This is a genomic window from Pararhizobium sp. A13, from assembly GCF_040126305.1.
In the GTDB taxonomy this organism is placed as follows: Bacteria; Pseudomonadota; Alphaproteobacteria; order Rhizobiales; family Rhizobiaceae; genus Pararhizobium.
Genome location: NZ_CP149510.1, coordinates 2,598,282 through 2,652,554 on the forward strand (window position 1 = coordinate 2,598,282; position 54,273 = coordinate 2,652,554).

Consider the following 54,273-nt stretch of genomic DNA (forward strand, 5'->3'; position numbering starts at 1 on the left):
TTTCGGAATGACAACGCCCTCCGCATTTCCAATTTTGCGCACTTTGATTTTCATCTCCGAAACTCCGTCCAGCGCATGGATTATGGCACTCGCGTCGTTTATGGACAACCGGCGATAGCAGGTCACATTATCCATAATGTCCGACACGGCGATCCCGTGAACGTATGGTTATTCGGCGATTTTCTGCTCGCGTTTGAAATCCCAGATGTCTGGATCCTGAGCTTCGAGGCTGTCCTCAAACCAATTCCAACCGCATTTGCCGATCAGCGCGACCTCTTTTGCTTTGATCGGAACGAGCAGCACAAAAATGACCGGTGGAACGACGTTCGAGAGTTCAGCAAAGCCATCATCGAACGGGGTCGGATTGGTTGCATAGACGGCGCTGACCGTTGCGCCCGCTGCCAGTGGACGGAAGGGATTTATCAGCTCGCCGCGCAATGCAGCCTGACTCCGTTCTTTGATATGTTCCGCGCAACAAAACAGAAAACTGGCAACGTCATCGCTTGGCAAAGACGTATGGGCTGAGATCAGTAGCTCTTGCCTGATTGTCTTCCCACCTTTGAGGTGGAGTTCGTATTCACTCAGGCCGAGTGTTGCGTAGGTTGCTATACCCTTTTCAGGCTGATCATCAAAACGCACGACTTGAATAAAATCCACGTCAGCATCAGACCATCCTTGAGAAATTCTCCCAAGATATCCTTCGAGATGCTCGGGTACTGAATTGAAGGTCATTCCATCACCCTCAGCCCGTGAATGGAAACTCGGTGGCCGCATCCTTGTCACGTCCAGACTTCCTCCGCATCTGCCACACCGAATGCCCGACCAGCGCAAGGATCAGCACGGCACCGCCGGCCAGCGTCTGCGCGGTCGGGACTTCCTTGAACACAATCCAGATCCAGATCGGCGCGAGGATGGTTTCGAGCAGGTAGAACATCCCGACTTCCGGGGCCGAAAGATAGCGCGGGCCGGTGGCGAGGCAGAAGAAGGCGAGCGGGATCATGACCAGGCCATCGAACATGATCCAGCCGGGATGGGCGATCGCCAGGCCCTCGGCGGGCGAGAGCAGGTAGCCGACGATGCCGGGGAAGATGGCGGTTGCCAGCGGCACCAGTCCCATGTCCCGGCCGCTGGCGCGACTGACGGTGATGGCTGAGGCAAGCAGCAGGGCCGAGCAGACGGCCATGGCATCGCCGAAGAAGTTGCCGCTCTGCAAACCGTCCTGGACGATCAGCCCGACACCGAACACCATCACGGACATCGTCACCAGCGTTGCGTTGGAAGGCCGTTCCTTAAGGAAGATCCAGGACAGCACGGCTGCGAACATCGAGGTGAAGGCGACGATGAAGACAACGTTGGCGGTTGCGGTGTTGAAGACGGACAGCAGGAAGGTGAAGGAGCCGAGACCGTAGAACAGTCCCGCCGACAGGCCCGCCATGCCCGGCACGAGCGCGATCGTCCGGCCGCGAAATTTATTGAGCACGACCCAGGCAATCAGCGCCACCGCGAACGTGCACAGGCTGCGGACGGCAAGCAGCGACCAGACTTCGCCTTCGGCGGAGCGGATCAGCGGGATGTCGAAGGAGAGGGCAAGGCCGCCCAGCCCGGTGACGAGAAGACCGCGGCGATGGTGGGCGGCATCAATGGTTTGGCTCAAGATTCAGTCCTATGCGGTGGCTGCGCTCTCGGCTGTATAGCGCTCCCAACCGCGGGCCATAAGGTGCTCCTGCGGCAGAAACTTTGTTTTATAGTCCATCTTGCGCGAACCCTTGACCCAGTAGCCGAGATAGACATGCGGCAGGCCCCGCTCTTTCGCCTTGCGGATATGGTCGAGGATCATGAAGGTGCCAAGCGAGCGGGCCGACAGGTCCGGGTCGAAATAGGAATAGACCATCGACAGGCCGTCGCCCATCTTGTCGGTGAGCGCGGCTGCGATCAGCGGCCCCTTGGCCTTGCCGATACCATCACCTTCGACCTTCAGACGGTATTCGATGATCTTGGTGTTCACATGCGTATCCTCCACCATCATCGCGTAGTCGAGGACGGACATGTCCGACATGCCGCCCTTCTGGTGGCGGTGGTCGAGATAGCGTCGGAACAGGCTGTATTGCTCGCTGGAGGGCTCGGCCGGGTATTCCGCCGAAACCACGTCGCTGTTGAGTGCGAGAATGCGCCGCATCGAGCGGGTGGGGGAAAACTCGCCGGCAATGATGCGCACCGAGATACAGGCCCGACAGGTTTCGCAAGCCGGCCGATAGGCGATGTTCTGTGACCGGCGGAAGCCGCCCTGCGTCAGGAGATCGTTGAGTTCGGGTGCCCGCTCGCCCACCATGTGGGTAAAAACCTTCCGCTCCATCTCCTGCGGCAGATACGGGCAGGTTGCCGGTGCGGTCAGGTAGAATTGTGGAGACGGTGCAGTTTGCGTGTTCATATGTTGCGGAGATCGCTCTTCGTGGCCGCTTCGAAAACATTAGCATGGCGCAAGATTGAAAAAGGTCAATCGCGACTTTTTGAACGTCGCGTCGCCATGCGATAAATCTATGTTTTCGGCTGTTTTCGCCGGGACGAGAGCGGGCGGCACCGCTGGCCACACGCCGGGAGGGCGAATCAGTAGATGCCGCGGCGGACCGTCACCGTGCCGATCAGAAGGTCGTGCAGCAGGCGGCCGCGGTCGGTGAAGAGACCGATCAGCAGGATCAGCGGCGTGAGTAGCGCGTTGGCGATCCAGAAGATCACCAGATGCACGATGGCGGTGAGGAAATCCATCGGCCGGCCGTCGGTGCGGGCAATCGCGATGCCCATCATGTTCATGCCGGGTGAAGCCTGTTTCGGACCGCCGACGGTCAGGCCGAAATAGAGCATGGCGAGACCGGCAAACAGCACGGGGTAGAGGAAGAAACCGAGGCCGAGCGTCAGGATGCCGAGGAAAAACACCACGACCGCTGCGGGAATCCACAGAAGGGCGACGATCGCATAGTCGATCACGAAAGCGATGACGCGGCGGCTCAGTACGCCCTGATAGGCCCGCCAGTCATTGCTCGGGATTCTCAAGTTTTCATCCTGCACAGTCATGGCCGTTCTCCATCGTCGATGGGCAGGCATATGGGGAGGGCGGGCGAAAAATGCAAATGGTGCGTGAAAATAAGGGCGCGTTCATGCCGAGCGGACGGTCGTTACGTGCAGCCATTCCGTGTTCTCGCCGTCGTAACCGCCACCGATATTCTCTTCGATTTCCATGCTCGTCCAACCAAGGGGCGCATATTGCGAGATCAGCCAATCGCGAGACGGATAGTTGTAGTAACGCTGGAACCGGTCGCGGCCTTCGGACGATCCCGCTTTGAAGCTGGCGTAGAAAACACCGCCTGACGTGAGAGCGCGATGAATGCGGGGCAGCACCGCGGCGAGTTCCGGCCGTGGGACATGCAACAGGCAGGCATTCGCCCAGACGCCAGCATAGATGCCGTCCTCGTCCAGTCGATCGAAGGCAAGAACGGTGACCGGTCGCCCCAGCAATCGTTCCGCCTGCTGCGCCATCTCCGGCGAACCGTCGGTCGGCGTGACGTCGAAACCGCGCGCCAGCATCACCTGACTGTCCTGACCGCCTCCACATCCCAGTTCGAGAATTTTTGCGCCAGCGTGCAGGGCTTTGAGGAAACGATCAAGACGCTCATTCTGCGTTGAACGCGATCGCCCGGAATAGGCTTCCGCTTCCTCCGCATAGAAGTTTAAGGTTTCAGCATCCTGACTGCCCACCATGCACCCTTCAGACAAGGCCCGGATATCGTTACGGCCGCTTCGCCAAGAGCCGCGCCACGTCCATGGCGAAATAACTCAGGATGCCGTCGCAGCCGGCGCGCTTGAAGGCGAGCAGGGTTTCCAGCATGACGCGCTCGCCATCGATCCAGCCGTTGGCAGCGGCCGCCTTGATCATCGTGTATTCGCCTGACACCTGATAGGCGAAGACCGGCAGGCCAAAACTTTCCTTCATCCGCCAGCAGATATCGAGATAGGGCAGGCCGGGCTTGACCATCAGCATGTCGGCGCCTTCCTCGACGTCGAGGGCTGCGTCGCGCATCGCCTCGGTGCCGTTGGCGGGGTCGATGTAATAGGTCTTCTTGTCGCCCTTGAGCAGCCCGCCGGTGCCGATCGCCTCGCGGTAGGGGCCGTAGAAGGCGGAGGCGAACTTGGTCGCGTAGGCCATGATGCCGACATTTTGGTGGCCTGCCGCATCGAGTGCTGCGCGGATGGCGCCGATGCGGCCGTCCATCATGTCGGAAGGGGCGATGATATCAGCGCCGGCCTCGGCCTGCACGACGGCAGCCCTGGCGATCTGCGCCACGGTTTCGTCGTTGACGATCTCGCCGTCGCGCAGGATGCCGTCGTGGCCGTGGCTGGTGAAGGGATCGAGCGCCACGTCGGTGATCACGCCGATGTTCGGTACGGCCTTCTTGATCGCCCGCGTCGTCTCGTTGATCAGGTTATTGGCGGCTAGGCTGTTGGAGCCGGTCTCGTCCCTGAGCGACATTTCGATGTTCGGAAAGGTGGCAAGGGCAGGGATGCCGAGATCGGCCGCTTCCCTTGCCGCCTCCACGGCCTTGTCGACACTCATGCGGTTGACGCCGGGCATCGCCTCGATCGGCTCGACGATGCCGGAGCCGGGAACGACGAAGATCGGCCAGATCAGATCATCGACCGTCAGCCGGTTTTCCTGCACCATCCGGCGCGTCCAGTCGGCCTTGCGGTTGCGGCGCATGCGCCGGTGGCCGGTGATGAGATCAACAGGGTTCGTCTTGTCGGTCATGTCGGTCGTCTTTCGGTCCTTCGTGTGCGTGGTGGCGGTTTATCATGCGAGACGGGCAAAGGAAAATGGTTGAGGTGCGGCACGTTTACTCTCCTCCGTGAGGCAGTTTGACGCGGCCTCAACGGTCAATAGCCACACCCGGAAAATCCGCCGTGGATTTCCTCATTCATACCTGGCCGGGGCGCTGAAAAGTGCCGAGACTAAGTAAATTATATATGACGCCTTCCAGCGCCCCGCTCGATGTCTGTCGACTGGCAACTGCGGTCTCTCTGCGGGGATGGCGGCACCTTTTTCCGGTACAGGGCGGCGCTCACGGCTTTCGCCGCTGCTCCGCGAAAGACGATGCTTGCGCACCACCAGTCGCCGGTCCTCATGTGTGCCTCACAGGCACGCCCCGTCCTGTTTCAGACGAGATTTTCTGACAGTCCACCGGGCAAAGGCTCACGTCCTTCCTCCACCCGGCACCGGCCCCGCCTCGCCGCGACGCCTCGCGGGGTAGCCGATGACGGAACGCAACGATCATGGCACAGGTTCTAAGGGCGGGGATCAGCGGGGATTTTGGCATCGCCAAAAGCAGGCCCTGCCATTGAGTTTTGCATTGCAACAAAAACCGTCAGATGACCGCGGCTGTTGCCGCCATTTTCATCAATCTTGCCGCGAGATATAGCTAATATATTGATTTGACGCACATAACGAGTTTGGCACGGCACTTGCTCGCCTGTCTGGTATGCAAGATTTACATACAGCACAGACAGCGCAGGGCGATATAGAGGAGGCGATCGTCGCCGGCATCCTCTCCGCCCGTATCAAACCCGGGACCCGCCTCAGCGAAAACCAGCTGGCGACACTCTTTGGCGTTTCGCGAACGCGGGTGCGGGAGGCGATGATGCGGCTGGAAACCCGCGCCATTGTCCATGTCAGCCCCCGCCGTGGCTGGTTCGTGGTCGAACCCTTGGCCGAGGAGGCCGTGACGGTCTATGCCGCCCGGCGCGTCATCGAATCCGGCCTGCTTCGCTGCATGAGCGAACTGACGGCCGCGGGAAGGGACAAGCTGCGCGCGCATCTTGCCGAGGAGAAGGCCGCAATTTCGGCGGGCGACAAGCAGCGGCTGATCTGTTTGATGGGCGATTTCCATATCCGGTTGGCGGAGCTGAGCGGCAATATCGTACTCATCGATATCCTGCGCGACCTGACGGCGCGGACCATCCTGATTTCGATGCTCTATCAGTCCGATTTCCACGCGATGCAGTCCCATATCGGCCATTGCGGCATCGTCGAGGCTCTGGAGGCCGGCGAGTTCACGAAGGCCGCCGAACTCAGCATCGAGCATCTCGAAGAGGTCGAGGAAGGCCTCGACCTGACGTCGCGCCCCGATCCGCTCTCGGAACTGCGCAATTCGCTCTCCCTTCCACCCGTGGCCGCAACAACGAAGAACGCGGCCGCCTCAATCATCCAGAAGAAATAATCGCAAAGGAGAACAGCATGACATTTGCAAGACATCTCATCACCGCGGCGATCACGGTCGCCGCCATGTTCGCAACGGCTTCGGCCTCCCGTGCCGATGCGCTCGCCGACATCACCGCCCGCGGCACGATCCGCGTCGCCGTCCCGCAGGACTTCCCGCCTTTCGGCAGCGTCGGCACCGACATGGCCCCGATGGGCTATGACATCGATACTGCCAATCTCATCGCAGAAAAGCTCGGCGTGAAAACCGAACTCGTTCCCGTCACCAGCGCCAACCGCATTCCCTACCTGCAGACCAACAAGGTCGACCTGGTGATTTCGAGCCTCGGCAAGAATGCCGAACGCGAAGCGGTGATCGACTTCTCCACGCCCTACGCCCCGTTCTTCAACGGCGTCTTCGCCCCCGCCGACGTTGCCGTAACCAAGGCCGAGGAACTTTCCGGCAAGACCGTCGGTGTCACGCGCGGCGCCGTGGAGGATCTGGAGCTGACCAAGGTTGCCCCGGCCGATGCCGTCATCAAGCGCTACGAGGACAACAACGGGACGATTTCAGCCTTCCTCTCCGGTCAGGTGGACGTGGTGGCGACGGGTAACGTCGTTGCGGCCGCTATCCTTGCCAAGAACCCGCCGAAGCGCCCTGAACTGAAGTTCCTGATCAAGAACTCTCCCTGCTACATCGGCATGAACAAGAACGAGCCGGCGCTGCTCGAAAAGGTCAACGCCGTCATCGCCGCTGCCAAGACGGACGGCACGCTCAACGGCATCTCCCAGAAATGGCTCGGCGCCGACCTTCCGGCCGACCTCTGATCGAATTGATGGTCGCCATCCCGCACGTCGCGGGATGGCGGAGCCGCCGTTGAAGATGAAGAGGGGCACAACTTGAACTATGTTTTCGAATTCGGCTGGTTAGCCCAATATTATCCGCAGATCGTCAAGGGCGTTCTGATAACGCTCGAGTTGATTGCCATCGGGGCGGTGCTCGGCATTTCGCTGGGCATCTTCTGTGCCTGGGCGCGGGCGCTGGGACCTTCATGGCTGAAGCCGATCGTCGCGACCTATGTCGAACTGATCCGCAACACGCCGTTCCTGATCCAGCTTTTCTTCATTTTCTTCGGCCTGCCATCGCTCGGCCTGCAGCTTGGCGAACTGACGGCTGCCAACATCGCGATGGTGATCAACCTCGGCGCCTATAGCTGCGAGATCATCCGCGCCGGCATCCAGGCGACGACGAAGGGCCAGTTCGAGGCAGGTGCCAGCCTTGCCATGACGCGCTTCGAGACCTTCCGCCATGTCGTGCTGGTGCCCTCGCTGCAGCGCATCTGGCCGGCGCTGTCCTCGCAGGTGGTCATCGTCATGCTCGGCTCGTCGGTGGTGTCGCAGATCGCCGCCGAAGACCTGACGTTTGCCGCCAATTTCATCCAGTCGCGGACCTTCCGGGCCTTCGAGGCCTATATCGTCTCGACCCTCATCTATCTCTGCCTCGCCATCCTGCTGCGCCAGGCACTGGCCGTCCTGGGCGGCTTCATCTTTCCCCGGAGGTTGGCGCGATGATCGAATTTTCCACCTGGGACATCCTGCGCAATCTCTTGCTGGCGACGCGCTGGACCATCCTGCTTTCGCTCGTCTCGTTCGTCGGGGGAGGGGCGGTCGGCCTGCTCCTGCTTTTCGTGCGCATCAGCACGCGCAAGGCGACGAGGGCCTTCGCCAAATACTACATCGAGCTGTTCCAGGGAACACCGCTCCTGATGCAGCTTTTCATTGCCTTCTTCGGCCTTGGCCTGTTCGGCATCGATGTTCCAGCCTGGCTTGCAGCAGGTCTGGCGCTCATCCTGTGGACCGCCTCGTTCCTTGCCGAAATCTGGCGGGGCTGCGTTGAATCGATCGCCAAGGGACAATGGGAGGCGTCCGCCAGTCTCGGCATGGGGCGGCTGCAGCAGATGCGCTACGTCATCTTTCCGCAGGCGCTGAAGATCGCCGTGCCGCCGACCGTCGGCTTCTCGGTCCAGGTCGTCAAAGGCACGGCGCTGACCTCGATCATCGGCTTCGTCGAACTGTCGAAGGCCGGAACCGTCGTCACCAACGCCACCTTCCAGCCCTTTACCGTCTACGGCCTCGTCGCCCTCATCTATTTCGCGCTCTGCTGGCCCCTGTCCAGGAGCAGCCAAATTCTCGAAAGGAAGCTCAATGTCGCTCATCGAAATCACTGAGGTCCGCAAAAGCTACGGCACCAACGAGGTTCTGAAGGGGATCAATCTCGATGTCGAGCCCGGCGAGGTCATCGCCATCATCGGCAAGAGCGGATCGGGCAAGTCGACACTGCTGCGCTGCATCAACGGGCTGGAATCGATTACGCAGGGCTCGATCTCCGTCGCCGGCGCGCAGCTGCTCGACGACGAGGTGCATCTGAAGGCGCTGCGGCTGAAGGTCGGGATGATCTTCCAGCAGTTCAACCTCTTTCCGCATCTGACGGTCGGCGGCAACGTCATTCTCTCCCAGACCGTCGTCAAGAAGACCGCGAAAGTGGAAGCCGAGGCGATGGCGCGCAAGATGCTCGACCGGGTCGGACTGGGGCACAAGTTCGATGCCTATCCGGACGAGCTTTCGGGCGGCCAGCAGCAGCGCGTGGCGATCGCTCGGGCGCTCGCCATGCAGCCGATTGCGCTTCTCTGTGACGAAATCACCTCGGCGCTCGATCCCGAACTGGTGTCGGAGGTGCTGGCGGTCGTCCGCGAGCTTGCGGCGGAAGGCATGACGCTCCTGATGGTGACGCACGAGATGAAGTTCGCCCGCGACGTCTGCTCAAGGGTCGTCTTCATGCACCAGGGGCGGGTGCACGAGATCGGGCCGCCGCAAGAGGTGTTCAACAGCCCGAAGACGCCGGAACTGCAGCAGTTTCTCGGGGTGCATTGAGGGGGGCGCGGCTGAGGCGGTGCGAGGCGTGGGCCAGGTTCTGCACCCGGCCCAACAGGCCACCTTCTCCCCCCGGGCAGAGAGTGACGCTTGCCGCGCCAACGAACCTGCCATCTATGTTTGTCCACCGATCCGATGCATCGGCAAATCATGCGCGATATAATTGTCTTGTATGTAAGCTGCAATTAGCGCATGTTTCGTGCTTCGGCAGCATTTTATGCGGGCGCTGCCGCTTGAGGGCCTTCATACCCTAGCCTCAAAAAAGGAGGACATCTTGTCTTCCATCATCCAGCAAGATTTTATCGATTCCATAGAGCTGAGATCCATCGACCGAACCCGCCACTGTGGCGTGGACTTGAAGCCGCCGGCTGCGACGTTGGCTGAGCGCTCCGAGCTGATATATTTTCTGCACAACCGGTTCAGACTTTCCGTGCGGATCAAGAATCCGCCTTTCCTGGGGAGCGGTGCGGATCAGCCCTTCTCGGATATGAACACGCCCTGTGTTTCCAAGGCGGGAATTGCGGTCTACACTTGGAAGAATGGGCGAAGCGCCCCCCATCAGGTCGTAAAACACTCAGTAGTAGACGGGGTGGGACCCGAAAATGTTTAGGCCCAGTTCAGCTGTCGCGCCGGTGGTGGCGCTGTTCCTGATCAAGTCGTCCCTGGTCTTGTCCCTGGCCCTCATCGCCTATTTCGCCATGCGGTAATTGTTTCCGCCTCATGCAAATCGAAAGTGCGTAATGACTCTGTCGTTTCCGAATAGTGCCCGCAGTTATGACGAGACCAAAATGCGTGTCCGGTTTACCGGCTACGATGGCATGTTTGAGGTCAAATTCTTCGTGACCGCCGACGTTCTTGCCAAAGGACTGGTTTTACGGACCGCGGTGGAGCGAGACTATCTCGACGCGTTCGACAAGATGCGTCCCAAAATCCTGGACGTTGCGAAACGCGCATACAATGGCAAGCGGCAAGCAATGGTGCTTCTGGATTTGTCGAACTTCAGATAATCCCGCCCAAAAAACATCCGTCCGGCAAAGCGCCCCCGCCGCCTATCCTGCGCGCCATGCCTCCTGATTCTGTGAAAGTCCCGAACGGCGCGAGTTCTGTTGTGGCAGGCGAGGACGTCGCGGCGGATGGGCGTGCGGGCACGACAGATAGCGAGGCCGCCGCCCCCATACAGCCCAAAACACGCGGCGGCCTCTAACCCTGCCCAGGGCTGGAAGTATGACGATCGCGCATCAGGAATTATTCATGGCCGCCGCTAGTTTTGCATGCGCTTTGCCGGAACCTGTTTTTCCAGTTTTTTGGCGTAGCGGATCAGATGGGCTCCGAGTTCCTTGGCCGCGGCCGGAGACATTGCGACCTGAAGCTGATGCGGAGAAAGTTCCGTGTCCCGGTACAAATCCCATTCCTTCTTGGAGATAGCGTACCCGACCCGCATGATGATGTGATACGGGTCCGCGGTGGCCGTGCCCCATTCCAGGAGGGTATAGGCTTTCAGTTTGTTTTCGAGGTCGACATCCCATTTCGACATGTCGTTTTCGCTCACGGCAAGAGCCTTCCCCATGGTCGTTTCATCACGTTGCTGTTGACGATACTGCGCGTTGGTTACTGTCAATAATTACCTGTAAATCTTTGAAAGTGCGCTCCCCTTTTAGACGTAAACGCCATCCGGAAAAGGAGAGATGCCGACCATGAGCATGAACGCCCACATGCAAGCAGCTACCGTCGGCAGCGATCAGGACAGCTTTTGTCGGGGGGCTGGAGGCGCTTGCGGCGCATCCTTGCTACCACCAATGTGCTCGACCCCATGGCCGCCTAGCGTGACTGCCCGCTCGGGAGTTTGACGCCGATCCAGCCTGTCATCGCCTGTCACCTCATCATCCGCAGCCGGCCCTTGTCGAAAATATCCGTCTGGCTAACCCCGGCCTCGCCACGTATCCTCCGCGCCATGGCTCCTGATTCTGTGAAAGTCCCGAAACTGTCGCTGACGGAAACGATCTTCGGGTTGTTGCTGCGGCTGGTTGCGGTCGCATGTTTCTGGTTCGGGCTCAATTACTGGGCGCTTCTGATCGGCTTCTCGTTCGAGGGGAGCGGGCGGTTCGATCTGTTGCCGGTACCCTGGCGCGTGGCGGCCACGGCGCTCGCGGTGGTCTATCCGGTGGCGGCACTCGGCCTGTGGCTTCTGGTCTCCTGGGGGCCGGTGCTCTGGGTGGTCGCGGCCGCCGCGGAGGTCACCATGTTCGGCTTCTATCCGGAGATCTTCGGGAAGAAGCCGATGCTGCTGATGATGCATGGCGCGGTCGCCGTCACCTTCGTGCTTTTTCGGCTTGCGATCGTCTACCAGCGGGCCAAACAGGCCAGAGCTGCAAGAAATGATTTACCCTGAGACAAGGGCTGTGGATGGTAAGGCGCTGTTAAGGCTGTAGTTTAAGTCGAATTTTATACGTATTCGATAATGTCTCACTCAAGGCGGGAAGAGAAACATACACCGCCAAACAAAACAGTGAGGCAGTCATCATGAACACCAAAATGAAACCGCAGGCCGTTGCCGTCAAAGATCCGCATGAAGACGCGATCCGTTCGCTCTACATGGAATCCCTCCACCTCGTCGAGCGCCTTCACCGCCGTCTCCTTGACGTCATCAAGGACGAATTCGACCGCTCCGGCCGCTCGGACGTCAACGCCGTCCAGGCGCTTCTCCTCTTCAACATCGGCAATTCCGAACTGACGGCCGGCGAACTGCGCTCGCGCGGTTATTACCTCGGCTCCAACGTATCCTACAATGTTAAAAAGCTGGTTGATCTCGGCTTCATCAACCACCAGCGCTCGCGCATCGACCGCCGCTCGGTCCGCATCAGCCTGACGGACGACGGCCAGGAGATCGCCGAAACGGTCGCCAAACTCTACGAACGCCATATCGGCTCGATCCAGAAGGTCGGCGGCATCGGCACCGACGAGTTCGGCCAGATGAACAAGCTCCTGCAGCGTCTCGACCGCTTCTGGAACGATACGATGCTCTACAAGCTGTAGGCGCCGCCGGCGCCTGCAAAATCGTGATGCATTGCTGACGGGTGCGCGGGGAGCGCACCCGTTCGCGCTTCTGGAGGCAGGGCTGAAAGACTGGTGACGGCCTCAGGCGTGCGTCGCAAAAGTACGCTTTAAAAATCTGAATAGTCTCAATGGTTGTATTTGGTGTCGTCGCTTAAGCGATGTTTTTGACGAGCAGTCAGGGCGGCATGCGGGCGCGGAACCTGGGTGTTGCCGAAATCCCGCGACAATCAGGGCGCGAGCCGATGCGTCGCGCTGCGGCTGCAAGGCGACACGAATTGGCCATATTGCTGTGACAGCGACGACGGACACGAAAATGCGAGCCTGAGGGTTCTCGCTCCTCCTGCTGCCGCAGCGTCGCGGACGGCACATCGCGGTCACGATCTCGCGAATGTGAACTGCGGCTTGGGGGATATGGTTTGCGTTTGTTAACTGTATTTGTGATAGCGCTGCGTTTGCGCCGCAGCATTGGATGGTAGGACCTATGTCGAAGAAAAACGGAATTGATGCTTTCTCACGCCGCAGCTTCCTGGCCTCGGCCGCAGCCTTCGGCGCGGCGACATGGGCCGGCGGCGCACTTGCGCAGGATGCGCTCGACGAGATCATCAATGCACCGCGTCGCGGCGCCTGGGACGACCAGTTCGACGCCAAGGCATCGCGAAGCGCCACCGCCGTTGTTTCCAACACGCCGATCTTCGGCATGGATACGCTTGCCAACACGCAGAACGCCGTTGCACAATACCAGCAGATCGTATCCGCCGGCGGCTGGCCGCAGGTCAATTCCTCCGTTCGCCTGGAGATGGGCGTTTCCGATCCGTCCGTACAGGCTCTGCGCCAGCGCCTGATCATTTCCGGTGACCTTTCGCAGTCCGCCGGGATTTCCAACGCGTTCGACAGCTATGTCGACGGCGCGGTCAAGCGCTTCCAGGCCCGCCACGGCCTGCCTGCCGACGGCGTGCTCGGCGAATATTCCATGAAGGCGATGAACATTGCCGCGGATGTTCGCTTGCAGCAGTTGAATACCAATATTGTCCGCCTCCAGTCGATGTCGGGCGACCTCGGCAGCCGCTACGTGGTGGTGAACATTCCGGCTGCCTATATCGAAGCCGTCGAAAACGGCCGCGTGGCGACGCGCCATACGGCCGTCGTCGGCCGTATCAGCCGTCCGACCCACATCATCAACTCGAAGATCTACGAGGTCATCCTCAATCCCTATTGGACGTCTCCGCGCTCGATCGTCGAAAAGGACATCGTTCCGTTGATGCGCAAGGATCCGGAATATCTGAAGAAGAATTCGATCCGCCTCATCGACGGACAGGGCAACGAGGTCGCTCCCGAAACGATCGACTGGAATGCCGAAAAGGCACCGAACCTGACGTTCCGCCAGGATCCCGGCAAGACCAACGCCATGGCCTCGACGAAGATCAATTTCCATAACGAGAACAACGAGTACATGCACGACACGCCGCAGCAGGGCCTGTTCAACAAGCTCGCCCGCTTCGAGAGTTCGGGCTGCGTGCGCGTTCAGAACGTTCGCGATCTGACGACCTGGCTTCTGCGCGACACGCCCGGCTGGTCGCGTCAGCAGATCGAGGCGACGATCCGTTCGGGTCAGAATTCGCCGATCCAGCTTGCGGTGGAGGTTCCGGTCTACTTCAAATACATCACCGCCTGGGCGGCAACGGACGGCATCGTCCAGTTCCGCGACGACATCTATCAGATGGACGGCGAGCAGGAACTGGCGCTGCAGACCACGACCGGCATCGAGCAGGCTGCAGGTTCGGTCGAGGAGGACTTGCTGCCGCAATAAGGCGATCTGCCTTTCTTTTCGCAAGGCCGTGTATCCCTTGAGGATGCGCGGCCTTTCGCATTCTGGTTCCGGCGCGGCAGGTGGGGGAAATGGCGCAAATCGCACAGCCCGTATTGCCCTTGCCATGCGAGGACGATAAACAGCGTGCCACGGTCTCACAGGAGCTTTGAGAATGAGCGTTTCTTCCGCCGCCAATGACGTATTCTTCAGCCGTTCCCTTGCCGACAGCGATCCGGACATTTTCGGCGCAATCGAGAAGGAACTCGGCCGCCAGCGTCATGAAATCGAGCTGATCGCCTCGGAAAACATCGTCTCGCGCGCCGTTCTGGAAGCGCAGGGCTCGATCATGACTAACAAATATGCCGAGGGTTATCCGGGCAAGCGCTACTATGGCGGCTGCCAGTTCGTCGATATCGCCGAAGAACTCGCGATCGAACGCGCCAAGAAGCTGTTCGGCGTCAATTTCGCCAACGTTCAGCCGAACTCGGGTTCGCAGATGAACCAGGCGGTGTTCCTGGCGCTGCTGCAGCCGGGCGACACCTTCATGGGCCTTGATCTGAACTCGGGCGGTCACCTGACGCACGGTTCGCCGGTCAACATGTCCGGCAAGTGGTTCAACGTCGTGTCCTACGGCGTGCGTGAAGGCGACAACCTGCTCGACATGGATGCCGTTGCCGAAAAGGCACGCACCCACAAGCCGAAGCTGATCATCGCCGGCGGCACTGCCTATTCCCGTATCTGGGACTGGAAGCGCTTCCGCGAGATTGCCGATGAGATCGGTGCATATCTGATGGTCGACATGGCGCACATCGCCGGTCTCGTTGCCGGCAACCAGCATCCGTCGCCGTTCCCGCACTGCCATGTTGCGACGACCACGACGCACAAGTCGCTGCGCGGCCCGCGTGGCGGCATGATCCTCACCAATGACGAGGATCTGGCGAAGAAGTTCAACTCGGCCGTCTTCCCCGGCCTCCAGGGCGGCCCGCTGATGCATGTCATCGCTGCAAAGGCCGTTGCCTTCGGCGAAGCCCTGAAGCCGGAGTTCCAGGACTACGCGGCCCAGATCGTCAAGAACGCCAAGGCGCTTTCGGAAACACTGGTCGCCGGCGGCCTCGACATCGTCTCGGGTGGCACCGACAACCACCTGATCCTGGTCGACCTGCGCAAGAAGAACGCCACCGGCAAGCGCGCCGAGGCGGCTCTCGGCCGCGCCTACGTCACCTGCAACAAGAACGGCATCCCGTTTGATCCGGAAAAGCCCTTCGTTACCTCCGGTATCCGTCTCGGCACCCCGGCCGGCACGACGCGCGGTTTCAAGGAAGCCGAATTCCGCGAGATCGGCAACCTGATCGTCGAAGTTCTCGACGGCCTGAAGGTGGCGAACTCGGATGAAGGCAACGCCACTGTCGAAGCAGGTGTTCGCGAGAAGGTGGTGAAGCTCACCGACCGTTTCCCGATGTACCCTTACCTGTAATCAGGAGCCCGGATGCGCTGCCCCTATTGCGGATCGGAAGACAGCCAGGTGAAGGATAGCCGTCCTGCAGAGGACGGCGCCGCCATTCGCCGCCGGCGCATCTGCCCGGATTGCGGCGGACGCTTCACGACCTTCGAACGGGTGCAGCTGCGGGAACTGATGATCCTGAAAAAGACCGGCCGCAAGGCGCCGTTCGACCGCGACAAGCTGTTGCGGTCGTTCGAGATCGCGCTGCGCAAGCGGCCGGTCGATCGCGACCGGATCGAGCGGGCCGTTTCCGGCATCGTCCGGCGGCTGGAAAGCTCCGGCGAGACGGAAATCCCCTCGGAGGAGATCGGCCTGCAGGTGCTCGAGGCCCTGAAGGGTCTCGACGACGTTGCCTTCGTCCGCTACGCCTCGGTCTATCGCGATTTCTCCCATGCGGAGGATTTCGAGAAGGTGATCGCCGAGATCAGCGCCAAGATCGCGCGCGATCCCGGGGCCTGACCGCCATTGAGGCTGACGCCGCCGAAAGGCGGCGTTTGACGTTTGAGGGTCAAGGAGCGGAACTTCATCGACATGGAAGACACGGCGCAAGACGAACGGTTCATGGTGGAGGCGCTGAGGCTTGCGCATCAGCATCTCGGTGCCACCGGCTCCAATCCCTCCGTCGGCTGCGTGATCGTCCGCAACGATGGCGACGGTCCGAAGATCGTCGGCAGCGCCGTCACCGCGATCGGCGGCCGGCCGCATGCGGAGACGCAGGCTCTGGCCGCGGCTGGAGAGGCGGCGCGTGGCGGGACGGCCTATGTGACGCTCGAACCCTGCTCCCATCACGGCAAGACGCCGCCCTGCGCCGATGCGCTGATTGCAGCCGGTGTGGCCCGTGTCGTCGTTGCGGTGACGGACCCCGACGAAAGGGTCGCAGGCCGCGGGCTTGCCATGCTGCGCGCGGCCGGCATCGACGTCGTGACGGGCGTGCTGGAGGAGGAGGGCGAGCGGGAGCTCGAGGCCTACCTCATGCGCAAGCGCAACAGCCGGCCGTATGTTATCCTGAAACTTGCGGTTTCCGCCGACGGCATGATCGGGCTGAAGGGTCAGGGGCAGGTGCGCATCACCGGCGCGCCGGCCCGCGAGTTCGTGCACCGACTGCGGGCGGAGACCGACGCGATTCTCGTCGGTATCGGCACGGCGATTGCCGACGATCCGGAACTGACCGCCCGTATTCCCGGGCTCGAGCATCGCTCGCCGCTGCGCATCGTCATATGGCGATCTCGACCTGTCGCCCGTTTCGAAACTGGCGCAGACCGCGCGCAACGTTCCGGTGCTCGTCGTGGCAGCGCAGGAGAACGGCTCGGTGGCGTTCAACCAGCGGCGGCAGGCGCTCGAAACGCTCGGCATCGAAGTCGTCGTCTGCGATCCCTCCGCCCCCGGCGATCTGCTCGCCGCGCTGGCCACCCGAGGGGTATCCTCACTTCTGGTCGAGGGTGGCGCACGGACGGCACAGACGTTCCTCAATGCCGGGCTCGTCGACCGGATTTTGCTGTTTACCGGCCCGGCTACCCTTGGCGAAGAGGGGGTGCCATCCCCACTTGATCGGAACCTTTTGCCCGTGGGTTTCCTCCACACGCGGACGGACACCTTCGGTGACGACCTTCTCGACACCTACGAATACGAAAGAGCCCCCTGATGTTCACCGGCATTATCACCGATATCGGCACCGTCGAAACAATCACCCCGCTCGACGAGGGCATCAAGCTGAAGATCGCCACCGCCTATGATCCGAAGGGCATCGACATCGGCGCCTCGATCGCCTGCTCGGGTGTCTGCCTCACGGTGACGACCTTGCCGCAGGAGGGCGCCAACGGTCGCTGGTTCGAGGTCGAGGCGTGGGAAGAGGCGCTGCGGCTGACGACGATCTCGTCCTGGAAGGCCGGGCAGCCGATCAACCTGGAGCGCTCGCTGAAGATCGGCGACGAACTGGGCGGCCATCTCGTCTCCGGTCATGTGGACGGCAAAGCTGAAATCCTCTCGGTCGAGACGGAAGGCGAGGCAACGCGGTTTCGGCTGCGTGCACCGGACCATCTGGCGAAATTCGTCGCGCCCAAGGGTTCGGTCGCCCTCGACGGCACCTCGCTGACGGTCAACGCCGTCGACGGCGCGGAGTTCGACGTGCTGCTCATCCGCCATTCGCTTGAGGTGACGACCTGGGGCCAGCGCAAGGCGGGCGACTTCGTCAATTTCGAGGTCGACACGATGGCGCGCTATGCGGCGCGGCTGGCGGAGTTTCCGGCGCCGAAGGGCGAATGAGTGTGAGGCATTCGCGCCTCAAACAGCAAGACCGAGCCGCCGCAGACCCTCGACACGCAACTCGAAATCGGCAGGGTTCTTGAACGGCAACACACGCCGTCGGTGTTCGATCGAGTAGTCGGGATCGATCCTCAAGGCCTGCGTCCAGGCGGATCGCCCCTCCTCGTTTCGTCCGAGATGGCCGTAGCACGACGCCAGCAAAGCGTGGGCCGTGGCCGACTCCGGATTGCGCGCGAGCCGCTTGCGGAGCGTCTCGGCAGCCAGGTCGAACTGGCCCAGCGAGAGCTGCGCTTCGGCGAGAAATTGCAGCGCAATTTCAGGATAGAAGGGGTCCAGCTGCATGTAGCTTTCGAGCGTCTCGACCGCCTCGGACGCGAGGCCGCTGAAGATCTGGATGTGTGCCTTCAGAACACGCGCGTCCGCCGCACTGGGCTTGAGGGCAATGCAGCGCGCCGCTGCATCGAGAGCCTTGTCGATCTCCCGAGTCCACAACAGGGCGACGCCCATGGCGAAATGCGCCTCGGGCTCTTCGTCGTCCATCACGACGGCGCGACGGGCGAGATCGAGGCCGATCGACAGAGCCGCATCCGGCTCGGCGGCCCAACCGTTCACATAGTCATTGATGTGGGTGAACGCGGTGAACGCGTACGCCGCCGCACAGTCCGGATCGATATCGATCACCTTTGCCATGGACGCGCGGGCATTCATGTTGCCGGCCCGCGTATGGAGCCACACCTGATCACGCCCCTGCAGGAAGTAGTTGTAGGCCGTGATGTCGACAATCCGCTTGCTGGAGAGACGGTCCTTTTCCGAGGTCGTCAGCCTGACCTTGAGCGCCGCGACGATCTGCTGGGTCAGTTCGTCCTGGACGGCGAAGATATCCGTGAGATCCCGGTCGAAACGATCGGCCCAGGCATGGCCGCCCGTCGTCGCATCGATCAACTGCGCGGTGACCCGCACCCGGTTGCCGGCCTTGCGCACGCTTCCTTCGAGCACATAGCGAACCCCCAGGGCGGCCGCGACGTCGCGGATCGAAACGGGGCTTTTCTTGTACACGAAACAGGAATTGCGGGCGATGACATGCAGTTCCGAGAGTTTCGCCAGGTCCGTGATGATATCCTCGCTGATCCCGTCCGAAAAATATTCCTGGTCCGCATCCCCGCTCATGTTGTTGAAGGCGAGCACGGCAATCGACGTCTTCTCCGTTCGCGACGGGTGCGATGATGTCGACGTTGTGCCGGTGGCGAGGGGGTGCCGGGCGTCACCGTTGACGAGGCAGAAAATCTCGATGGGCCGCGCGATGTTCTTGACCGTCTGTGATCCGCGACTCTCGATTCCGACGGGGATCTTGTCGCGCACCTGATCGGCGGCGGAACGGGAGATGTAGATCCCTCCGGGCTGCGCCAGGGCCTCGATCCGGGCTGCAACATTGACGCCGTCGCCGTAAATATCGTCTCCATCGACGATCACGTCGCCGACATTGATGCCGATACGGAACTGGATCCGGTTTTCGGGAGAACTGCCAGGGTCGTGCTCCGGCACCAGTTTCTGGATCTCCATGGCGCAGGTGACGGCCTCGACGGCGCTTGCGAACTCCAGGAGGGCGCCATCGCCCATAAGCTTGACCATGCGGCCGCAATGGCGCGCGACGGCCGGGTCGATGACGGCTCCCCGCAACGCCTTGAGGCGGGCTAGCGTGCCGGCCTCATCGGTCTCCATCAGGCGCGAGTAACCGACCACATCGGCCGCAAGTATGGCAGCAAGCCTGCGCTGAACATGCTCGCCCGTCATGGTGCAGACCCATCCTTGTCGTGTGAGGCGGCGAACGCGCCGCCATGAGGACTCTAAACCTGATCGGTCCGCTTGACCATCGCGGTGTTCCCCTTGGTATGGGGTGATGGGATCAGGGGCGGCGACATCCCGGACCCTACCGCTCCAGCAAGATCACCTGCGCCCCGTGATAGACCGTCCGCCGCGCTTCCCTGAACTGCAGTTTCGACGCCACCCTGAGCGAGGCGAGATTGGCGACGTCGATGATGCAGGTCTTTTTCAGCGTGGGAAACTGCTGGTCGCCCCAGCGCAGCGCTGCTTCGACGGCTTCTGTCGCGAGGCCGCGGCCGTGGGAGCGGGGGGAGAGGGCCCAGCCGGTCTCCATCGTGCCTTCGAGAGACGGGCTGATGACGCGGTGGAGATCGTGAAAGCCGGCCTCGCCGATGAACTGGCCGGTCTCGCGGTCCTGCAGCGCGAAAAAGCCGAAGCCGAAATAGTGCCACATGCCGACCTGGCGCAGAAACCGCGTCCACGCCTGTTCGCGCGAAAAGGGCACGCCGCCGATGAAGCGCGTCACCTCGGGATCGGCGAAAAGGGTGCTGTAGGGGCCGAAATCGTCGCGGCGGTAGGGGCGCAGGATCAGGCGTTCGGTCTCGATAGTGGGGACGCTGTGCATGAGGGCTGTTCAGTCCGGTTGGAAATGCGATTCCCTCATAGGATCAGATTCCCGGCTCGCCGTCCCAATAATCGACTTCGCTTTCCCGTCGCCCGACGAAGCGGAACCTCGGCTTGCCGCCGTCCGTTGCCCGCGCCTTTGCCAGGAACTTGCCGGAATCCGGATATTCGACGATTTCGGCCTTCGCATTGGCGGAGATGGAGAGGTATTTCAGCGGGACCGTACCGGTGTTGATCAGGTGGTGGGCGGTCTCAGGGCCGCCTGCCGGGGCGCCGAGAACGTCTCCGGGCTTGACGGGATAGCGGTTCGGACCGAAGCGGTATTCGCCATCGCCGCTCAGGATGACGAACAGCTCTTCCTCGATATGGTGATTGTGAAACGGACAGCCGGACTTGCCCGGCGGCACTTCGCCATAGCCGATGCCGAGGTCCTTGAGGCCGAGTAGCGCACCGAAGGAGGCGTCACGGGACTCGAAAAACGTGCCTTCCTGCCAGTGTTCGAGCTCGAGTTCGGCGAGGTTGATGATCGGTTCTTGCAAATCTGTCATGTTTTTCTCCATTCCCTATCAAATTGTACAGAGACGCCATGAGATTGAAAAGGCGGCGGCAATTCGAGCCTTTGATGCGTGAGCCCTCCAAGCGCCGCCGCAAATCGGCGCCTTTCAGCGAAAAATGCTTGCCAACCGGGCTCTAGCGTGATTTGACCGCCGCCTGCGCTGGAGATGTCCGGCCCCCCCCATTTCAGACAGGTGACAAATGTCCGATACCGAGAAACCACATATCCTCATTGTGGAAGCGCGCTTCTATGACGACATGGCCGACGCGCTGCTCGATGGTGCGACCTCGGCGCTGAAAGAGGCCGGCGCGACCTATGACGTCGTGACGGTCCCCGGCGCGCTCGAAATCCCAGCCGCCATCGCCATGGCGCTCGATGGCATTGACAATGGCGGCACCGAATATGACGGTTTCGTCGCGCTCGGCATGGTCATCCGCGGCGAGACCTATCACTTCGATATCGTTTCCAACGAATCCTCACGTGCCCTGATGGACCTCGCCGTCAGCGAGAGCCTTGCCATCGGCAACGGCATCCTGACGGTCGAGAACGATGCGCAGGCCTGGGCCCGCGCCAAGAAGAGCGAAGGCGACAAGGGCGGTTTTGCCGCCCGCGCGGCGCTGACCATGATCGACCTGAAGAACAAGCTGGGCGGCGAACTGTGAGCGATATTCCTTCCGACCCGCCGATCAAGCAGGCAAACCAGCGCGGGGCTGCCCGTCTTGCCGCCGTGCAGGCGCTTTACCAGATGGACATCGGCGGCACCGGCGTGCTGGAGATCGTCGCCGAATACGAGGCCCACCGGCTGGGCCAGGAACTCGACGGCGATACCTATCTGAAGGCGGACGCCTCCTGGTTCCGCTCGATCGTTTCCGGCGTCGTGCGTGACCAGCGTCTGCTCGATCCCTTGATCGGTACGGCTCTACAGGACGACTGGGCGCTGTCGCGTCTGGACTCGACGGTCCGCGCCATCCTGCGCGCCGGTACGTTCGAACTTCGCGAGCGCAAGGACGTGCCCGTCGCCGTGATCGTCACCGAATATGTCGAGATCGCCAAGGCCTTCTTCGAAGACGACGAGCCGAAGCTCGTCAATGCGGTGCTCGACCGGATCGCCCGGACCATCAGAACCGACGTCAAGAAATAGGATCATTCGATGACAGTGCAGGCAGGCGTGGTGCGGGACATGGATCATGAACTGCGCGGCGCCCGCCGCAATGTCTATCTTCTGACGGCCGCTCAAGCCGTCCTCGGCACGATCGGGCCGATCGTTTTTTCCGTCGGCGGCGTCGCCGGTTATCAGCTTCTCGGCGACGACAAGTCGCTCGCGACCGCGCCGCTCACGGGTTTCAACGTCGGCGTGGCGCTCGGGGCGGTCTTCGTCGCTGCCGTTTCCAGACTGCTTGGCCGCAAGGCAGCCTTCATGGTCGGCGCCCTGCTTGGCGCCTGTGGCGGTATGCTTGCGGCCTATGCGCTATTTCTGAACGACTTCTGGCTGTTTGCGTTGGGCCTGTGCGTATCGGGTGTGGCCGGGGGCTTTACCCAGAAACTGCGTTTTGCTGCGGCGGATGCCTCGCCCAGGTTCTACAAACCGCGGGCGATTTCGTGGATCCTGGCCGGCGGCATGATTTCCGCCGTGCTCGGGCCGCAGCTCGTCATCCTGACCAGGGATATGCTGGCGCCGGTTTTCTTCGCCGGCGCCTTCCTCGCGGTGATCCCGACCTGTTTCGCAGCCATCGCCATCCTGGCCTTCCTGCGGCTGCCGGACCTGCGGCCGGTCGCGGGAGCCGCTCCAACCGGGCCGGTGCGGCCGCTGTGGGAGATTGTGGGCACCCAGCGTTTCCTCACCGGCATGATCTGCGGCATCTCCACCTATGCGCTGATGACCTTCATGATGACCGGCGCGCCGATCGCCATGGTGGTCGGTTGCGGCTTTTCGCAGGACATGGCGACGCTCGGGATCCAGTGGCATGTGCTGGCGATGTTCGCGCCGAGCTTCTTCACCGGCATGCTGGTCAGCCGCTACGGTGCCGAAAGGATCGTGGCCTGCGGTCTGGTGATCCTGATGCTCTGCGCGCTGGTCGCCCATGCGGGGATTGCGCTGTGGAATTTCTGGGGCGCGCTCATCCTGCTCGGTGCCGGCTGGAATTTCGGCTTCATCGGTTCGACCGCGATCGTCGCCTCGAGCTACCGGCCGCAGGAGGCCGACAAGGTGCAGGGCTTCCACGACATCATCCTCTTCACCGCGGTTGCTCTTGCCTCATTCGGTTCGGGCAAGGTCCTGACCGCCTATGGCTGGGATATGCTGAGCGCGGCTGTTTGGCCGGTTACTGCATTTTGCCTTCTATTGCTCATTTCGCTGTTTATTGCCGAAAAGAGGCGTGCTGCCTGAGATTTGACGCCAAAACTGCTTTCTCGCACCTGTAAGCTACCGCCAACATACCGAAAAACGTGGGTTTTTCCGTTTATGGCCGCTTGACGATCCCGATTCGTCACCGCACTCTGCCGCCACGTCTGCTGCCGTCGCTTGAAGAGGAGGCACGGTTCGCAGCGCTTTTTGGGGGCCTGTGGAACGGAGTGAGCCTGCAGGCTTAAACGGAGGAAAGAGCGAAATGACCATACTACTGGGCGTTATCGCATGCGGGTTGCTTTCGGTGGTTTATGCCATCTGGGCGACGCAGTCGGTGCTTGCCGCCGACCAGGGCAATGCCCGCATGCAAGAGATTGCAGGCTTCATACGCGAGGGGGCGCAGGCCTATCTCACCCGTCAATACAAGACCATTGCCCTCGTCGGTATCGTCGTTTTCGTCGCTGCCTGGGTGCTTCTGTCCGCTACCGCCGCCATCGGCTTCCTGATCGGCGCGGTCCTGTCCGGTGCTGCCGGTTTCATCGGCATGCACGTCTCCGTCCGGGCCAACGTGCGCACGGCGCAGGCTTCCTCCGTCAGCCTTGCGGCTGGTCTCGATATCGCCTTCAAGTCCGGTGCGATCACCGGCATGCTTGTCGCCGGTCTGGCGCTGCTCGGCGTGTCGATCTACTACCTCGTGCTGACGGCCGGCCTCGGGCTGCCGGAAGGTTCGCGTGAAGTGATCGACTCGCTTGTGTCGCTCGGCTTCGGTGCCTCGCTCATCTCGATCTTCGCCCGTCTCGGCGGCGGCATCTTCACCAAAGGCGCCGACGTCGGCGGCGACCTCGTCGGCAAGGTGGAAGCCGGCATTCCGGAGGACGATCCGCGCAACCCAGCGACCATCGCCGACAACGTCGGCGACAATGTCGGCGACTGCGCCGGCATGGCCGCCGACCTGTTCGAGACCTATGCGGTCTCGATCGTCGCCACCATGGTCCTGGCGTCGATCTTCTTTGCAACCGGCGCGAACCTTGCGGTGGTGATGGCCTATCCGCTGGCCATCTGCGGTGCCTGCATCATCACCTCGATCATCGGTGCCTTCTTCGTCAAGCTCGGCTCCAACGGCTCGATCATGGGCGCGCTCTACAAGGGGCTGATCGTCACCGGCCTCCTGTCGATCATCGGTCTCGGCGCGGCCACGTCGCTCACCATCGGCTGGGGCTCGATCGGCGCCATCGACGGCAAGGACATCACCGGTGCCAACCTGTTCATCTGCGGCATTCTCGGCCTCGTCGTCACCGCGCTGATCGTGGTGATCACTGAATACTATACCGGCACCAACAAGCGGCCGGTGAATTCCATCGCCCAGGCCTCCGTCAGCGGCCACGGCACCAACGTCATCCAGGGGCTTGCGGTGTCGCTGGAATCGACTGCACTTCCGGCCATCGTCATCGTCGGCGGTATCATTTCGACCTATCAGTTGGCAGGCCTGTTCGGCACCGGCATCGCGGTCACTGCCATGCTCGGCATCGCTGGCATGATCGTGGCGCTCGATGCCTTCGGTCCGGTGACCGACAATGCCGGCGGCATCGCCGAGATGTCACATCTCCCGCCGGAAGTGCGCAAATCGACCGACGCGCTCGATGCCGTCGGCAATACCACCAAGGCGGTCACCAAGGGGTATGCGATCGGCTCGGCCGGCCTCGGCGCGCTGGTGCTGTTCGCCGCCTATTCGAACGACCTCAAATATTTCGCGGCAAACGGCGACAAGTATCCTTATTTTGCGGATATCGGGGTGATCTCGTTTGATCTGTCCAATCCCTATGTCGTCTCCGGCCTGATCTTCGGCGGGCTCATTCCCTACCTGTTCGGCGGCATTGCCATGACCGCCGTCGGCCGGGCCGCCGGTTCGGTGGTGGAAGAAGTCCGCCGCCAGTTCAAGGAAAAGCCGGGCATCATGGCAGGCACGGACAAGCCGGACTACGGCCGCGCCGTCGATATGCTGACCAAGGCCGCGATCCGCGAAATGATCGTGCCGTCCCTTCTGCCGGTGCTGGCGCCAATCGTCGTCTATTTCGGCGTGCTGGCGCTGTCCGGCTCGAAGGCCTCTGCCTTTGCTGCTCTGGGCGCGTCTCTGCTCGGCGTTATCGTCAACGGCCTGTTCGTTGCGATTTCGATGACCTCGGGCGGCGGCGCCTGGGACAATGCCAAGAAGAGCTTTGAAGACGGCTTCGTCGACAAGGACGGCACGCGGCACATGAAGGGCTCGGAAGCCCACAAGGCTTCCGTCACCGGCGATACGGTCGGCGATCCCTACAAGGATACGGCCGGCCCCGCCGTCAACCCGGCGATCAAGATCACCAACATCGTCGCCCTGCTGCTTCTGGCGGTTCTCGCCTGAATGTTACCGCGCCGCGCGTCTGTTGGCACGCGGCGCTCAATCGCCAAAAAGAAACCCGCGGAAAGCGATTTCCGCGGGCTTCTTTTTGGGTGCGAGGCATGCCGCCTGGCAAATCGTTACAAGCCGTCGGAGAAAAGCGACCGCGCCATGCCCTTGCCGATGCCGTTGCCGCTCAAGAGCTGACCCAGGAAGGTCATTTCCTTGCCGCCGGTCGGCGTCGTGCGGGAAATCACGTCGAAGACCTTGCCGTCCTGCAGCGTGTAGTGCGCCAGTTGCGAGACGACGCCTTCCTTGTCGAAATAGACGGCAAGAACGCTCTGGTCGACGAGCTTAGGCTTCATGAAGGCGACCGGCCGCTGACGCTTCTGCGAGATGTAGTAGAACACTTCATTGTCGAAGGTCGCGGTTGTCGAGGGGGTGCCGAGCGACAGCAGCACCTGTTCGCGGCTGGAGCCGACCGGCGCCAGCGCCAGCGTTTCCTGATCGACGACATAACCCTGATTGATGGTCTGGCTGGTGTTCAGCACCTCTGCCGTCTTGCAGCCCGAAAGGGTCGTTGCGCAAATTGCCACTGTGAAAACGACGTTGTTCAGAAATTTCATGTCTGACTTGAAATACCGTTTCGTCAACGACATCTCCCTCAAGGTAACGCTGGCAGATGCGCCATTGCATTTCGTGCCTGCTTCGGTAAACCAGCTTCAGCGATCATGCAATAACAGGATGCGCGGGCTTGCGCATTTTGAAGCGGTCAAACTTGGGCTTTATGATGATATTCGGACTGTTCGGCAAAAAAAACAGCAACGCGGCCATCGTCGCGCGCCAGTACGATCTTTTGACCGCAGCAGCCCGGCGGCCCTACCTCTATACCGATCTTGGCGTTCCCGATACTGTGATGGGGCGCTTCGAAATGCTGTCGGCAACGCTGATCCTTTATTTCCGGCGCACGCGCAGTTCGCAGCGGGCAGGGCAGGAGATCGCGCAGGAAATCGTCGACGCCTTCTTCGAGGACGTCGATCATTCGATCCGGGAGCTGGGCGTCGGTGACGTCAGCGTACCGAAAAAGATGAAGAAGTTCGCCGCGATGTTCTACGGCCGGCTGGAAAGCTATGCCGCGGCGCTGGACCATAGGGATCGCGACGAACTGGCGGCTGCGTTGAAGCGCAATTTTCACCCGCAGGCGGACGATCCGACCCTCTCCATGCACGGGCTTGCCGGCTATATGCTCCATGCTGAAGCGCAGCTTGCGGAAGAGGGAGAGGATGTCGTAGAAACCGGCCGGATCGACCTGCCGGAAGCGGCGGTCTGAAAACCCGCCTCGCGAGGCGCGACGCCAGAGCCGCAACGAAACCGGCAGCACTATCTTGGGCGGCGACGCTGCCCGAAAGGACTTGACGATGAACCCCGACGAGAAACCCGCATTTTCCTATCCGGTCAAGGTTGGCCATATCTCCGCCAATGCCGTGACGGTTCATCTCGAGGCGAATGAGGGAGAGCGCAAGGCGCTGCGCGACCTGTGGGATGTGTCGGACGTGCTGTCGCTCTCCTCCGATCTGCAGATCGCCCGCTGGAAGAAGGATGGCGTCAAGATCAAGGGCAGGGTCAAGGCGAAGATCGTCCAGGCCTGCGTGGTGACGCTCGAGCCGGTCGAATCGGAGATCGACGAGCCGGTGGACGCGATCTTCGTGCCGGAAGGGTCGCGGCTGGCGCGGATTGCTGCCAATGACAGCGGCGAGATGATTCTCGATCCGGACGGTCCCGATCTTCCCGACATGTTCACCGGCGATACCATCGATGTGGGTGTCACCGTCACCGAACACGCGGCGCTTGCGATCGACCCTTATCCGCGCAAGCAGGGGGCGAGCTTCGGTGAACGGATCGAAAGCAGCGAGAAGGACGATGTCCGTCCAAATCCCTTTGCCGTGCTCAAGGATTGGAAAAAGGACTGAGTCTGGAAAAGGACGCGGCACAATTCGGTTGTCACATCAGCGAAAAACGGTATTTTGGCCGCAATCCAGCCCGTTGGGCCGTTTGCCCCGCAAGCAGGGGCGGTTGCGTCTCAAACGTCATGAAAACACGTGTGTCTCCATCGCTCACACTGATTGCGCCGGGACGAAACATGCAGTGTGGCAGGAACAAAGGATAAGGCACGCGTGGTCAGAATTTCTCTTGATGTGATGGGCGGCGACTTCGGTCCGCAGGTCGTCATCCCGGGTGCCGCAAGGGCGCTCGAACGGCATCCCGATATCCGCTTCGTGCTGTATGGCATCGAGGATCAGTGCGCCCCCCTTTTGGAGAAATATCCGAAGCTGAAGGCGAACAGCACGTTTCATCCGTCCGAACTGGCGATTGCAATGGATGAGAAGCCGAGCCAGGCGCTCAGGCGCGGCCGCGGCAAGGCGAGCATGTGGCAGGCGATCGACGCCGTCAACAAGGGCGAAGCGGACGTGGTCGTTTCCGCTGGCAATACCGGCGCGCTGATGGCGATGTCGGTGTTCTGCCTGCGCACTATGGCCGGCATCCAGCGCCCGGCGATCGCGGCGATCTGGCCGACGCTGAAAGGCGAGAGCATCGTGCTCGACGTTGGTGCGACGATCGGCGCGGACGCGCAGCAGTTGATGGATTTCGCTCTGATGGGCGGCGCCATGGCGCGCGCCTTGTTCGAGGTCGAGCGCCCGACGCTCGGTCTGCTCAATGTCGGCGTCGAGGAGATCAAGGGTCAGGAAGAGGTCAAGGAGGCCGGACGGCTGATCCGCGAAGCGGCGCCCGACGGTATCGACTATCTCGGCTTCGTCGAGGGCGATGACATCGGCCGCGGCACCGTCGATGTCGTCGTCACGGAAGGCTTTTCCGGCAATATCGCGCTGAAGGCATCCGAGGGCACCGCCCGGCAGATCGCCGAATATCTGCGCGCCGCGATGTCGCGCACGCTGCTAGCCAAAATAGGGTATATTCTTGCCAAGGGCGCTTTCGACCGCCTGCGCGAGAAGATGGATCCGCGCAAGGTCAACGGCGGCGTCTTCCTCGGCCTTAATGGTGTCGTGATCAAGAGCCATGGAGGAACCGACGCGGAAGGTTTCGCAGCGGCGATCGACGTCGGCTACGACATGGTCCGCAATGGCCTGAAGGCCAAGATCGAAAACGATTTGCAAAAATACCATGCCTCGCGCCCTTCCGAAGGTGCTGCGCGCGGTATGGCCGACGAGGTTTGAAGAGTATGATCCGTTCTGTGGTTCGCGGTTTTGGGGCATCGCTTCCCAAACGGGTGATGACCAATAGCGAAATGGAAGAGAAGGTTGACACGTCCGACGAATGGATCGTGCAGCGCACAGGCATTCGCCAGCGCCATATCGCCGGCGAGGGCGAAACGACCGCATCGCTCGGCGAGGCGGCAGCGCGCGCAGCGCTCGACAATGCCGGCCTGACGCCCGCCGACCTCGACGTCATCATTCTGGCGACCTCGACACCGGACAACACCTTTCCGGCGACCGCCGTCAACATCCAGAACCGCCTCGGCATGCACCATGGTGCGGCCTTTGACATGCAGGCGGTCTGTTCCGGCTTCGTTTATGCCGTCGCAACAGCCGACGCCTATATCCGCGGCGGTCTTGCCCGGCGCGTGCTGGTGATCGGCGCCGAGACCTTTTCGCGTATTCTCGATTGGAGCGACCGGACGACCTGCGTGCTGTTCGGCGACGGCGCCGGCGCCATCATTCTGGAAGCGCAGGAAGGCAGCGGAACGACCGCTGACCGCGGCGTTCTGACGGCGCAGTTGCGCTCGGACGGCGCGCACAGGGAAAAGCTCTATGTCGATGGCGGCCCGTCCACCACCGGTACCGTCGGCCACCTGCGCATGGAGGGTCGCGAGGTCTTCAAGCATGCGGTCGGCATGATCACCGACGTCATCGAAGCCGCTTTCGAGGCGACCGGCACGACGGCCGAGGACCTCGACTGGCTGGTGCCGCATCAGGCCAACCGCCGCATCATCGACGGATCTGCCAGGAAGCTCGGCATCCCGCTCGACAAGGTTGTGGTCACCGTGGACCTCCACGGCAACACGTCTGCCGCCTCCATTCCGCTGGCGCTCAACGTCGCGGCCTCTGACGGCCGCATCAAGAAGGGTGACCTCGTCCTGCTCGAGGCCATGGGCGGTGGCTTCACCTGGGGTTCCGTGCTGCTGCGCTGGTAAAGAAAAGACAATATAACGCAGAGGCTTGACCGGAATGGACAAGGGCAATACTCTTCCGGGCTAATCGATATTTCAAGAAAATCGGTGGGGGACGATGAGCGGAAAAACGGTGACACGAGCAGACTTGGCCGAATCGGTTTTTCGCAAGGTCGGTCTTTCCCGAACGGAATCGGCCGAACTGGTCGAGACCGTGATCGACGAGATCTGCAACGCCATCGTGCGTGGCGAAAGCGTCAAGCTCTCCTCCTTCGCAACGTTCCAGGTGCGCGACAAGAACGAGCGCATCGGCCGTAACCCGAAAACCGGCGAGGAAGTGCCGATTTCTCCCCGCCGCGTCATGACCTTCAAGGCCTCCAACGTGCTCAAGCAGCGCGTTCTCAAGGCGCATTTATCGCGCAAGGCCAAGCTGAAACCGCAATCGCCGGCTTCGTAATCGCCCACTTATCATTAAAGTGGTTGAAAACACGTCCATAAGCCGTTGAAATGCGCATGATTCGTGTAATCATGCGCATCGCTGGCAGGGATGCCGCACGACGATGTCGTGTTCGCATCAGCCCAGCCGTGTTCGATGGGGGAAGACATGGACAAAAGCCCGGACGCGTTCCGCACCATCAGTGAAGTGGCCGACGATCTCGACCTGCCGCAGCACGTGCTGCGATTCTGGGAGACGCGCTTTCCGCAGATCAAGCCGATGAAACGCGGTGGTGGCCGGCGCTACTACCGGCCGGAAGATGTCGATCTGCTCAAGGGCATCCGCCATCTGCTCTATGATCACGGCTATACCATCAAGGGCGTGCAGAAGCTCCTGAAGATGAACGGCAACAAGTTCGTCGCGGCGATCGCCAGCGGCGACCTCGCCACCGTCGAGGCGCTGGCCGCGGCCAATATCGAAGAGCCGGCACAGCCGAAGCTCGGCAATCCGGAAGAAGACCAGATCGTTGGCCGCGCCAAGGCGCCGGCGAGCCGCCGGTTCTTCTCCTTCGTTGGTGGCAATGACGAAGCGCCGGAAATATCGATCGGCAAGACATCCGTCGGCAAGGAGGATCGCGCCCTGCTGCAGGAAGCGCTCTACGATCTGCTGGAATGCAAGCGCCTGCTCGACCAGGTGCGCTGAGAAAGGGCAGGTGCGCCGGTTTCCGCGCGAACGCGCGGTGCCGATGTGAGCTTGCATCCTGGTCGTCGCTTTCCTCTCTTGCCGTCACGGGCGTGTATGGTACGAACCTCCATCGATTTTACGAGCAAGGCGTAGCGCATGGAAAAGCCCTGGACGAAAAGCGTGACGCTGGCCCTGGAGGGGCCGGGAAAATATGTGACGATCTCCAACATCACCGAGGCGTCCTGGGCGATGATCGAGGACTGGCCGCTCGACGATGCTCCGGCCTTGAACCGCGCGCTCGATATCTGTGCTGCGGCTGTCGAAGGCAAGAGGCCGGCCGAAGATGCGCGAAAGGCGTTTATCGAGGCCGCCGCCGAGGCCGAGATCCATGTTCAGGAGTGAGAGGCCCTTGGTTTCGGCGCCTCGCACCTCCATATCTCCGCTACCTCGGATAAAGAAAAGAACCACATGACGAAATCCCTTCAGGCGAAGTTTCACGCGGACATGCTCGCCCTCTATGATCATTGCGCGCGTTTCGGCTTCCGGCCCGTGCTGTTTCGCCGTCTCGTCATTTTGAAGGGCGGCGTCGAGGCGGCAAAGGAACTGGTGTTCAAGCCGGGCACGACCGGGCTCGAGCGTCTGATGGATGCCGGCAAGTCCGAATTGTCGATGGAGGCGGCGATGGTGCGGGCGCAATATCGCTCGCTGTTTACGCCGCTCGAAATCAAGGAAGCCGAAAAACGCCTTGAGGGGACCGCCACCCGCGAACGCTCCAGAGGCCGGCTCACCGCCACCGTCACCAACCCGAAACAGGCATAGTCATCATGGCAAAGAAGCAGAAGCTCGAGCATTCGGATTTCGCCGGCGAATTCACCGATGACGGCGTCACCGTGCTCGTCGATATCTTCCGCAATGCGGGAAGCGAGGACGGCTGGACGATGGAGGTCATCGACCAGGACGAGGGCCTGACCGTCTGGGAGGAGCCGTTCCCGACCGACAAGGAAGCCTTCGAGGAATTCCTCGCCACGATCGAGCGGGATGGCATCCGGTCGTTTCTGGAGGACCCGGAGCCGGAGGCGTCGGTGCATTGACGCGCGCAACGCTGCTGCGCAGCGGGGAAATATGACAAGGGCTTCAAGTTCCGACCTGAGAGATACGTGACGCTTTGTAGCGGAGACGTGGGTAACACTTTTCGCTTTTACGGGAGGTGTTGATGCCGCAGAGAGACTTCGGTGCTGGAGAAGTCTCCACGTTTTCGCGATAGCATCTCCAGATCGTCGGCGACGTGTGCAAAAAAACAGCGCGTCAGCGGCCGGACAGAGCAAAACCTCATTTCATGGACAGCCGTCGCGCGCCGCGCTAAATGTGCCGGACTAACTCTTTTGTGTAGCTTTTCGCCAACGTGCCCAGCGTTTACGATCTTGGCGCGAAATGGCGGAGAGGGGCATGGACAATCGCCAGGGTCATCGTAATCAGCAAAGGAGGTGGGTGCCACTCACCGCACCTGGACTAGTTATTGGAGCGCTCGCGGTAGGTGCTGCCGGCGGTATGACCGTATACGATCGCCTTGAGATTATTGCATTGATTGAGAAGCCCCCCCTCCTTCTAGTCGCGGTTCTGTTTGTCGGCGCCGTCGCTGGGATGACCGTCGAGCAGTTCCTATCCAGGATGCGAAGGCAGGCATGGCGAGCAAGGAACCGCTCACGCTGGGAGGAAAAACGTAGTGGAGCGAGCATCGCCATTGGGCCTTGGCTTCCAACGAATATTCCGGAGCCGCTGAAACAACGCGATCCTGCTGACCAGCTGCGGATTGTTATGGGAGCGAACTTTACGAGTCAGCCGCTTCTCAACAAGAGCGAAGCGCGCGTGTTTAAGGAACTTGACCGCATCGTGATTGGATGCAACCCTGCGTGGCAGGTGATGGCACAGGTTTCGTTAGGCGAGATACTCCGCAGCAAAGATACAGTCGCGTACAGTTGCATCAACTCAAAACGGGTCGACTTACTGCTGGTTGACGGTAATTGCCAGCCTCGGCACGCCATCGAATATCAGGGCGGGGCGCATCATCAGGGCACCGCGGCCGCGCGCGATGCGATCAAGAAAGAGGCGCTACGACGCGCTGGGATCGGCTATTACGAGGTCGTGGCAGGCCAGACTACTCCGTCGGAACTTAGGCGGTTGGTCGAGAAGCTGGTAGACAAGCCAGGAACACCCTAGTAGCGACCCGCGCCAATGTTTGCTTTGCAAACACGAAGCTCGGCATCGTTAAGAACTCGTTCGTTTATGACAAGCAGGCGGCCGCCATCGAGAACGCGCTCCTGGCGAATCCGAAATGAAGCTCTCCCACCGGATAGCCCAACTCGGCGTCAAAGAGCCTTCAAAAGGCACCTTCAGGTCACATCCCAAGGGGGAAGTGATCCGTGCTGTTGCAGAAGCCCCTGTCAAAAATGCAAAAATTCGCGACCTAGTACCGCGCGAGGATGCCACGGCAGGGCTGAATCGTCGCCATCGCGGGGCGGTGGGCCACCCAAAATCGGTGCTTGAGGCTTTCCGTACCGGCCCCAAACTGGCCCAGATTTTCCGAATTTCCCGCTTTCGAGACATTCCGGTTTCTAAAAGACTGAGGATTTCAAGGAGAAAATGGTCGGAGCGGCGGGATTCGAACCCACGACCCCTTGACCCCCAGTCAAGTGCGCTACCGGGCTGCGCTACGCTCCGAACCGAAAAGAGCCGTATATAATCGGGACTTGAGGCGCAAGTCCTGATTTTGGAAAAGGCGAGAAATCGGTGAGAAAAAGCTTGGACGTTTGGTGTCGCTATCCCCAGCCGCCGCGTTAAATTTTCCGGCCCTTAAAGTTTTCAGCAACCCGTTGTCCCGATAATGCCGGTTGTTAATCGGGGAGCCGGGTGATGGCGAAGACAGCGGGCAGAAGAGGCCAGAAGCGGCGGACGGGCCGGAAGCAGGCGAAGGGCGGCATGTGGCCCTGGTATCTGGCCGGTGTCCTGTCGGTGAGCGCGGCTATCGCCTATGATCACCGGGCGGAGATCGCGCCGATGGCGGCGCCGTTCTATACGGCGTCGATCGTCAAGGCGCGACCGGTGGAGAAGCGCGCCGAGCCGGAAAAGGCAAGGCCGGCTCTGGCGATGCCGCGGCCGGGAGCGCGCCCGGTCGAGCAGGCGGCCTGGGAGCCGAACGACCAAAAGACCAGCGATCGCAAACCGGGAACCTATTATTTCTGCACGGTAACGCTTGAAAACTGCGTCGTTGACGGCGGCACGTTCTGGTACGGGCGCCAGAAAATCCAGATCGCGGAAATCCAGGTGCCACGCATCAAACAGGCGAAATGCGACAACGAGCGCAAGTTCGGCTCGCTGGCGAAGCGGCGGCTTTGGGAAATCCTCAATGCCGGCGAGGTTCATCTCGTCGCGACGGGCGGAAAGGCCCGAGCCCAGGATGCCCATGTGACGGTGGGTGAGGGGCGTTCGATCGGCGACATGCTTGTTGCCGAGGGCCTGGCGCGGCACAGGGCGGATGGCAAGCGGGGCTGGTGCGCAGAGGGTTAGCGCAACGCGCTAAACCCCTGCGGCAAGCCGCCGATAGACCGCTTCGGTCTTGTCGATCATCTTTTCCATGGAAAAGTCCGACATTCTTTCCTCCGCCGCTGCCCTCATCGCGCGGTGCCGGCCGGGATCGGCGCCTTCGACCATCGCGTTCGCGAGCTTGCCGGTGTCGCCGTCGTTCGCAACGATCAGCCCGGTTTTATCCCTGTCGATCGCCATCGATGCGCCGCCGACATCGGTCGAGATGATCGGCTTTCCGGCCGCAGCCGCCTCCAGCATCACATAGGACATCGCCTCGTAGCGGCTCGACATGACGAGGGCGTCGAAGGCGGGGATGGCCTGAGAGCCGGTGAAGGCCGAGGTCAGCCGAATGCGCTTTTGCAGACCACTCTCGGCGATGGCCTTGCGCACCTCGCGCTCCCGTTCGCCTGAGCCGACCATGATCAGCTGTGCGTCCGGCAGGCGCGAGGCAGCGTTGCGAAAGGCTTCGATCAGCCGTTCGGGCGCTTTTTGATGCGACAGCCGGCCGACGAAGCCGAAGACGAAGGTTTCGGCCGGGATGCCGAAGCTGGCGCGCACCGTCCTTGCCATGTCGAGCGGCAGCGGCGCGACGCCGTTGACGATGACGGACAATCTGCACTCGGGTATTCCGAGCGACCGCGCATGCGCATATTCGTCATCGGACACGCAGATCAGGTGGTCGGTGAAGAGGCCCGCCAGGATCAGTTCGATGGCGCCGTAGACAAGGCGTCCCGCCTTGCCGAGCGCCGGGTCCATGGTGCGGAAGGCATGCGGCGTGTAGACGCGCGGAATGTGCCGGCCGGGCAGGTGAGGGCGCGACAGCGCGCCCGCCTTCGAGCTATGGCCATGGATGATGTCGAAGGGTTCGCCATTTCCGATGATGCCGCGAAGTGCGCGAAAGGCGGCAATGTCGGACCAGCCCGGAGCGCGTTTCATCGCAACGGTGTGAATGGCTGGCAGATCGATGGATTTCAATTCGCGGACAAATCCATCCTCCGCCCGGACCGGCGAGTAGACGGCTTCGACGTGATGGCCGCGTTCCTTCAAGCCGCGGCAGAGGTCGAGGAAATGGCGCCCGGAGCCGCCACCGCTCGGCTCGAGCACCTGAAGAATACGCAGGCTGCCGCCACTTTCAGCGATAGGAGGGTCGATGCTCATTCTGACAATCCGCCGCCGGCCCCGATGTGGAACCGATCCGTAGCTTATGTACAATGTTGATGTTAACGCCGCGTTGGCGCGCTCGTATGGTGCTGTGTCAGGGTGACTCTGCGCCGATGGCGATGCTCGAGGGCGCCGCAGCCCCAGATGACGCCGAGCAGCAGATAGACATGTCGCCAGTGGTCGATGTCGATAACGTTGCCAATGGCCGCGTGGCCGATCAGCACGAGCCAGGCGATCATCAGATAGGGCTGCCACGGCCGGTCGAGCAGCAGGAACCGAAAGCCCATGGTCACAGTCCAGATGATCAGCGTGACATAGCTGACAAAGCCAAGCCAGCCATAGGAGGTGAGGCACTTCAGCCAGATATTGTGCTCGTCCTCGGGAAAGATGGTGCTGAACACCATCGGGCCGATGCCGAGCGGCTTTTCCATCGACATCAGGAAGCCGATCTTGTGGCGGTCGAAGCGCCCGAGATGGCCGCCGTCATAGTCCTGGACGAGCTGCGTGCGGTTGGAGAACAGATCGGCGACCTGCGGGATCTGCAGGGCAATGACCAGTGCTGCAATCATCAGCAACGCGCCGCCGAGCGTGAGCACCAGGATTTTCAGGCGGAAGGCGCCTGTGCGTTCCTTGAGCAGCATGATGAGAACGAGGGCGCAGGCGCAGAAGAGGTAAAGCGCCCAGGCCGCGCGCGAGAAGGACAAAAACAGGCCGAGCGCCATGATCAGGATGGCGACGGCCCTGATCGGCGCTGTGGTGATCCGCTCGGTGAGCAGCCGGTACATGAGATAGGTCGACGGAGCGACGAGGAACGGCCCGAAGACGTTGGGATCCTGGAAGGCGCCCTTGGCGCGGTCGTAGAGCGTAAAATTCTGAGCGCCGGGTATCGCGCCGAAATAGCCGAGAATGCCGAGCAGGGAGGTGAGGACGCCGGCAGCAACCCAGGCGTCGAAGATCAGCTTCAGGCGCTCGTGGCGGGCGTCGATGATCGCCGCGAAGAACACTGCCGTGAGGGCCAGGAAGCCGGATACGGCCATGTACATCGGTGCCGTCGCAAGGTCGCTCATGACGGTCAGCGACAGAATGCCGCCGGTCATGAACAGCATGAGCAGGGCAAGCAGCGGCGCGACGGCGCGCGAGATTTTCAGCCCGAAGAGGAACCAGAGGCCGATCAGCGTCGCCATGAAGACTTCGTAAGGGGCAGGTTCGGCAATCACGAAACCCGACAGGAAAACCCCGAAGGTCACCATCGCCGAGCCGAGGATCGCCACGGCGGCAAGCTGCGGACGAAAACCCGCGGCAGACGTGGCGCCGAGCGTGCTCAATAAGCGTTATCCGTGTTGAGAAGCTTGATCGGCGTCAAAAGCAGGATCTTCAGATCGAACCACAGCGACCAGTTTTCGATATAGTAGAGATCGAATGCGGTGCGGAACTTGATCTTGTCGTCATTGTCGATCTCGCCGCGCCAGCCGTTGATCTGCGCCCAGCCGGTGACGCCCGGCTTGACGCGGTGGCGCGCGAAATACCCCTCGACCACATCCGAATAGGTGCGGTCGGCGGTTTGGGCGAGCACCGCATGCGGCCGCGGTCCAACGAGCGACAGTTGACCCTTGAGCACGTTGAAGATCTGCGGCAGTTCGTCGATCGAGGATTTGCGCAGGAACCGCCCGACCCGAGTGACGCGCGGGTCGCCCTTTGTCACGGCATTGCGGGCCGTGGGATCGCTCATGTTGGTGTACATGGAGCGGAACTTGTAGACCTCGATCGTCTCGTTGTTGAAGCCGTGCCGCTTCTGCTTGAAGATGATCGGGCCGGGTGAGCTCATCTTCACCGCGATCGCCGCTCCGATAAACACCGGCCAGAGGAGGGTGAGCGCGACAAGACTGAAGAACACGTCGAAGATGCGCTTGGCAACCGAATCCCAATCGGCGATCGGCTTGTCGAAGATGTCGAGCATCGGTACCTGGCCGACATGCGAATAGCTGCGCGGGCGAAAACGGAGATTGTTGGCGTGGGCCGCAAGACGGATATCGGCGGGTAGGATCCAGAGCTTCTTCAGCAGCTCAAGGATGCGATTTTCGGCCGAGAGCGGCAGAGCGATGATCAGCATGTCGATGCGGGTGAGGCGGGCGAAGTCCACCAGTTCGGCGACGGTGCCGAGCTTCGGATAACCGGCGACGATGACCGGTGAGCGGCGCTCGTCGCGGTCGTCGAAGATGCCGCAGATGCGGATGTCGTTGTCGGATTGCTGTTCGAGCGAGCGGATCAGGTCCTTGGCCGGTTGGCCGCCCCCGACGATGACTGCCCGGCGCTCCATCGTGCCGTTGCGCGCCCAGCGGCGGATCGAATAGGCGATGAAGGTGCGTTCGGCAACCAGGAAGAATGTGCCTGCGACATACCATCCGGCAAATGAGAGCCGCGAGAAAGTATCGCCGATCTTGAGCAGGAACAGCGCCAGCGTCATGGAGGCGAAGGCCAGCGTCCAGCATGCTATCAACCGCGGCAAGGCGCGGGCGGAAGACCGCAGCAGGGGAACCTGATAGCCGTCGCACAATTGCAGGAAGGCGACGGTCAGCGCCGAGCCGCCGGCAATCATGCCGCAATAGCCGAGCCAGTCTTCCAGCCTCGGCGCGACATAGAGCATGTGGATGGCATAGCCGATGGCGAACAAAGCCGTGAATTCGAACAGCCGCATCAGGCCGATGATCATGTTCGGAGAATAGGTGTCGGTGCGAAATTGCGCCGCGATGCGGCGCGCGAGCGGATTGAGTTCGGGCTTCGGCTCGTTTCCGCGTTTCTCGCCGGGCGAAATGGTCCGGATTTCGGAAATCTTCTTTCGCAGCGCTTCGGTATCGAAGGTTTCCGGTTTGTCGATCTGGTTCATGATATCCGCTCGGCCGTTTATATCCGTTCGGGATAGCAGAAAGCCCCTAAGAAACGCTTACGAGCGGTTGTGCACGCTGTCCTGCCGGGCGGCCAATTCCGGAACAAGCTGGCGATAGAGCCGCATGACGCTGCTGGCCATGGTTGATGCCGCGAAGGCCGCCCTGAAGGCTTCCGCGTCCGGCATCACCTTGGCCGCCCAGTCCTGCTCGGTCATCGCGACCGTCATGACATCGGCAAGCGACTGCGCGTCGCTCGGGGCAGCAAGAGCGGAACTGTCCGGCCCCAGGACCTCCGGAATGCCGCCGATCCGGGCGGCGATCACCGGCTTGCGGGCGGCCAGCGCCTCAAGCACGATATAGGGCATGGATTCGGCGCGTGAGGGCACGACGACGTTCCGCGTCAGTGCAAATGCATCCCGCGCTTTCATCGCCGGCAGCATTTCGATACGGCGGCCAAGACCGCGTTCCAGCATCATCTGCTCGTAGTCGGCCTTTTGCGGCCCGTCGCCGATCATCATGGCCGACAGCGGCTTGCCGATGATCCGCTCCGCCCGCGCGAAAGCATCGACGAAGAGGTCAGGCCCCTTCAGATCGCGCAGCATGCCGATATAGAGGAAATCGACGGCGTCCGGTCGGGCATGGACAGTCTCGAAATCGCGATCGTCGATACCGTTGTAGATCAGTTCGCTGCGGGTGCGCGGCTTGCCGACCTTCGTCTCGTAAGTCGTGCGCTCGAAATCGCACACGAAGACGATTGCGTCGGTGAGATGTTCCTGAAGGCGCTCGAGAACAAACACGGCCTTGCCGGAAAACGTGCCGCTGTCGTAGTGCAGGCTGCCGCCATGCGGCGAATAGAGGCGGGCAACGCAATACTTGTTCACCCGCAAGGCTGAGCCGATGATCCGGGAAAGGACGCCGCCCTTGGCGCCATGACCGTGCAGGATATCCGGCTGCAAACTTCTGATTTCCTTGTAGCTGCTCCAGAGCGCCGCCAGATCGGTCGGGCCGACGGACCGGCGGATCGGCAGGCGGACGAGACCGAGCGCGAGAAATGGTCTTATCTCGTCGAAAAGAGCGTCTTCGTAGATGCCTCCCGTGGTGCTGTCGCAGATGATGCCGACTTCGTGACCCTGCTTGGCATGTGCTTCCGCCAGATCGCGGACATGGCGGAAAATGCCGCCGATCGGCGACCTGAAGCAATGAATGATGCGCAGCGGGCGGGGATCCGGCATGGCTGTCAGAACAGCCGCTCACGCACATAGACGGTGTCGCCGGCCATGATCGGATCGGAAATCGAAACCCGGCCGGTGAGGATGCGTCCATTGATCTTGCGGGTGACGTCGACATTCGCCTGGTTGGCACGTGGCGAATAGCCGCCTGCAACCGCAATGGCGTTCTGCACCGTCATGCCCGGAACGTAGGAATATTGCCCGGCCTGGCCGACTTCGCCCATGATGAAGACGGAGCGGTAGCGATCTACCTCGATCGTTACGTCCGGATCGCGCAGATAGCCCTCGCGCAGCTTGCCGGCGATCATCGATTCCATCTCGGGCAGGGTATGGCCACGCGACGGCACGGCGCCGATCAGCGGGAAGGCGACATAGCCTGCCTGATCGACCGTATAGGTGCCGGTCAGGCCGGCCTGTTCGAAGACGCTGATGCGCAGCCTGTCGCCGCTGTCGACGCGGTACGGCTGGATCGTTGCTTCATGAAACGCCTTTGGCGCAGGCTGATAGCTGCTGCAACCCGACACCACCAGGCACAGAGAGAGTGCGGCCAAGGCAAGGCCTGTTTTCAATCGTGCGGACGTCATTGGGCTCTCGCGCTCCAGGAACCAAGTCATGGCCCGATGTTATCAATCCGTTAGGGTTAATAGCCGGTAAAGGCGCAGTACTTTTTCGCCGTCGTCGGCGCGTTCATCCTGCATACGGTGGTTGTTTTCCACGCTGCGCGCCCCGGTTTCATTAACGCTTGTGTTACCATGTTTGTTTACGGTGTCGCCGAGTTGTGTGCAGGTTCGGGGTAAAGCGCATGTCGGGCGTCAACGGCGGTCATCAGGATGTAGACATCGATCTCGGGGGGCTGTTCCGCGCCATCTGGCGGCGGCGGGGCAGGGTGCTTGCTGCGACCGTCGTCTTCGCCGGCCTAGCTTTCGTCGGCTCGAGCTTGATGTCTCCCGACTACCAGAGCGAGGCGCGGCTGCTGATCGAATCGCGCCAGCCGGAATTCAGCGGCGCCAACCAGGGACCGCCGCAGACGACCGATAGCCCCTTCGACGAATCCGGCATTTCCAGCCAGGTGCAGGTGCTGCGCTCGGTCGATCTGATTAAACAGGTTGCCCGCGAGATGAAGCTGCATGAACTGCCGGAATTCGATCCCACGGCGAACCCGTCGGCGGTTTCCGATATCCTGGTGATGCTCGGCATCAAGAAGAACCCGCTCGACCTGCCGCCAGAAGAGCGCGTGCTGAAGGAGTTCCAGGAGAAGCTGCAGGTCTACCAGGTCGAAAAGTCGCGGGTTATCGCGATCCAGTTCACCTCAAAGGACCCGCGCCTGGCAGCCGCCATCCCGAACGCGATGGCCAAGGTCTTCCTGTCGCTGCAGAGTGGCGCAAAGCTCGACTCCAACAACGAGGCCAGCCGCTGGCTGGAGCCCGAAATCGCCAATCTGCGCGAAAAGGTGCGCGAGGCCGAGGCCAAGGTTGCGGACTATCGAGCGTCGTCCGACCTGTTGCTCACCGGCGAAACCGGCGGCACGTTTGCGACGAAGCAGCTGAACGATATTTCCACCGAGCTTGCCCGCGTGCGCGGCGAACGCGCCAATGCCGAGGCGCGCGCCGAAAACGTGCGCGCAGCGCTTGCGAGCGGCCGCGCCGTCGATACGCTGAACGACGTCGTTGCCTCGCCGATGATCCAGCGCCTCAAGGAAACAGAATCCAATATCCAGGGCCAGATCGCCGATCTCTCCACAAGCCTGCTTGACGGGCATCCGCGTCTGAAAGGGCTGAAGTCCCAGCTTCAGGGCATCCGGGCACAGATCCTCAGCGAAACGAAGAAGATTCTCGGCAGCCTCGAAAACGAGGCCAATGTCGGCCGGTTGCGCGAGCGCCAGCTCGTGGCGCAGCTCAACACGCTGAAGGCGACTTCCGCCAAGGCGGGCGAAGACGAGGTCGGGCTGCGGGCGCTGGAGCGGGAAGCGACGGCGCAACGCCAGTTGCTCGAAACCTACCTGGCGCGTTTCCGCGAGGCGACGTCGCGCAGCGGCGAAAATGCAGCGCCCGCCGACGCGCGCATCATTTCCCAGGCGGTCGAACCGACCGAGCGGCATTTCCCCAAGGTCCTGCCGATCACCGTCGTCGCGGCCCTTGCCAGCTTCCTGGTCAGCTGCGTGGTCATCATGCTTTCGGAACTGTTCAGCGGCCGCGCCCTGCGCCTGGTCGGGCAGGTTGAGCCAGACTTTGAAGAGGAACGGCTGGGAGCTCCTGTGACCAAGCAGACGGCTCCGGTTGCCAACCGGACACCGATCGTTCCCGAAACCGCGCCGGATGATGGGGATGAAGCGGTCGATGATGATTTCTCGATCGAATCCGTCGCGGAGCATCTCAGCGACGACGATGTTCGCGTCGCCATCTCGGTATCGCCGGCTGGAGACGCCGGTTCGACCAATGCGGTCCTGCTCGCCCGGCTGGTCGCGGAGGAGGGGCGCAAAATCGTGTTGATCGATCTGACCGGCACGGCCTGCCCGACACGGCTGATGGCACAGTCGGCCGATCTCGCCGGCATTACCAATCTGCTGGTGGGTGCGGTTCCGTTCACCGAGACGATCCATGCCGATCGCCTGTCCGACGCCCATATCATCCCGCAGGGCGACGCCGACCCGGTCCTTGCGATGCGCGGCATCGAGCGGCTGCAGATGATCATCGATGCGTTGTCGAACGCCTATGACACGGTGCTTGTCGAATGCGGTCCGGCCGATGTCGGTGCCGTCCGCAAGGTAACGCGGTCCAAGGAGACGAAAATCATCATCTCGGCACCCGCCGTCGCCAACGGGGAAATTGTCGAGCTGATCACCGGCTTCGCCAAGGAAGGCTTCAGCGAGATCGTCCTGATGACGGGAACGGGTTATCCGCAGTCGGGGAAACCCGGCCGTCGCGCAGCCTGAGAAGCGCTGTTTCAGTCGTCATCCGCGTCGCTGGCGGACGCACTGCCCGGTGTTTGCCGCCGTTGGCGCAGGCGCTGCAGGAAGGCGTAAGCCTGCTTGTTCTTCTTGATCTGCGCCTTGAGACGGACGACCGCGCGGTGGGTCCATGCCGCCAGGCGGCCACGTGTGGTGAGCGGCAGGACGATGTCCCGCTGGGGCGTCTCGACCGTGCACCAGGAGCGCTTGTAGGACTGGTCGCCGATGCCGAAATCGAAAAGCGAAACCCCTTCGGCGTTGAACTTGCGGATCATCAGGTAGAACAGCAGTTCGCCGGGGCTGGCGTCGGCCGCGATATCCTCGTCGATCGATCCGAACTGGCAGATGACGTGATCGCCCTTACGCGACAGACCGGAGATCGCGACGACGCGGCCCCCATGTTCGCCGCGCAGGCGGATCGCGTGCAGTTCGAGCGGTTGCCCGTCACCGGCCGGTCCGATGGCCGCGAGCGTGTGGAAGAAGGCCTGCGTTTCGCTGTCCTGAAAGACATTGGGCAGGCCGAGTGCCTTGAAGCGGATGGCCTTCTGTTCGAAAAACAGACCCAGTATCTGCCGGCGCTCGCTCGGCGTTGTAGCTACAACGTGTTCGTAGCCGCCCAGTGCTTCGAGCCGCCTTTCCGAGAGGCGGAATTTCTTGCGCCGACGCTTGGCGTTGATCTGCGCGAGCGTCGCCTCGAAGTTTTCAAGAAGCGGCAGCTGGAACGACGAATTCTGGTTTCGTACAGCCGGGAGCGAGGCGAGCGGATGGCAGGCGCCGCGCCACTCGAACGGCACCTTTTCCAGCGTGACGATGTCGGCGACCCGCGACAGTTTCACCGAGAGATCGGCAATCAGGGTGCGGGCAAGCGGCTCGCCCGTAAGGGGATCGAAACCGGGTGCAAAAAGGCCGGTGTTGATGTTGCTGTGGGGGGAGCCGATGAAGCGGGCCGTACGGAAAAACCGGCCGCGGACCAGTTCGAGCGGCAGGATGAAAACCGTCTTGTTGTCGATGCTGCCGCGCACCAGAAGCAACTGATTGGAATGCGTGGCAGTCCAGGCGGCGCACCAGTCGAAGCTCTGATGCAGAGATGTGGCGGACGATGCCTCCAGTATGCGCCAATCGGCTTCCAGCGCCTGCATGCTCACATGAACCGTCAGCCTGAGGTCGCGGGTGACGGTAACATTCCGCACTTTCTCGTGGCGCGCGTGCCAGACGCGGCGAGCCTCGTTAGCGGGCATCATGTTGAAGTCCACGTCGGTCATGGTTGCTTGCTGTTCCGGGAACTGGATGAAGCCTCATCTAGCGCAAGCATGCCCTTATTTTCTTTTAAATTGGACCGGCAGGCAGGCGCTTGCCCGGGATTTCGTCAAATGCGGTTACCAAATGGATAAGGCGGGGACAGGGGGATTGCGGCGGCCTACGCGTCAAGCCAGCCGGTGGCAAGCACATTGGCCCATTCGTCACGGCCACGCGACCGGGCAAGACGCGACATGGCCATGTGGTCGTAGGGCACCTTGCGGAAGGTCACGTCCCAGTGCCCGCCAACCTTCGAGAGGATGGCGTAGCAGGCATCCGGCGAGCCGGCCTCGACCTTGTGCGGCACGGGGTCGTCGTCGTCGTAGCCCGGGCAGCCGACGCTGCCGGGATTAACGACGAGCCGCCCATCGGCAAGCCGGACGGAACGCTGGATATGCGTGTGGCCGCAGAGGATGACGGGAAAGTCCGTGCCAACAGCCGCGGCTTCGATCCCTTGACGCGCCGCCATGTACACAACACCGTCGGCCGTCAAAGCCTCGAGCCAATAGGTGGTGTCGCTTTGCGGCGTGCCGTGGCAGAGAAAGACTTCCTGCCGGTGGACAAGCGTTGCGGGTAGAGCGCGCAGCCATTCGAGGTGGCGCGGCTGCAACTCGTCAAAGGCGGTGCGGTCCGAACGCCCCATTTCGGCCGGATCGACGGTGATGAGCCAGCGATCGTGATTGCCGCGAATCGACGGAAAGCCATGCGCGATCAAAATATCGGCGGTGCGGGCGGCGTTGAGCGGGCCGCTCAGATGATCGCCGAGATTGACCACATCGTCGATGCCCTGCTCGGCTATGTCGGCGAGCACAGCTTCGAGCGCCAGGTCGTTGCCATGGATATCGGCGATCACGGCGATTTTCATGCGACTATTCCTCGGCTCAGCGCGGCTTGGCGGGTTTTTCCATCCACTTGATGATCAGCATGGCGGGCAGGACCCACAGCAGGCCGGTGAAGAAGAAATAGGCAAGGTGCACCCACCATGGAGCAGCGCCGAGCAAGAGCGAGGCGAAGGTGGTGGCCGCCAGCGCATAGATGATGACGAGGATGATGATCAGGATCGTGCCGATCAGTTTTCTGAGGCGTACGGGCATTGAAGTCTTTCCGGTTGGCAGTTTTTCCGCGCGTTGGCATCGGGCCGCGACGGCATGCCGCAAAGGGATAAGTCTTGTTTTGCATGCTGCTCTCGTGCAAATCAACGCCTTTGATGCATAGCCCTTATGACAAATCGCCTCCCGCAGGCAGGGGCCATGCCGTTTCAGAGTGGAGTCCTCGATGGCCAGCACGGATTTGGCAACGCAACAGCGTCTTCTGCGCGAGATCGATACGGTCAGCCGCAATCGCGCGCAGATCAGGATCTGGCTCGGTGTCGTCGTCCTGGCGTTGTTTGCGCTGGTGCTCGTCGGCGGCGCGACGCGGCTGACCGAATCCGGGCTCTCGATTACGGAGTGGAAGCCGATCCACGGGGTCATTCCGCCGCTGAGCGACGCCGAATGGCAGGAAGAGTTCGAACTCTACAAGCAGATCCCGCAATATGAGCAGCTCAACAGCGACATGACCATCGAAGGGTTCAAGACGATCTTCTGGTGGGAATGGGCGCACCGGCTGCTGGCCCGGTCCATCGGGCTGATCTTCGCGCTGCCGCTGGCCTTCTTCTGGATCCGCGGGCAAATCGAGCCGCGGTTGAAATTGCCACTGATCGGCCTTCTGGCGCTGGGCGGATTTCAGGGCTTCATCGGCTGGTGGATGGTGTCGTCGGGTCTTGCCGACCGCACCGAGGTCAGCCAGTACCGGCTCGCAACCCACCTCGTCATCGCCTGTCTGATCTTCATCTCCTGCATCTGGATCGGTCGCGGGCTTGCTCCCCATGCGGACGATCCGGCGCCGACGAAAAGCTCGAAGAAGATGGCTGCCGTCATCGCCTGCATGGCGCTGTTCCAGATCTATCTCGGTGCGCTGGTCGCCGGGCTCGATGCGGGCCTAAGCTACAATACCTGGCCGCTGATGGACGGTTCCTTGGTCCCGGGTGACCTGTTCGTCCAGCAACCGGCCTGGCTCAACCTGTTCGAGAACCCGAAGACGGTGCAGTTCGTCCACCGTATCGGCGCTTACGTCCTGTTCGCCTTCGTGCTGATGCACATGATCGCCTCGCTGCGCAACGCGCCGGACACGACCCACGCGCGACGGTCCGTCCTGCTCGTCCTGCTGGTGACGATCCAGGCGATCATTGGCATCACGACCTTGATCCTGCAGGTGCCGGTCGGCTGGGGTGTGGCGCATCAGGGCGGGGCCCTGGTCGTGCTCGGGTTCGCCGTCGCCCATTGGCGCGCCTTCGTCGGCGAATACCCGGGGCCGCTGGCGATCGAAGTGCGGGCCTGATCAGCGCAAGAGCGCGTCGAGCGTGGGCATGCCGAGCAGGGCGGAGGCGCCGATCAGGACGTAGCATATGATGCGGAAGGTCGATGGTTTTGCGAGGCCGAAGAGGCGCGAACCGACGTAGAGGCCGCCGGCATAGAGCGGCAGGATAACCAGCGTCAGGGCGAACACTTTCTCCACGAACAGGCCGCCGATCAGATAGGTGACGGCCGTCAGCGCCGACGAGATTGCGAAATAGAGCATGAGGTTCGAGCGGATGACGGGTGCGTCGTTGACGCCGCTCAGCCAATAGGCGACGACCGGCGGGCCACCCAGTTGGGCAGCGCCGCTGAAAATGCCGGCAATGCCGCCAACACCAGCCGTCAGCGGCGCGTGCGGCTGCCCGTGATAGCGCCAGCTGGATACGAGCAGGACGAGAAGTATCGCCGCTACGATGGTGATCGCCCAGCGCAGAATGAGCGGGTCGGTGAGCGCCAGCGCTGCAGTGCCGAGCGGCACGCCGATCAGCGCACCCGATGCCATGGTGAAGACCTCGCGGCGGTTGGCGGCACGCCATGCGGCCGGCAGCATGCCGGCTGCCGCAAGCGTGTCGATGACCAGCAGCACCGGAGAAATGATTTTCGGGCCGACGATCGATCCGCCGATCGGGATCAGAATGAGGGCCGCGCCAAAACCGGAAAAGCCGCGTGCGAGGCCGGCGACGAACGTGCAGATCAGGAGCGGATACAGGCCATGGTCCGGCAGCCACGCTGCGACCCTGGTTGTCAGGGTCGCGAAGAAACCGGTATCGCCCATGTCAGGTCAGTGCCTCTCCGCGGTGGCGGTCGGGTTTGGGGCGGCCAAGCGCTGCCCCTTGGAGGGAATATTAGTTCAAGCCGACAGCATCAGGTCCATGTTCTGCACGGCTGCCCCCGACGCACCCTTGCCGAGATTGTCGAGCAGGGCGACGAGATTGACCTGTTCGCCGCCTTCGGAGCCGAAGACATAGAGCTTCATCGTGTCCTTGCCGGCGAGTTCGACGGCATCGACGCGGGCCATTTTCGCGCTCTCTTCCAGGGACACGACCTTGACGATCGACTGACCAGCATAGTGGGCAACGAGGGCCGCGTGAATGCTTTCGAGCGTGGCGCCGTCGTTCAACTGATCGATGAACAGCGGCACTTGAACGATCATGCCCTGCGGGAAGCGTCCGACCGAGGGGGAGAAGATCGGGGCGCGATCGAGGAGCCCGTGGGTCTGCATCTCCGGCACGTGCTTGTGCTTGAGCGTCAGGCCATAGAGGAAATTCGGCGAGTCTATGTGGTCCGGATTGGCCGGATCTTCCATCTGCGCGATCAGCTGCTTGCCGCCGCCGGTATAGCCGGAGACTGCATTGACCGTCACCGGATAGCTTTCCGGCAGGATGCCCGCCTGCCGTAGCGGCCGGATCAGGCCGATGGCGCCGGTCGGATAACAGCCGGGATTGGCGACGAGACGGGCATCGCGGATCTTGTCCGCCTGCGCGGTGTCCATCTCGGCGAAACCATAGGCCCAGTCGGGCGCAATGCGATGCGCCGTCGAGGTGTCGATGATGCGCACCTTGTTGTTGCCTTCGAGCATGGCGACGGCCTGTTTCGAGGCGTCGTCGGGCAGGCAGAGAATGGCGACGTCGGCACTGTTCAGAAGATCTTCGCGGATGGCGGCGTTGCGGCGCTCGACTTCGGGGATGGACAGGAGCTCGACATCCGAACGGCCCGCCATACGGCTGCGAATCTGCAGTCCCGTGGTGCCGTGTTCGCCATCGATGAAGATCTTCGGTTTCATGATTTTATCCTGTCCTGCCAATTGATTAGCCGCGAGTGCGGAATCACTTTGGCATGAAATTGAATCAGTTTGACAACAGGGGGCAGAGAGCGTCATCCGCGCCGTTCCGCCAGCTGTTCGGCATGAAGACCGAGCATATACATCGCGATGGTGGAGGCCGCAATGGCGGTGATATCGGCATGATCATAGGCCGGCGCCACCTCGACCACGTCGGCACCCCTGATGACGAGCGCGCCGAGCTTGCGGATCACCGAAAGGACCTTGGCGCTCGAAGGCCCACCCGAAACGGGCGTGCCGGTGCCCGGCGCATAGGCAGGGTCGAGGCAGTCGATATCGAAGGTGAGATAGGCGGGGCGATCGCCGACGTGACGGAGAATGACATTGGCAATCTCGCCGGCGCTCATCTCCTCGATGTCGTAGCCATAGAGAATGCGGATGCCACAGTCGTCGGGCGCATGGGTGCGGATGCCGAGCTGGATGGAGCTCGCCGTATCGATCAGGCCTTCGCGCGCGGCGCGGCCGACAAAGGAACCGTGGTCGATGCGACCTTTCTCGTCGGCCCAGGTGTCCTGATGGGCATCGAACTGGACAAGGGCAAGCGGACCATGGACAGCGGCGTGGGCGCGTAGCAGCGGCAGCGTGACGAAGTGATCGCCGCCGAGCGTCAGCAGGAAGGCGCCGTTTTTCAGGATCTTCGCCGCCTCGCGCTCGATCGTGGCGGGCGTCTTGGCGTGGTTGCCGTAGTCGAGCAGGCAATCGCCGTAGTCGATCGTCGCCATGTCCTCGAACAAATCGCGCTCAAAGGGATATTGCGGATCGTTGTCGAAAATGGCCGACGCCCGGCGAATTGCCTGCGGTCCGAACCGCGCGCCGGGGCGGTTGGAGGTCGCCGCATCGAAGGGAATGCCCCAGACGACCGCATCGACGCCCTTCAGGCTCTTGGTATATTTCCGCCGCATGAAGGAGAGGACGCCCGCATGGGTCGGGTCGGTCGCAGCACTCTTCAGCGATGTGGCGGTGATCGCGTGGTCTATCGTCCTGTTGGCCATGATCGTCTCGTCAGTTGCGTGGCGAGACGTTGGACAATCGGCCAAAGGAAGGCAAGACCCCGATTATTGTTGCCGCCGGATAATCCGTGTTTCAAGAGGCCTTGGCTTCGAACGATGGAGCGAAATCACCCAGCGACTTCGCCTTCAAGATCGCTCCCTCGATATCCTGCTCGATGATCGCTTCGAGATCCGCAAAGCTGTCGATAACATAATAGATCGGCTGGACGATATCGATGCGGTAAGGGGTTCTCAGCACGCTCAACAAGTCGAAGGGCCGGAATTCGCACTCTGTGCCCTTCATCGCGGCTTTCGCCTCGCTCGGCGAAGACACGATGCCCGCGCCGTAGCAGCGGCGGCCTTCCGGCGTGTTGATCAGGCCGAATTCGACGGTGAACCAGAAGATGCGGAACAGGTGCCACGAATAGCCCTTGCCGAGGTGCACTGCGGTTTCGCCGAAACGGCGCACGAAATTGGCGTAGCTCTGATTGGTCAGCAACGGGCAATGGCCGAATACCTCATGGAACAGGTCCGGCTCCTCGATATAATCGATATGCTCGCGGCGGCGCAGGAAGGTCGCAAGCGGGAACTTGCCCTGCGACAGAAGCTCATAGAACTGCGACGGCGGAATGAGGGCGGGTACGCCTTCGACGCCGAAGCCGGTGGTCTCGTTCAGGCGGCGGTTGACGTCGAGCAGTTGCGGAACCTTGTCCGGCATCAGGCTGAGGGTTTTGACGCCGTCCAGATATTCGCGGCAGGCCATGTCTGCCAGCAACTTCATCTGCCGCTCGTAGAGTTCGCCCCAGATCGCGTCTTCCTCCGGCGTGTAGTCGTAAAAACCATCCGGGCCGGGCAGCTTGGCAGTGTAGGTGCTTTCCTTCGTCATGCTCTGATCCTCCGTCATTCCAGCACGCGCTAAGGCGTGGCGCCTCAAGAGTAATTATGCTCCCGGAACGGCGGATTTTCCTTTCTTTCCTGCTGGCTATTGCCATAAACTTGGCAGGAATTTTCGGAGGTTGCACATAAAATGAAAGAAACTGGGAACTTCCATCGCAAGCTTCTGCAACTCGTCCAGGCCGACGGCAGCCTGTCGCTGGCCGAGCTGGCAGAGAAGGCGGGCATGTCGCAGAGTTCGGCCTGGCGGAAGATCCAGGAACTGGAGGCTGATGGCGTCATCCGCAAGCGGGTGACCCTGCTGGACCCCGGCAAGCTCGACCTCAAGCTTTGCGTGATCGCGCACGTGACGCTGGAGGATCACCATGAGGAGGCGGTCGCCTCCTTTGCCTCGGTGGTGCTGGAGCGGTCCGAAATCATGGAGTGCTATGCGCTGTCCGGCGCCTTCGACTACATGCTGAAGATCCGGGCGAGCGATGTGGAAAGCTACGAGGCTTTCATGACGCGGTACCTGATGCGCAATCCGCATGTGCGCACGGTGGTCTCGAGTTTCGTGCTGCGCGAACTCAAATTCTCGACGGAACTGCCGCTTTGACGGTTACTCGGGATCGGAGCCATAGGCCCGCTCTACCAGGCCGACGCGGACCTGGTAATGCTCGTACCAGCGTTCACGGCCAAGCCTTTGGGCAGCAAGGTGCCGGACGTTGTTTTTCCATGCAATGATGCTTTGCTCATCCGTCCAATAGGCATTTGTTATGCCAAAACCATCAGCGCCCCGCACGCTCTCTATACCGATGCAGCCCGCCTGCCGCAGGGCAAGTTCTTCCATTTCGGCGGCCATGTTGCCGTAGCCGTGATCGCCCTGCGTGCGCACAGATGAAAAGGCGACGATGTAGTACGGCGGCTGCGGTGTCTGCGCGAAAGGTGTGGTGGTCATTCCGGCCTCGAATTTTGTCGGTGAAAACTTTGCCTGCAGAGGGGCGGCTTAAACCGAGAAACGAAAAAAGCGGGGCCGAAGCCCCGCTTTGAACTGCTGAATTCCGGAAACGATTAACGCTTCGAGAACTGGAACGAACGGCGGGCCTTGGCCTTACCGTACTTCTTACGCTCGACGACGCGGCTGTCGCGGGTCAGGAAGCCGCCCTTCTTCAGGACCGAGCGCAGGCCCGGTTCGAAGTAGGTCAGCGCCTTGGAGATGCCGTGACGAACGGCGCCGGCCTGGCCGGAAAGACCGCCGCCGGCAACCGTGGCGTCGATGTCGAACTGGCCGTCACGGGCAGCAGCAACGATCGGCTGGCGCAGGATCATCTGCAGAACCGGACGGGCGAAGTAATTGGCGAATTCCTTGCCGTTGACGGTGATCTTGCCGGAACCCGGCTTGACCCAGACGCGGGCGACGGCGTTCTTGCGCTTGCCGGTCGCGTAGGAGCGGCCCTGGGCGTCAACCTTCTTGACATGAACCGGAGCCGAAGCTTCCGCGGTCGTGCCGAGGTCTTTCAGAGAAGAGAGATCAGCCACGATTAGGCGCTCCTTGTGTTCTTGGCATTCAGCTTGGCGACGTCGAGGACGGTCGGCTGCTGTGCTTCATGCGGATGATTGGTGCCGGCGTAAACGCGCAGGTTCTTCATCTGGCGACGGCCAAGCGGACCACGCGGAACCATGCGCTCGACAGCCTTCTCGAGAACGCGCTCCGGGAAGCGGCCTTCGATGATCTGGCGCGCGGTGCGCTCCTTGATGCCGCCCGGGTAACCGGTGTGCCAGTAGTACTTCTTGTCGGTGTACTTCTTGCCGGTAAGGACAGCCTTCTCGGCGTTGATCACGATGACATTGTCGCCATCGTCAACGTGAGGGGTGTAGGTTGCTTTGTGCTTGCCGCGCAGGTGATTTGCGATGATGGAAGCGAGACGTCCGACAACGAGGCCTTCGGCGTCGATGAGGATCCACTTCTTCTCCACCTCTGCAGGCTTCTGAACGAAGGTTGCCATGTTAAAACTCTTTCGTTTGAACCCGATGCGTTGCCGCCGGGCGTTTCTTGTTGCTTGAATTGGCAGACCCGAAAGTCGCCAAAAAGGAAAGCGGCCCGAGAGGACCGCGATCTGGTGCGGCTTATACGCAAAGGATGAAATGCCGTCAAGTTTATGGTTTCGGGCGATTTGAAAAAATTCATATATAAAACATGTAGTTAGATATGGGGTATTATGATACCGCAATTTATCCCGGTGGAATCGAATAGGTCGCGGTTGCGTGCGCCACCAATTCTTCTCCATCGAGTTCCGAAATTGCCGCATCGAGCACGGCCAGCCGCTTGCCAAGTTTCAGAATGCGGCAAGTACATTGCAGCGGCCCGAGTTGCGGCTTGTGAAGGAAGTTGATGTTGAGACTGGTGGTGACGGCGAGTGCGACCGGGCCGATATGGGCAAGCAGCGTGATATAGGCCGTGACGTCGGCGAGCGCGAACAGGGTCGGCCCGGAAACAGTGCCGCCGGGACGAAGGTGCTTTTCCTTCGGATCGAGCCGCATCGTGGCAAAGCCTGGACCTGTCGCCACGACCTCGAAGATCTTGCCGTCCGTATGGACCTCGGAAAAATCCGTTTCGAGAAAACGGTTGAGATCGTCGACGGTGAGGATCGGCTCCACCGGCATGGCTCACTCCCAGAATGCCTACCCTGCTTTACAGACCGCTGATCGACAAGGGCAAGCGGGAAGAAAGTCTTAGAGGCTGCTTGAAACGGTGGTTGGTGCGGCGTACCAAGCGCTGATCCGGCCAAGCGCTGATCCGGCCAAGCGCTGATCCGGCCGAGCGCTGAGCCGGCATGAGACTGAGGAGAAAAGACATGGCAGACGTGGTTTCCCTGCGCAGGCAAGAGCCGCACGGCCTGGTGCTGCGCGAGGTTTCGGGCAAGGTGCTGCGGCTGACGCTGAACAATCCTCCGGCAAATGCCCTCTCGATTGCGCTCCTGGACGCGCTGGCGGCCGAACTGGATGCCGCCGCCAAGTCGACCGATATTCGTGTCGTCATTCTGGCCGCTTCGGGCGAACTGTTTTCGGCTGGCCATGACCTCAAGGAACTGACCACGCATCGCGCGGACGAAGACAAGGGCAGGGCGTTCTTCGAAAAATCCGTCCGGCTTTGCGCCGACCTCATGCTGAAGATCAGCCATCTGCCCCAGCCGGTCATCGCCGAGATCGACGGACTGGCCACGGCGGCGGGCTGCCAGCTGGTGGCGAGCTGCGACCTGGCGATTTGTACCGACACTTCGACCTTCTGCACGCCCGGCGTCAATATCGGCCTGTTCTGCTCGACACCGATGGTCGCCGTCTCGCGCGCCGCGCACCGCAAGCAGGCGATGGAAATGCTGCTCACCGGCGAGACGATCGACGCCTCGACCGCAAAAGATTTCGGCCTCGTCAATCGCATCGTGCCGAAGCAATATCTGCAGCAGGTCGTCAACAAATACGCCGCCGTCATCGCCTCGAAGTCGCCGCAGGCGCTGAAGATCGGCAAGGAGGCGTTTTACAGGCAGGCGGAGATGGGCATCGCCGAAGCCTATGATTTCGCCACGGGTGTCATGGTGGAGAATATGCTGGGGCGTGACGCGGAAGAAGGGATGGGCGCATTTCTGGGCAAGCGGATGCCGGAGTGGAAAGAGGATTGATAGCCTTGCTATCCGGTAGACGTTCTACGTGTCGGTAGTATGTTTTGCGGACGATCAAGACGATCGCCAATAGTGCCGAAATTCACCCCGGCGTGATGCTCAAGGAAGAACTCGAAGCGCGTGGTATGACAGGCAACGCGCTGGCGCTAGCGTTACGGATAAATTCCGGTCGCGTTTCCGAGATTTTAAACGGAAAGCGTGCGATCTCGGCTGATACCGCCTTGCGGCTCGGCCGTTTCTTCGGAAATGATCCGCAGTTCTGGCTGGGGCTTCAGGCGACATACGATCTCGCCGTTGCGTCGCGGCAAAATGGCGATCGGATCAAGACTGAAGTGCTGCCCGCCAAATCAGCAGCATAACGCTCGCCTTCAAGCGAGCTTCAGCATCAGCGCCCCGAGCGCGATCAGACAGGCGGCCGCGATGCGGAAGATGCTGACGCGCTCCTTGAGGAAGACGATGGAAATGACGATGGCGAAGAGGATCGAGGTTTCGCGCAGCGCCGCGACGGTGGCGACCGGCGCTTTCGTCATCGCCCACAGCGCCAGGCCATAGGCGCCGATCGAGCCGCCGCCGCCGA

The 54,273-nt window shown here is 61.5% G+C and carries 62 protein-coding genes, 1 tRNA gene and 1 pseudogene (2 of these 64 running past the window's edge); 34 read left to right on the plus strand and 30 right to left on the minus strand.

Annotated elements, in window-relative coordinates:
* The 7 genes from WI754_RS12720 to hemB all read right to left on the minus strand — a co-directional run.
* Window positions 1-54, minus strand: the 5' portion of a protein-coding gene (locus WI754_RS12720; RefSeq protein WP_349433792.1) for an AbrB/MazE/SpoVT family DNA-binding domain-containing protein. It extends 171 nt beyond the left edge of the window; 54 of the gene's 225 nt are visible here — the first part of the coding sequence; the start codon lies at window positions 52-54; its stop codon lies off the left edge, out of view.
* Between the two features lie 114 nt (window positions 55-168).
* Window positions 169-732, minus strand: a complete 564-nt coding sequence (locus WI754_RS12725; protein ID WP_349433794.1) for a suppressor of fused domain protein — start codon at window positions 730-732, stop codon at window positions 169-171.
* 10 nt (window positions 733-742) lie between these two features.
* On the minus strand, window positions 743-1,654 hold the full coding sequence (locus tag WI754_RS12730; protein WP_349433795.1) for a DMT family transporter: 912 nt from the start codon (window positions 1,652-1,654) through the stop codon (window positions 743-745).
* 9 nt (window positions 1,655-1,663) lie between these two features.
* Window positions 1,664-2,428 carry an arginyltransferase gene (locus WI754_RS12735; protein WP_349433797.1) on the minus strand — a complete coding sequence of 255 codons (765 nt, stop codon included), beginning with the start codon at window positions 2,426-2,428 and terminating at the stop codon, window positions 1,664-1,666.
* A gap of 176 nt (window positions 2,429-2,604) precedes the next feature.
* Complete coding sequence (locus tag WI754_RS12740; protein WP_349433799.1) at window positions 2,605-3,069, minus strand: RDD family protein; 465 nt, start codon at window positions 3,067-3,069, stop codon at window positions 2,605-2,607.
* An 81-nt stretch (window positions 3,070-3,150) separates the two neighbouring features.
* Window positions 3,151-3,750 carry a class I SAM-dependent methyltransferase gene (locus WI754_RS12745; RefSeq protein ID WP_349437805.1) on the minus strand — a complete coding sequence of 200 codons (600 nt, stop codon included), beginning with the start codon at window positions 3,748-3,750 and terminating at the stop codon, window positions 3,151-3,153.
* A gap of 31 nt (window positions 3,751-3,781) precedes the next feature.
* Window positions 3,782-4,798 (minus strand): porphobilinogen synthase, encoded by a 1,017-nt coding sequence (gene hemB, locus WI754_RS12750; protein WP_349433801.1) that lies wholly within the window; start codon window positions 4,796-4,798, stop codon window positions 3,782-3,784.
* Window positions 4,799-5,525: 727 nt separating this feature from the next.
* Between hemB and WI754_RS12755 the strand changes: the two genes are divergently transcribed.
* The 7 genes from WI754_RS12755 (at window position 5,526) to WI754_RS12785 (ending at window position 10,179) form a co-directional block, all read left to right on the plus strand.
* Complete coding sequence (locus WI754_RS12755; RefSeq protein WP_349433802.1) at window positions 5,526-6,263, plus strand: GntR family transcriptional regulator; 738 nt, start codon at window positions 5,526-5,528, stop codon at window positions 6,261-6,263.
* Between the two features lie 65 nt (window positions 6,264-6,328).
* Window positions 6,329-7,069, plus strand: coding sequence for a transporter substrate-binding domain-containing protein (locus WI754_RS12760; protein WP_349437806.1), 741 nt, complete (start codon window positions 6,329-6,331; stop codon window positions 7,067-7,069).
* A gap of 72 nt (window positions 7,070-7,141) precedes the next feature.
* The gene (locus WI754_RS12765; protein WP_349433804.1) at window positions 7,142-7,813 is read left to right on the plus strand and encodes an amino acid ABC transporter permease; all 672 of its coding nucleotides are present in this window, start codon (window positions 7,142-7,144) and stop codon (window positions 7,811-7,813) included.
* Window positions 7,810-8,469 carry an amino acid ABC transporter permease gene (locus WI754_RS12770; RefSeq protein ID WP_349433806.1) on the plus strand — a complete coding sequence of 220 codons (660 nt, stop codon included), beginning with the start codon at window positions 7,810-7,812 and terminating at the stop codon, window positions 8,467-8,469. The genes WI754_RS12765 and WI754_RS12770 overlap by 4 nt, the downstream gene beginning before the upstream one ends.
* Window positions 8,447-9,172, plus strand: coding sequence for an amino acid ABC transporter ATP-binding protein (locus tag WI754_RS12775; RefSeq protein ID WP_349433808.1), 726 nt, complete (start codon window positions 8,447-8,449; stop codon window positions 9,170-9,172). Before WI754_RS12770 ends, WI754_RS12775 begins: the two co-directional genes overlap by 23 nt.
* Window positions 9,173-9,446: 274 nt before the next feature.
* Window positions 9,447-9,782, plus strand: coding sequence for a hypothetical protein (locus WI754_RS12780; RefSeq protein ID WP_349433810.1), 336 nt, complete (start codon window positions 9,447-9,449; stop codon window positions 9,780-9,782).
* Window positions 9,783-9,912: 130 nt separating this feature from the next.
* Window positions 9,913-10,179, plus strand: coding sequence for a DUF1488 domain-containing protein (locus tag WI754_RS12785; RefSeq protein WP_349433812.1), 267 nt, complete (start codon window positions 9,913-9,915; stop codon window positions 10,177-10,179).
* 254 nt (window positions 10,180-10,433) lie between these two features.
* On the opposite strand, the gene WI754_RS12790 is transcribed toward WI754_RS12785, so the two are convergent.
* A complete protein-coding gene (locus WI754_RS12790; RefSeq protein ID WP_349433814.1) occupies window positions 10,434-10,739 on the minus strand; it encodes a hypothetical protein in 306 nt (101 codons plus the stop codon).
* A 384-nt stretch (window positions 10,740-11,123) separates the two neighbouring features.
* Between WI754_RS12790 and WI754_RS12795 the strand changes: the two genes are divergently transcribed.
* The 7 genes and pseudogenes from WI754_RS12795 to WI754_RS12825 all read left to right on the plus strand — a co-directional run bounded on the left by WI754_RS12795 (window position 11,124) and on the right by WI754_RS12825 (window position 17,796).
* Complete coding sequence (locus WI754_RS12795) at window positions 11,124-11,561, plus strand: DUF6163 family protein (protein WP_349433816.1); 438 nt, start codon at window positions 11,124-11,126, stop codon at window positions 11,559-11,561.
* Between the two features lie 131 nt (window positions 11,562-11,692).
* Complete coding sequence (locus WI754_RS12800; RefSeq protein WP_018326047.1) at window positions 11,693-12,205, plus strand: MarR family winged helix-turn-helix transcriptional regulator; 513 nt, start codon at window positions 11,693-11,695, stop codon at window positions 12,203-12,205.
* Between the two features lie 502 nt (window positions 12,206-12,707).
* A complete protein-coding gene (locus tag WI754_RS12805) occupies window positions 12,708-14,033 on the plus strand; it encodes a L,D-transpeptidase family protein (protein WP_349433817.1) in 1,326 nt (441 codons plus the stop codon).
* A 172-nt stretch (window positions 14,034-14,205) separates the two neighbouring features.
* Window positions 14,206-15,507 carry a serine hydroxymethyltransferase gene (gene glyA, locus WI754_RS12810; RefSeq protein ID WP_349433818.1) on the plus strand — a complete coding sequence of 434 codons (1,302 nt, stop codon included), beginning with the start codon at window positions 14,206-14,208 and terminating at the stop codon, window positions 15,505-15,507.
* 12 nt (window positions 15,508-15,519) lie between these two features.
* Window positions 15,520-15,993: a transcriptional regulator NrdR gene (gene nrdR / locus WI754_RS12815; RefSeq protein ID WP_264265880.1), complete on the plus strand. Its 474-nt coding sequence runs from the start codon at window positions 15,520-15,522 to the stop codon at window positions 15,991-15,993.
* Window positions 15,994-16,065: 72 nt separating this feature from the next.
* Window positions 16,066-17,176, plus strand: a pseudogene (gene ribD / locus WI754_RS12820) (bifunctional diaminohydroxyphosphoribosylaminopyrimidine deaminase/5-amino-6-(5-phosphoribosylamino)uracil reductase RibD).
* Complete coding sequence (locus WI754_RS12825) at window positions 17,176-17,796, plus strand: riboflavin synthase (RefSeq protein WP_349433819.1); 621 nt, start codon at window positions 17,176-17,178, stop codon at window positions 17,794-17,796. The pseudogene ribD and the gene WI754_RS12825 overlap by 1 nt, the downstream one beginning before the upstream one ends.
* Before the next feature lie 18 nt (window positions 17,797-17,814).
* On the opposite strand, the gene WI754_RS12830 is transcribed toward WI754_RS12825, so the two are convergent.
* From WI754_RS12830 to WI754_RS12840, 3 genes are all read right to left on the minus strand, one after another.
* A complete protein-coding gene (locus WI754_RS12830; protein WP_349433820.1) occupies window positions 17,815-19,587 on the minus strand; it encodes a tetratricopeptide repeat protein in 1,773 nt (590 codons plus the stop codon).
* Between the two features lie 136 nt (window positions 19,588-19,723).
* Window positions 19,724-20,242, minus strand: coding sequence for a GNAT family N-acetyltransferase (locus WI754_RS12835; protein ID WP_349433822.1), 519 nt, complete (start codon window positions 20,240-20,242; stop codon window positions 19,724-19,726).
* A 43-nt stretch (window positions 20,243-20,285) separates the two neighbouring features.
* The gene (locus tag WI754_RS12840; protein ID WP_349433823.1) at window positions 20,286-20,789 is read right to left on the minus strand and encodes a cupin domain-containing protein; all 504 of its coding nucleotides are present in this window, start codon (window positions 20,787-20,789) and stop codon (window positions 20,286-20,288) included.
* 208 nt (window positions 20,790-20,997) lie between these two features.
* Between WI754_RS12840 and ribH the strand changes: the two genes are divergently transcribed.
* From ribH to WI754_RS12860, 4 genes are all read left to right on the plus strand, one after another.
* On the plus strand, window positions 20,998-21,459 hold the full coding sequence (ribH, locus tag WI754_RS12845; RefSeq protein ID WP_349433824.1) for a 6,7-dimethyl-8-ribityllumazine synthase: 462 nt from the start codon (window positions 20,998-21,000) through the stop codon (window positions 21,457-21,459).
* A complete protein-coding gene (gene nusB / locus WI754_RS12850) occupies window positions 21,456-21,938 on the plus strand; it encodes a transcription antitermination factor NusB (protein WP_018326037.1) in 483 nt (160 codons plus the stop codon). The genes ribH and nusB overlap by 4 nt, the downstream gene beginning before the upstream one ends.
* 39 nt (window positions 21,939-21,977) lie before the next feature.
* Entirely contained in the window at window positions 21,978-23,183 is a 1,206-nt protein-coding gene (locus WI754_RS12855; protein ID WP_349437807.1) for an MFS transporter, read from the plus strand.
* Window positions 23,184-23,403: 220 nt separating this feature from the next.
* Complete coding sequence (locus tag WI754_RS12860) at window positions 23,404-25,539, plus strand: sodium-translocating pyrophosphatase (RefSeq protein ID WP_349433825.1); 2,136 nt, start codon at window positions 23,404-23,406, stop codon at window positions 25,537-25,539.
* 116 nt (window positions 25,540-25,655) lie between these two features.
* On the opposite strand, the gene WI754_RS12865 is transcribed toward WI754_RS12860, so the two are convergent.
* Window positions 25,656-26,174, minus strand: a complete 519-nt coding sequence (locus WI754_RS12865; RefSeq protein ID WP_349433827.1) for an outer membrane protein assembly factor BamE — start codon at window positions 26,172-26,174, stop codon at window positions 25,656-25,658.
* Between the two features lie 131 nt (window positions 26,175-26,305).
* Between WI754_RS12865 and WI754_RS12870 the strand changes: the two genes are divergently transcribed.
* The 10 genes from WI754_RS12870 to WI754_RS12915 all read left to right on the plus strand — a co-directional run bounded on the left by WI754_RS12870 (window position 26,306) and on the right by WI754_RS12915 (window position 33,038).
* Window positions 26,306-26,845 carry a ubiquinol-cytochrome C chaperone family protein gene (locus WI754_RS12870; protein WP_349433828.1) on the plus strand — a complete coding sequence of 180 codons (540 nt, stop codon included), beginning with the start codon at window positions 26,306-26,308 and terminating at the stop codon, window positions 26,843-26,845.
* A gap of 88 nt (window positions 26,846-26,933) precedes the next feature.
* Window positions 26,934-27,485, plus strand: coding sequence for a DUF177 domain-containing protein (locus WI754_RS12875; protein WP_349433829.1), 552 nt, complete (start codon window positions 26,934-26,936; stop codon window positions 27,483-27,485).
* 204 nt (window positions 27,486-27,689) lie between these two features.
* Window positions 27,690-28,748 carry a phosphate acyltransferase PlsX gene (plsX, locus tag WI754_RS12880; protein ID WP_349433830.1) on the plus strand — a complete coding sequence of 353 codons (1,059 nt, stop codon included), beginning with the start codon at window positions 27,690-27,692 and terminating at the stop codon, window positions 28,746-28,748.
* A 5-nt stretch (window positions 28,749-28,753) separates the two neighbouring features.
* Entirely contained in the window at window positions 28,754-29,725 is a 972-nt protein-coding gene (locus tag WI754_RS12885) for a beta-ketoacyl-ACP synthase III (RefSeq protein ID WP_349433831.1), read from the plus strand.
* A gap of 94 nt (window positions 29,726-29,819) precedes the next feature.
* Window positions 29,820-30,158: an integration host factor subunit alpha gene (locus tag WI754_RS12890; protein ID WP_026203378.1), complete on the plus strand. Its 339-nt coding sequence runs from the start codon at window positions 29,820-29,822 to the stop codon at window positions 30,156-30,158.
* A gap of 147 nt (window positions 30,159-30,305) precedes the next feature.
* Window positions 30,306-30,839: a MerR family transcriptional regulator gene (locus WI754_RS12895; RefSeq protein WP_037121666.1), complete on the plus strand. Its 534-nt coding sequence runs from the start codon at window positions 30,306-30,308 to the stop codon at window positions 30,837-30,839.
* 138 nt (window positions 30,840-30,977) lie between these two features.
* Window positions 30,978-31,223: a DUF982 domain-containing protein gene (locus WI754_RS12900; RefSeq protein WP_349433832.1), complete on the plus strand. Its 246-nt coding sequence runs from the start codon at window positions 30,978-30,980 to the stop codon at window positions 31,221-31,223.
* A 66-nt stretch (window positions 31,224-31,289) separates the two neighbouring features.
* A complete protein-coding gene (locus tag WI754_RS12905; protein WP_349433834.1) occupies window positions 31,290-31,640 on the plus strand; it encodes a hypothetical protein in 351 nt (116 codons plus the stop codon).
* A 5-nt stretch (window positions 31,641-31,645) separates the two neighbouring features.
* Window positions 31,646-31,912 (plus strand): hypothetical protein, encoded by a 267-nt coding sequence (locus WI754_RS12910; protein WP_349433835.1) that lies wholly within the window; start codon window positions 31,646-31,648, stop codon window positions 31,910-31,912.
* Window positions 31,913-32,267: 355 nt separating this feature from the next.
* Window positions 32,268-33,038, plus strand: coding sequence for a DUF2726 domain-containing protein (locus WI754_RS12915; protein ID WP_349433837.1), 771 nt, complete (start codon window positions 32,268-32,270; stop codon window positions 33,036-33,038).
* Between the two features lie 424 nt (window positions 33,039-33,462).
* Here the strand turns inward: WI754_RS12915 and WI754_RS12920 are convergent.
* Window positions 33,463-33,539, minus strand: a tRNA-Pro gene (locus WI754_RS12920).
* A 192-nt stretch (window positions 33,540-33,731) separates the two neighbouring features.
* On the opposite strand from WI754_RS12920, the gene WI754_RS12925 reads away from it, so the two are divergent.
* Entirely contained in the window at window positions 33,732-34,385 is a 654-nt protein-coding gene (locus tag WI754_RS12925) for a hypothetical protein (protein WP_349433838.1), read from the plus strand.
* 9 nt (window positions 34,386-34,394) lie between these two features.
* Here WI754_RS12925 and WI754_RS12930 read toward each other — a convergent pair whose 3' ends face one another.
* The 5 genes from WI754_RS12930 to WI754_RS12950 form a co-directional block, all read right to left on the minus strand.
* The gene (locus WI754_RS12930) at window positions 34,395-35,561 is read right to left on the minus strand and encodes a glycosyltransferase (RefSeq protein WP_349433839.1); all 1,167 of its coding nucleotides are present in this window, start codon (window positions 35,559-35,561) and stop codon (window positions 34,395-34,397) included.
* 62 nt (window positions 35,562-35,623) lie between these two features.
* On the minus strand, window positions 35,624-36,889 hold the full coding sequence (locus WI754_RS12935; protein WP_349433840.1) for an O-antigen ligase family protein: 1,266 nt from the start codon (window positions 36,887-36,889) through the stop codon (window positions 35,624-35,626).
* Window positions 36,886-38,448 carry an undecaprenyl-phosphate glucose phosphotransferase gene (locus WI754_RS12940; RefSeq protein WP_349433841.1) on the minus strand — a complete coding sequence of 521 codons (1,563 nt, stop codon included), beginning with the start codon at window positions 38,446-38,448 and terminating at the stop codon, window positions 36,886-36,888. Before WI754_RS12940 ends, WI754_RS12935 begins: the two co-directional genes overlap by 4 nt.
* Window positions 38,449-38,505: 57 nt before the next feature.
* Complete coding sequence (locus WI754_RS12945) at window positions 38,506-39,681, minus strand: glycosyltransferase family 4 protein (protein WP_349433842.1); 1,176 nt, start codon at window positions 39,679-39,681, stop codon at window positions 38,506-38,508.
* Between the two features lie 5 nt (window positions 39,682-39,686).
* A complete protein-coding gene (locus WI754_RS12950) occupies window positions 39,687-40,262 on the minus strand; it encodes a polysaccharide biosynthesis/export family protein (RefSeq protein ID WP_349433843.1) in 576 nt (191 codons plus the stop codon).
* A gap of 218 nt (window positions 40,263-40,480) precedes the next feature.
* On the opposite strand from WI754_RS12950, the gene WI754_RS12955 reads away from it, so the two are divergent.
* Complete coding sequence (locus WI754_RS12955; protein WP_349433844.1) at window positions 40,481-42,610, plus strand: exopolysaccharide transport family protein; 2,130 nt, start codon at window positions 40,481-40,483, stop codon at window positions 42,608-42,610.
* An 11-nt stretch (window positions 42,611-42,621) separates the two neighbouring features.
* Here the strand turns inward: WI754_RS12955 and WI754_RS12960 are convergent, their stop codons facing one another.
* The 3 genes from WI754_RS12960 to WI754_RS12970 all read right to left on the minus strand — a co-directional run bounded on the left by WI754_RS12960 (window position 42,622) and on the right by WI754_RS12970 (window position 45,015).
* The gene (locus WI754_RS12960) at window positions 42,622-43,887 is read right to left on the minus strand and encodes a GNAT family N-acetyltransferase (RefSeq protein WP_349433845.1); all 1,266 of its coding nucleotides are present in this window, start codon (window positions 43,885-43,887) and stop codon (window positions 42,622-42,624) included.
* Window positions 43,888-44,042: 155 nt separating this feature from the next.
* Window positions 44,043-44,786, minus strand: a complete 744-nt coding sequence (locus WI754_RS12965) for a metallophosphoesterase family protein (RefSeq protein ID WP_349433846.1) — start codon at window positions 44,784-44,786, stop codon at window positions 44,043-44,045.
* A gap of 16 nt (window positions 44,787-44,802) precedes the next feature.
* Window positions 44,803-45,015, minus strand: coding sequence for a DUF2842 domain-containing protein (locus tag WI754_RS12970; RefSeq protein WP_349433847.1), 213 nt, complete (start codon window positions 45,013-45,015; stop codon window positions 44,803-44,805).
* 181 nt (window positions 45,016-45,196) lie between these two features.
* On the opposite strand from WI754_RS12970, the gene WI754_RS12975 reads away from it, so the two are divergent.
* Window positions 45,197-46,300 (plus strand): COX15/CtaA family protein, encoded by a 1,104-nt coding sequence (locus WI754_RS12975; protein WP_349433848.1) that lies wholly within the window; start codon window positions 45,197-45,199, stop codon window positions 46,298-46,300.
* On the opposite strand, the gene WI754_RS12980 is transcribed toward WI754_RS12975, so the two are convergent.
* The 4 genes from WI754_RS12980 to WI754_RS12995 all read right to left on the minus strand — a co-directional run bounded on the left by WI754_RS12980 (window position 46,301) and on the right by WI754_RS12995 (window position 50,032).
* A complete protein-coding gene (locus WI754_RS12980) occupies window positions 46,301-47,092 on the minus strand; it encodes a sulfite exporter TauE/SafE family protein (RefSeq protein ID WP_349433849.1) in 792 nt (263 codons plus the stop codon). It abuts the gene before it with no gap.
* Window positions 47,093-47,167: 75 nt separating this feature from the next.
* Window positions 47,168-48,100 carry an N-acetyl-gamma-glutamyl-phosphate reductase gene (gene argC / locus WI754_RS12985; protein WP_349433850.1) on the minus strand — a complete coding sequence of 311 codons (933 nt, stop codon included), beginning with the start codon at window positions 48,098-48,100 and terminating at the stop codon, window positions 47,168-47,170.
* Window positions 48,101-48,192: 92 nt separating this feature from the next.
* Window positions 48,193-49,149: an agmatinase gene (speB, locus tag WI754_RS12990; protein WP_349433851.1), complete on the minus strand. Its 957-nt coding sequence runs from the start codon at window positions 49,147-49,149 to the stop codon at window positions 48,193-48,195.
* A gap of 91 nt (window positions 49,150-49,240) precedes the next feature.
* On the minus strand, window positions 49,241-50,032 hold the full coding sequence (locus WI754_RS12995) for a phenylalanine 4-monooxygenase (protein ID WP_349433852.1): 792 nt from the start codon (window positions 50,030-50,032) through the stop codon (window positions 49,241-49,243).
* A 141-nt stretch (window positions 50,033-50,173) separates the two neighbouring features.
* Here WI754_RS12995 and WI754_RS13000 point away from each other — a divergent pair, with 141 nt between their 5' ends.
* Entirely contained in the window at window positions 50,174-50,635 is a 462-nt protein-coding gene (locus WI754_RS13000) for an Lrp/AsnC family transcriptional regulator (protein ID WP_349433854.1), read from the plus strand.
* Between the two features lie 3 nt (window positions 50,636-50,638).
* On the opposite strand, the gene WI754_RS13005 is transcribed toward WI754_RS13000, so the two are convergent.
* From WI754_RS13005 to WI754_RS13020, 4 genes are all read right to left on the minus strand, one after another.
* Window positions 50,639-50,977, minus strand: coding sequence for an antibiotic biosynthesis monooxygenase (locus WI754_RS13005; RefSeq protein WP_349433855.1), 339 nt, complete (start codon window positions 50,975-50,977; stop codon window positions 50,639-50,641).
* A gap of 113 nt (window positions 50,978-51,090) precedes the next feature.
* Window positions 51,091-51,558 (minus strand): 30S ribosomal protein S9, encoded by a 468-nt coding sequence (rpsI, locus tag WI754_RS13010; protein WP_349433857.1) that lies wholly within the window; start codon window positions 51,556-51,558, stop codon window positions 51,091-51,093.
* Window positions 51,559-51,560: 2 nt separating this feature from the next.
* Complete coding sequence (gene rplM / locus WI754_RS13015; RefSeq protein WP_349433858.1) at window positions 51,561-52,025, minus strand: 50S ribosomal protein L13; 465 nt, start codon at window positions 52,023-52,025, stop codon at window positions 51,561-51,563.
* Window positions 52,026-52,251: 226 nt separating this feature from the next.
* Window positions 52,252-52,683, minus strand: a complete 432-nt coding sequence (locus WI754_RS13020) for a PaaI family thioesterase (RefSeq protein ID WP_349433860.1) — start codon at window positions 52,681-52,683, stop codon at window positions 52,252-52,254.
* A 191-nt stretch (window positions 52,684-52,874) separates the two neighbouring features.
* On the opposite strand from WI754_RS13020, the gene WI754_RS13025 reads away from it, so the two are divergent.
* Complete coding sequence (locus WI754_RS13025) at window positions 52,875-53,696, plus strand: enoyl-CoA hydratase (protein ID WP_349433862.1); 822 nt, start codon at window positions 52,875-52,877, stop codon at window positions 53,694-53,696.
* Window positions 53,697-53,740: 44 nt separating this feature from the next.
* Entirely contained in the window at window positions 53,741-54,055 is a 315-nt protein-coding gene (locus WI754_RS13030) for a HigA family addiction module antitoxin (protein WP_349433863.1), read from the plus strand.
* Between the two features lie 9 nt (window positions 54,056-54,064).
* On the opposite strand, the gene WI754_RS13035 is transcribed toward WI754_RS13030, so the two are convergent.
* A protein-coding gene (locus WI754_RS13035; RefSeq protein ID WP_349433864.1) for an EamA family transporter crosses the window boundary here: on the minus strand, window positions 54,065-54,273 show its 3' portion. Its footprint extends 628 nt past the window's final position; only the last 209 of its 837 coding nucleotides appear in the window; its start codon lies off the right edge, out of view; the stop codon is at window positions 54,065-54,067.

Bases quoted from the DNA above. Each gene is read 5' to 3' on its own strand.
- WI754_RS12795 (WP_349433816.1), top strand. From the start codon at position 11,124: ATGGCTCCTGATTCTGTGAAAGTCCCGAAACTGTCGCTGACGGAAACG.
- WI754_RS13020 (WP_349433860.1), bottom strand. From the start codon at position 52,683: ATGCCGGTGGAGCCGATCCTCACCGTCGACGATCTCAACCGTTTTCTC.
- WI754_RS12875 (WP_349433829.1), top strand. From the start codon at position 26,934: ATGAACCCCGACGAGAAACCCGCATTTTCCTATCCGGTCAAGGTTGGC.
- WI754_RS12770 (WP_349433806.1), top strand. From the start codon at position 7,810: ATGATCGAATTTTCCACCTGGGACATCCTGCGCAATCTCTTGCTGGCG.
- WI754_RS12930 (WP_349433839.1), bottom strand. From the start codon at position 35,561: ATGAGCATCGACCCTCCTATCGCTGAAAGTGGCGGCAGCCTGCGTATT.
- WI754_RS12840 (WP_349433823.1), bottom strand. From the start codon at position 20,789: ATGACAGATTTGCAAGAACCGATCATCAACCTCGCCGAACTCGAGCTC.
- WI754_RS12965 (WP_349433846.1), bottom strand. From the start codon at position 44,786: ATGAAAATCGCCGTGATCGCCGATATCCATGGCAACGACCTGGCGCTC.
- WI754_RS12865 (WP_349433827.1), bottom strand. From the start codon at position 26,174: ATGTCGTTGACGAAACGGTATTTCAAGTCAGACATGAAATTTCTGAAC.
- WI754_RS12790 (WP_349433814.1), bottom strand. From the start codon at position 10,739: ATGGGGAAGGCTCTTGCCGTGAGCGAAAACGACATGTCGAAATGGGAT.
- speB (WP_349433851.1), bottom strand. From the start codon at position 49,149: ATGGCCAACAGGACGATAGACCACGCGATCACCGCCACATCGCTGAAG.
- WI754_RS12805 (WP_349433817.1), top strand. From the start codon at position 12,708: ATGTCGAAGAAAAACGGAATTGATGCTTTCTCACGCCGCAGCTTCCTG.
- WI754_RS12800 (WP_018326047.1), top strand. From the start codon at position 11,693: ATGAACACCAAAATGAAACCGCAGGCCGTTGCCGTCAAAGATCCGCAT.
- WI754_RS13000 (WP_349433854.1), top strand. From the start codon at position 50,174: ATGAAAGAAACTGGGAACTTCCATCGCAAGCTTCTGCAACTCGTCCAG.
- WI754_RS12855 (WP_349437807.1), top strand. From the start codon at position 21,978: ATGGATCATGAACTGCGCGGCGCCCGCCGCAATGTCTATCTTCTGACG.
- WI754_RS12775 (WP_349433808.1), top strand. From the start codon at position 8,447: ATGTCGCTCATCGAAATCACTGAGGTCCGCAAAAGCTACGGCACCAAC.
- WI754_RS12895 (WP_037121666.1), top strand. From the start codon at position 30,306: ATGGACAAAAGCCCGGACGCGTTCCGCACCATCAGTGAAGTGGCCGAC.
- WI754_RS12980 (WP_349433849.1), bottom strand. From the start codon at position 47,092: ATGGGCGATACCGGTTTCTTCGCGACCCTGACAACCAGGGTCGCAGCG.
- rplM (WP_349433858.1), bottom strand. From the start codon at position 52,025: ATGGCAACCTTCGTTCAGAAGCCTGCAGAGGTGGAGAAGAAGTGGATC.
- WI754_RS12900 (WP_349433832.1), top strand. From the start codon at position 30,978: ATGGAAAAGCCCTGGACGAAAAGCGTGACGCTGGCCCTGGAGGGGCCG.
- WI754_RS12960 (WP_349433845.1), bottom strand. From the start codon at position 43,887: ATGACCGACGTGGACTTCAACATGATGCCCGCTAACGAGGCTCGCCGC.
- WI754_RS12945 (WP_349433842.1), bottom strand. From the start codon at position 39,681: ATGCCGGATCCCCGCCCGCTGCGCATCATTCATTGCTTCAGGTCGCCG.
- WI754_RS13005 (WP_349433855.1), bottom strand. From the start codon at position 50,977: ATGACCACCACACCTTTCGCGCAGACACCGCAGCCGCCGTACTACATC.
- WI754_RS12760 (WP_349437806.1), top strand. From the start codon at position 6,329: ATGTTCGCAACGGCTTCGGCCTCCCGTGCCGATGCGCTCGCCGACATC.
- WI754_RS12975 (WP_349433848.1), top strand. From the start codon at position 45,197: ATGGCCAGCACGGATTTGGCAACGCAACAGCGTCTTCTGCGCGAGATC.
- argC (WP_349433850.1), bottom strand. From the start codon at position 48,100: ATGAAACCGAAGATCTTCATCGATGGCGAACACGGCACCACGGGACTG.
- WI754_RS12755 (WP_349433802.1), top strand. From the start codon at position 5,526: ATGCAAGATTTACATACAGCACAGACAGCGCAGGGCGATATAGAGGAG.
- WI754_RS12950 (WP_349433843.1), bottom strand. From the start codon at position 40,262: ATGACGTCCGCACGATTGAAAACAGGCCTTGCCTTGGCCGCACTCTCT.
- WI754_RS12835 (WP_349433822.1), bottom strand. From the start codon at position 20,242: ATGCACAGCGTCCCCACTATCGAGACCGAACGCCTGATCCTGCGCCCC.
- WI754_RS12940 (WP_349433841.1), bottom strand. From the start codon at position 38,448: ATGAACCAGATCGACAAACCGGAAACCTTCGATACCGAAGCGCTGCGA.
- nrdR (WP_264265880.1), top strand. From the start codon at position 15,520: ATGCGCTGCCCCTATTGCGGATCGGAAGACAGCCAGGTGAAGGATAGC.
- WI754_RS12860 (WP_349433825.1), top strand. From the start codon at position 23,404: ATGACCATACTACTGGGCGTTATCGCATGCGGGTTGCTTTCGGTGGTT.
- WI754_RS13025 (WP_349433862.1), top strand. From the start codon at position 52,875: ATGGCAGACGTGGTTTCCCTGCGCAGGCAAGAGCCGCACGGCCTGGTG.
- WI754_RS12785 (WP_349433812.1), top strand. From the start codon at position 9,913: ATGACTCTGTCGTTTCCGAATAGTGCCCGCAGTTATGACGAGACCAAA.
- ribH (WP_349433824.1), top strand. From the start codon at position 20,998: ATGTCCGATACCGAGAAACCACATATCCTCATTGTGGAAGCGCGCTTC.
- WI754_RS12825 (WP_349433819.1), top strand. From the start codon at position 17,176: ATGTTCACCGGCATTATCACCGATATCGGCACCGTCGAAACAATCACC.
- hemB (WP_349433801.1), bottom strand. From the start codon at position 4,798: ATGACCGACAAGACGAACCCTGTTGATCTCATCACCGGCCACCGGCGC.
- WI754_RS12735 (WP_349433797.1), bottom strand. From the start codon at position 2,428: ATGAACACGCAAACTGCACCGTCTCCACAATTCTACCTGACCGCACCG.
- WI754_RS12910 (WP_349433835.1), top strand. From the start codon at position 31,646: ATGGCAAAGAAGCAGAAGCTCGAGCATTCGGATTTCGCCGGCGAATTC.
- WI754_RS12995 (WP_349433852.1), bottom strand. From the start codon at position 50,032: ATGACGAAGGAAAGCACCTACACTGCCAAGCTGCCCGGCCCGGATGGT.
- WI754_RS12955 (WP_349433844.1), top strand. From the start codon at position 40,481: ATGTCGGGCGTCAACGGCGGTCATCAGGATGTAGACATCGATCTCGGG.
- WI754_RS12870 (WP_349433828.1), top strand. From the start codon at position 26,306: ATGATATTCGGACTGTTCGGCAAAAAAAACAGCAACGCGGCCATCGTC.
- glyA (WP_349433818.1), top strand. From the start codon at position 14,206: ATGAGCGTTTCTTCCGCCGCCAATGACGTATTCTTCAGCCGTTCCCTT.
- WI754_RS12740 (WP_349433799.1), bottom strand. From the start codon at position 3,069: ATGACTGTGCAGGATGAAAACTTGAGAATCCCGAGCAATGACTGGCGG.
- WI754_RS12725 (WP_349433794.1), bottom strand. From the start codon at position 732: ATGACCTTCAATTCAGTACCCGAGCATCTCGAAGGATATCTTGGGAGA.
- WI754_RS12905 (WP_349433834.1), top strand. From the start codon at position 31,290: ATGACGAAATCCCTTCAGGCGAAGTTTCACGCGGACATGCTCGCCCTC.
- WI754_RS12830 (WP_349433820.1), bottom strand. From the start codon at position 19,587: ATGACGGGCGAGCATGTTCAGCGCAGGCTTGCTGCCATACTTGCGGCC.
- WI754_RS12890 (WP_026203378.1), top strand. From the start codon at position 29,820: ATGAGCGGAAAAACGGTGACACGAGCAGACTTGGCCGAATCGGTTTTT.
- WI754_RS12885 (WP_349433831.1), top strand. From the start codon at position 28,754: ATGATCCGTTCTGTGGTTCGCGGTTTTGGGGCATCGCTTCCCAAACGG.
- WI754_RS12925 (WP_349433838.1), top strand. From the start codon at position 33,732: ATGGCGAAGACAGCGGGCAGAAGAGGCCAGAAGCGGCGGACGGGCCGG.
- WI754_RS12970 (WP_349433847.1), bottom strand. From the start codon at position 45,015: ATGCCCGTACGCCTCAGAAAACTGATCGGCACGATCCTGATCATCATC.
- WI754_RS12915 (WP_349433837.1), top strand. From the start codon at position 32,268: ATGGACAATCGCCAGGGTCATCGTAATCAGCAAAGGAGGTGGGTGCCA.